Origin of the sequence: Zeimonas sediminis, assembly GCF_023721795.1 — a bacterium.
Classification (GTDB): domain Bacteria; phylum Pseudomonadota; class Gammaproteobacteria; order Burkholderiales; family Burkholderiaceae_E; genus Zeimonas; species Zeimonas sediminis.
In genome coordinates, this window is sequence record NZ_JAMQYE010000001.1 from 1,957,544 (window position 1) to 2,012,429 (window position 54,886).

At 71.0% G+C, this 54,886-nt stretch carries 55 protein-coding genes (2 of these 55 cut by a window edge); 18 read left to right on the plus strand and 37 right to left on the minus strand.

The window, feature by feature from the left end; translation table 11 throughout:
- Together M6I34_RS09125 and M6I34_RS09130 are read left to right on the plus strand one after the other, a co-directional pair.
- Positions 1–561 carry the 3' portion of a hypothetical protein gene (locus tag M6I34_RS09125; RefSeq protein WP_272485381.1) on the plus strand. It extends 204 nt beyond the left edge of the window, so 561 of the gene's 765 nt are visible here — the last part of the coding sequence; the start codon falls outside the window, past its left edge; its stop codon occupies positions 559–561.
- Positions 562–649: 88 nt separating this feature from the next.
- Positions 650–856 (plus strand): hypothetical protein, encoded by a 207-nt coding sequence (locus tag M6I34_RS09130; RefSeq protein ID WP_272485382.1) that lies wholly within the window; start codon positions 650–652, stop codon positions 854–856.
- Here M6I34_RS09130 and M6I34_RS09135 read toward each other — a convergent pair.
- The 14 genes from M6I34_RS09135 to mpl form a co-directional block, all read right to left on the minus strand.
- Complete coding sequence (locus tag M6I34_RS09135) at positions 847–1,386, minus strand: DUF411 domain-containing protein (protein ID WP_272485383.1); 540 nt, start codon at positions 1,384–1,386, stop codon at positions 847–849. The genes M6I34_RS09130 and M6I34_RS09135 overlap by 10 nt on opposite strands.
- A 4-nt stretch (positions 1,387–1,390) precedes the next feature.
- Positions 1,391–1,894 (minus strand): cupredoxin domain-containing protein, encoded by a 504-nt coding sequence (locus M6I34_RS09140; RefSeq protein WP_272485384.1) that lies wholly within the window; start codon positions 1,892–1,894, stop codon positions 1,391–1,393.
- 34 nt (positions 1,895–1,928) lie between these two features.
- Positions 1,929–3,356, minus strand: coding sequence for a multicopper oxidase family protein (locus tag M6I34_RS09145; protein WP_272485385.1), 1,428 nt, complete (start codon positions 3,354–3,356; stop codon positions 1,929–1,931).
- Between the two features lie 23 nt (positions 3,357–3,379).
- Complete coding sequence (locus M6I34_RS09150; RefSeq protein WP_272485386.1) at positions 3,380–4,861, minus strand: TolC family protein; 1,482 nt, start codon at positions 4,859–4,861, stop codon at positions 3,380–3,382.
- On the minus strand, positions 4,858–5,493 hold the full coding sequence (locus M6I34_RS09155; protein WP_272485387.1) for a copper-binding protein: 636 nt from the start codon (positions 5,491–5,493) through the stop codon (positions 4,858–4,860). The genes M6I34_RS09150 and M6I34_RS09155 overlap by 4 nt, the downstream gene beginning before the upstream one ends.
- Before the next feature lie 94 nt (positions 5,494–5,587).
- Positions 5,588–6,106, minus strand: coding sequence for a hypothetical protein (locus M6I34_RS09160; RefSeq protein WP_272485388.1), 519 nt, complete (start codon positions 6,104–6,106; stop codon positions 5,588–5,590).
- 125 nt (positions 6,107–6,231) lie between these two features.
- Positions 6,232–7,764: a magnesium transporter gene (mgtE, locus tag M6I34_RS09165; protein ID WP_272485389.1), complete on the minus strand. Its 1,533-nt coding sequence runs from the start codon at positions 7,762–7,764 to the stop codon at positions 6,232–6,234.
- A 17-nt stretch (positions 7,765–7,781) separates the two neighbouring features.
- Positions 7,782–8,471 carry a monofunctional biosynthetic peptidoglycan transglycosylase gene (gene mtgA, locus M6I34_RS09170; protein ID WP_418953547.1) on the minus strand — a complete coding sequence of 230 codons (690 nt, stop codon included), beginning with the start codon at positions 8,469–8,471 and terminating at the stop codon, positions 7,782–7,784.
- Positions 8,472–8,623: 152 nt separating this feature from the next.
- On the minus strand, positions 8,624–9,472 hold the full coding sequence (aroE, locus tag M6I34_RS09175; protein WP_272485390.1) for a shikimate dehydrogenase: 849 nt from the start codon (positions 9,470–9,472) through the stop codon (positions 8,624–8,626).
- 25 nt (positions 9,473–9,497) lie between these two features.
- Positions 9,498–10,382 (minus strand): energy transducer TonB, encoded by an 885-nt coding sequence (locus tag M6I34_RS09180; protein ID WP_272485391.1) that lies wholly within the window; start codon positions 10,380–10,382, stop codon positions 9,498–9,500.
- A gap of 38 nt (positions 10,383–10,420) precedes the next feature.
- Positions 10,421–12,379, minus strand: a complete 1,959-nt coding sequence (locus M6I34_RS09185; RefSeq protein WP_272485392.1) for a ribonuclease catalytic domain-containing protein — start codon at positions 12,377–12,379, stop codon at positions 10,421–10,423.
- An 88-nt stretch (positions 12,380–12,467) separates the two neighbouring features.
- Positions 12,468–13,208, minus strand: coding sequence for a 3-oxoacyl-ACP reductase FabG (gene fabG, locus M6I34_RS09190; RefSeq protein WP_272485393.1), 741 nt, complete (start codon positions 13,206–13,208; stop codon positions 12,468–12,470).
- Positions 13,209–13,375: 167 nt separating this feature from the next.
- Positions 13,376–13,969 (minus strand): YqiA/YcfP family alpha/beta fold hydrolase, encoded by a 594-nt coding sequence (locus M6I34_RS09195; RefSeq protein ID WP_272485394.1) that lies wholly within the window; start codon positions 13,967–13,969, stop codon positions 13,376–13,378.
- A gap of 6 nt (positions 13,970–13,975) precedes the next feature.
- On the minus strand, positions 13,976–15,331 hold the full coding sequence (mpl, locus tag M6I34_RS09200) for a UDP-N-acetylmuramate:L-alanyl-gamma-D-glutamyl-meso-diaminopimelate ligase (RefSeq protein WP_418953504.1): 1,356 nt from the start codon (positions 15,329–15,331) through the stop codon (positions 13,976–13,978).
- A gap of 37 nt (positions 15,332–15,368) precedes the next feature.
- Here mpl and M6I34_RS09205 point away from each other — a divergent pair, with 37 nt between their 5' ends.
- The 8 genes from M6I34_RS09205 to M6I34_RS09240 all read left to right on the plus strand — a co-directional run bounded on the left by M6I34_RS09205 (position 15,369) and on the right by M6I34_RS09240 (position 22,542).
- Positions 15,369–15,986, plus strand: a complete 618-nt coding sequence (locus tag M6I34_RS09205) for a hypothetical protein (RefSeq protein WP_272485395.1) — start codon at positions 15,369–15,371, stop codon at positions 15,984–15,986.
- Positions 15,983–16,516, plus strand: coding sequence for a TlpA family protein disulfide reductase (locus tag M6I34_RS09210; RefSeq protein WP_272485396.1), 534 nt, complete (start codon positions 15,983–15,985; stop codon positions 16,514–16,516). The genes M6I34_RS09205 and M6I34_RS09210 overlap by 4 nt, the downstream gene beginning before the upstream one ends.
- A gap of 126 nt (positions 16,517–16,642) precedes the next feature.
- On the plus strand, positions 16,643–17,095 hold the full coding sequence (aroQ, locus tag M6I34_RS09215; protein WP_272485397.1) for a type II 3-dehydroquinate dehydratase: 453 nt from the start codon (positions 16,643–16,645) through the stop codon (positions 17,093–17,095).
- 91 nt (positions 17,096–17,186) lie between these two features.
- Entirely contained in the window at positions 17,187–17,642 is a 456-nt protein-coding gene (accB, locus tag M6I34_RS09220) for an acetyl-CoA carboxylase biotin carboxyl carrier protein (RefSeq protein WP_272485398.1), read from the plus strand.
- Position 17,643: 1 nt separating this feature from the next.
- On the plus strand, positions 17,644–18,993 hold the full coding sequence (gene accC / locus M6I34_RS09225; protein ID WP_272485399.1) for an acetyl-CoA carboxylase biotin carboxylase subunit: 1,350 nt from the start codon (positions 17,644–17,646) through the stop codon (positions 18,991–18,993).
- Positions 18,994–19,009: 16 nt separating this feature from the next.
- Positions 19,010–20,017 (plus strand): 50S ribosomal protein L11 methyltransferase, encoded by a 1,008-nt coding sequence (locus M6I34_RS09230; RefSeq protein ID WP_272485400.1) that lies wholly within the window; start codon positions 19,010–19,012, stop codon positions 20,015–20,017.
- A gap of 67 nt (positions 20,018–20,084) precedes the next feature.
- Entirely contained in the window at positions 20,085–21,560 is a 1,476-nt protein-coding gene (locus tag M6I34_RS09235; protein WP_272485401.1) for a DUF3426 domain-containing protein, read from the plus strand.
- 34 nt (positions 21,561–21,594) lie between these two features.
- Positions 21,595–22,542 (plus strand): carbohydrate kinase family protein, encoded by a 948-nt coding sequence (locus M6I34_RS09240; protein ID WP_272485402.1) that lies wholly within the window; start codon positions 21,595–21,597, stop codon positions 22,540–22,542.
- On the opposite strand, the gene M6I34_RS09245 is transcribed toward M6I34_RS09240, so the two are convergent.
- The 9 genes from M6I34_RS09245 to M6I34_RS09285 form a co-directional block, all read right to left on the minus strand.
- Positions 22,543–23,103, minus strand: a complete 561-nt coding sequence (locus M6I34_RS09245) for a YggT family protein (protein ID WP_272485403.1) — start codon at positions 23,101–23,103, stop codon at positions 22,543–22,545. It abuts the gene before it with no gap.
- Positions 23,104–23,225: 122 nt separating this feature from the next.
- A complete protein-coding gene (locus M6I34_RS09250) occupies positions 23,226–23,789 on the minus strand; it encodes a histone H1-like DNA-binding protein (protein ID WP_272485404.1) in 564 nt (187 codons plus the stop codon).
- Positions 23,790–24,116: 327 nt separating this feature from the next.
- The gene (locus tag M6I34_RS09255) at positions 24,117–25,349 is read right to left on the minus strand and encodes a ribonucleotide-diphosphate reductase subunit beta (protein WP_272485405.1); all 1,233 of its coding nucleotides are present in this window, start codon (positions 25,347–25,349) and stop codon (positions 24,117–24,119) included.
- A gap of 232 nt (positions 25,350–25,581) precedes the next feature.
- On the minus strand, positions 25,582–28,545 hold the full coding sequence (locus M6I34_RS09260) for a ribonucleoside-diphosphate reductase subunit alpha (protein ID WP_272485406.1): 2,964 nt from the start codon (positions 28,543–28,545) through the stop codon (positions 25,582–25,584).
- Between the two features lie 274 nt (positions 28,546–28,819).
- Positions 28,820–29,506 carry a 1,6-anhydro-N-acetylmuramyl-L-alanine amidase AmpD gene (gene ampD / locus M6I34_RS09265; protein WP_272486642.1) on the minus strand — a complete coding sequence of 229 codons (687 nt, stop codon included), beginning with the start codon at positions 29,504–29,506 and terminating at the stop codon, positions 28,820–28,822.
- Positions 29,507–29,540: 34 nt separating this feature from the next.
- Positions 29,541–31,127 (minus strand): sigma-54-dependent transcriptional regulator, encoded by a 1,587-nt coding sequence (locus M6I34_RS09270; RefSeq protein ID WP_418953505.1) that lies wholly within the window; start codon positions 31,125–31,127, stop codon positions 29,541–29,543.
- 13 nt (positions 31,128–31,140) lie between these two features.
- Complete coding sequence (locus M6I34_RS09275; protein WP_272485408.1) at positions 31,141–32,769, minus strand: sensor histidine kinase; 1,629 nt, start codon at positions 32,767–32,769, stop codon at positions 31,141–31,143.
- Positions 32,753–32,986, minus strand: coding sequence for a PP0621 family protein (locus tag M6I34_RS09280; RefSeq protein WP_272485409.1), 234 nt, complete (start codon positions 32,984–32,986; stop codon positions 32,753–32,755). The genes M6I34_RS09275 and M6I34_RS09280 overlap by 17 nt, the downstream gene beginning before the upstream one ends.
- 6 nt (positions 32,987–32,992) lie before the next feature.
- On the minus strand, positions 32,993–33,802 hold the full coding sequence (locus tag M6I34_RS09285; RefSeq protein ID WP_272485410.1) for a cytochrome C assembly family protein: 810 nt from the start codon (positions 33,800–33,802) through the stop codon (positions 32,993–32,995).
- A gap of 22 nt (positions 33,803–33,824) precedes the next feature.
- Between M6I34_RS09285 and ffh the strand changes: the two genes are divergently transcribed.
- The 3 genes from ffh to M6I34_RS09300 all read left to right on the plus strand — a co-directional run bounded on the left by ffh (position 33,825) and on the right by M6I34_RS09300 (position 37,330).
- Complete coding sequence (gene ffh, locus M6I34_RS09290) at positions 33,825–35,183, plus strand: signal recognition particle protein (protein WP_272485411.1); 1,359 nt, start codon at positions 33,825–33,827, stop codon at positions 35,181–35,183.
- A 67-nt stretch (positions 35,184–35,250) separates the two neighbouring features.
- Positions 35,251–35,799, plus strand: coding sequence for a cysteine hydrolase family protein (locus M6I34_RS09295; RefSeq protein ID WP_272485412.1), 549 nt, complete (start codon positions 35,251–35,253; stop codon positions 35,797–35,799).
- 79 nt (positions 35,800–35,878) lie between these two features.
- The gene (locus M6I34_RS09300; protein ID WP_272485413.1) at positions 35,879–37,330 is read left to right on the plus strand and encodes an FAD-binding oxidoreductase; all 1,452 of its coding nucleotides are present in this window, start codon (positions 35,879–35,881) and stop codon (positions 37,328–37,330) included.
- A gap of 55 nt (positions 37,331–37,385) precedes the next feature.
- Here the strand turns inward: M6I34_RS09300 and mepK are convergent, their stop codons facing one another.
- The 8 genes from mepK to M6I34_RS09340 all read right to left on the minus strand — a co-directional run bounded on the left by mepK (position 37,386) and on the right by M6I34_RS09340 (position 45,363).
- Entirely contained in the window at positions 37,386–38,006 is a 621-nt protein-coding gene (gene mepK, locus M6I34_RS09305) for a peptidoglycan L,D-endopeptidase MepK (protein ID WP_272485414.1), read from the minus strand.
- Positions 38,003–38,971, minus strand: a complete 969-nt coding sequence (locus tag M6I34_RS09310; RefSeq protein ID WP_272485415.1) for a L,D-transpeptidase family protein — start codon at positions 38,969–38,971, stop codon at positions 38,003–38,005. The genes mepK and M6I34_RS09310 overlap by 4 nt, the downstream gene beginning before the upstream one ends.
- A gap of 228 nt (positions 38,972–39,199) precedes the next feature.
- Positions 39,200–39,907 carry an ABC transporter ATP-binding protein gene (locus M6I34_RS09315; protein ID WP_336254497.1) on the minus strand — a complete coding sequence of 236 codons (708 nt, stop codon included), beginning with the start codon at positions 39,905–39,907 and terminating at the stop codon, positions 39,200–39,202.
- Positions 39,908–39,965: 58 nt separating this feature from the next.
- Complete coding sequence (locus M6I34_RS09320) at positions 39,966–40,685, minus strand: ABC transporter ATP-binding protein (protein ID WP_272485416.1); 720 nt, start codon at positions 40,683–40,685, stop codon at positions 39,966–39,968.
- Positions 40,678–41,721 (minus strand): branched-chain amino acid ABC transporter permease, encoded by a 1,044-nt coding sequence (locus M6I34_RS09325; protein WP_272485417.1) that lies wholly within the window; start codon positions 41,719–41,721, stop codon positions 40,678–40,680. Before M6I34_RS09325 ends, M6I34_RS09320 begins: the two co-directional genes overlap by 8 nt.
- A 4-nt stretch (positions 41,722–41,725) precedes the next feature.
- Positions 41,726–42,592: a branched-chain amino acid ABC transporter permease gene (locus tag M6I34_RS09330; RefSeq protein ID WP_272485418.1), complete on the minus strand. Its 867-nt coding sequence runs from the start codon at positions 42,590–42,592 to the stop codon at positions 41,726–41,728.
- 3 nt (positions 42,593–42,595) lie between these two features.
- A complete protein-coding gene (locus M6I34_RS09335; RefSeq protein WP_272485419.1) occupies positions 42,596–43,843 on the minus strand; it encodes an ABC transporter substrate-binding protein in 1,248 nt (415 codons plus the stop codon).
- A gap of 32 nt (positions 43,844–43,875) precedes the next feature.
- Complete coding sequence (locus tag M6I34_RS09340) at positions 43,876–45,363, minus strand: class I adenylate-forming enzyme family protein (protein ID WP_272485420.1); 1,488 nt, start codon at positions 45,361–45,363, stop codon at positions 43,876–43,878.
- Between the two features lie 37 nt (positions 45,364–45,400).
- On the opposite strand from M6I34_RS09340, the gene M6I34_RS09345 reads away from it, so the two are divergent.
- Positions 45,401–45,856 (plus strand): MarR family winged helix-turn-helix transcriptional regulator, encoded by a 456-nt coding sequence (locus tag M6I34_RS09345; protein WP_272485421.1) that lies wholly within the window; start codon positions 45,401–45,403, stop codon positions 45,854–45,856.
- Positions 45,857–45,901: 45 nt separating this feature from the next.
- Complete coding sequence (locus tag M6I34_RS09350; protein WP_272485422.1) at positions 45,902–46,357, plus strand: hotdog fold thioesterase; 456 nt, start codon at positions 45,902–45,904, stop codon at positions 46,355–46,357.
- On the opposite strand, the gene M6I34_RS09355 is transcribed toward M6I34_RS09350, so the two are convergent.
- Positions 46,314–46,982 carry a lytic transglycosylase domain-containing protein gene (locus M6I34_RS09355; protein ID WP_272486644.1) on the minus strand — a complete coding sequence of 223 codons (669 nt, stop codon included), beginning with the start codon at positions 46,980–46,982 and terminating at the stop codon, positions 46,314–46,316. The genes M6I34_RS09350 and M6I34_RS09355 overlap by 44 nt on opposite strands.
- 148 nt (positions 46,983–47,130) lie before the next feature.
- Positions 47,131–48,900: a proline--tRNA ligase gene (locus tag M6I34_RS09360; RefSeq protein ID WP_272485423.1), complete on the minus strand. Its 1,770-nt coding sequence runs from the start codon at positions 48,898–48,900 to the stop codon at positions 47,131–47,133.
- Between the two features lie 116 nt (positions 48,901–49,016).
- On the opposite strand from M6I34_RS09360, the gene M6I34_RS09365 reads away from it, so the two are divergent.
- Together M6I34_RS09365 and M6I34_RS09370 are read left to right on the plus strand one after the other, a co-directional pair.
- Positions 49,017–49,628, plus strand: a complete 612-nt coding sequence (locus M6I34_RS09365) for an RNA pyrophosphohydrolase (protein WP_272485424.1) — start codon at positions 49,017–49,019, stop codon at positions 49,626–49,628.
- Positions 49,625–50,254 (plus strand): CNP1-like family protein, encoded by a 630-nt coding sequence (locus tag M6I34_RS09370; protein ID WP_272485425.1) that lies wholly within the window; start codon positions 49,625–49,627, stop codon positions 50,252–50,254. Before M6I34_RS09365 ends, M6I34_RS09370 begins: the two co-directional genes overlap by 4 nt.
- A gap of 36 nt (positions 50,255–50,290) precedes the next feature.
- Here M6I34_RS09370 and M6I34_RS09375 read toward each other — a convergent pair whose 3' ends face one another.
- From M6I34_RS09375 to M6I34_RS09385, 3 genes are all read right to left on the minus strand, one after another.
- Positions 50,291–51,232 carry a 2-hydroxyacid dehydrogenase gene (locus M6I34_RS09375; protein WP_272485426.1) on the minus strand — a complete coding sequence of 314 codons (942 nt, stop codon included), beginning with the start codon at positions 51,230–51,232 and terminating at the stop codon, positions 50,291–50,293.
- 82 nt (positions 51,233–51,314) lie between these two features.
- On the minus strand, positions 51,315–52,382 hold the full coding sequence (locus M6I34_RS09380; protein ID WP_272485427.1) for an Ldh family oxidoreductase: 1,068 nt from the start codon (positions 52,380–52,382) through the stop codon (positions 51,315–51,317).
- 28 nt (positions 52,383–52,410) lie between these two features.
- A complete protein-coding gene (locus tag M6I34_RS09385) occupies positions 52,411–53,169 on the minus strand; it encodes an SDR family NAD(P)-dependent oxidoreductase (protein ID WP_272485428.1) in 759 nt (252 codons plus the stop codon).
- Positions 53,170–53,237: 68 nt separating this feature from the next.
- Here M6I34_RS09385 and M6I34_RS09390 point away from each other — a divergent pair, with 68 nt between their 5' ends.
- A complete protein-coding gene (locus M6I34_RS09390; protein ID WP_272485429.1) occupies positions 53,238–54,209 on the plus strand; it encodes a C-terminal binding protein in 972 nt (323 codons plus the stop codon).
- A 76-nt stretch (positions 54,210–54,285) separates the two neighbouring features.
- On the opposite strand, the gene M6I34_RS09395 is transcribed toward M6I34_RS09390, so the two are convergent.
- Positions 54,286–54,886, minus strand: partial view of a fumarylacetoacetate hydrolase family protein gene (locus tag M6I34_RS09395; protein WP_272485430.1) — the 3' portion only. The gene runs 248 nt beyond the window's last position; only the last 601 of its 849 coding nucleotides appear in the window; its start codon lies beyond the right edge, outside the window — the gene reads right to left on this strand; the stop codon is at positions 54,286–54,288.

The window sequence follows — 54,886 nt, forward strand, 5'->3', positions numbered from 1 at the left end:
ATCGCGCACATCGTGTGCTTCGCGTGGCTGTCGCGCCGGCTGCCCTGGTGGGGCTGCCTGGCAGGCGCAGCGATCGCCTTCTTCACGGTGGGCAGCCTGATGACCGCGTCGTGGATGCCGGCCGCCCTTGCAGCGGCGATGGCGCTGGCCGGCCCCTTCGTCGCGTGGGCGATGATGCCGCGCGCCGCTGCGTCGGCCGGCGCGGTCCACGTGCCGAACGGCGAGGTCCTGATGCGGGTCGGCGCCGGCTTCGCGCTGGCGGCAGCGATCATCCTCGGTTCCGGACACCTGCCGGCCGCGGTCAGCGGGTTGATGCTCGCCTGGCCGATCAGCGGCAGCATCCTGCCCAGCTTCACGTTGCCGGTGCACGGCCACGCGGCCACCGTCACGCTGCTGCGCGGCTTCGCGATCGGCCTGGTCGGCTTCGTGGCCTTCTTCGCCGCGCTGGTCCTGCTGCTGCGCGCCTGGGACTCGGGTCCGCCGGCCTTCGCGGCAGCGACCGCGGTGTCGGCGCTGGCCGGCCTGACCGTGCACCGTATCCGGCAGCGCGTCCGCCGGTAGCAGCTCGAGCTACCGGCGCGGCCACGCTTGCGGCCGGTCGCCGGGGCTGCCGATCATCGCTGCGCCAACCATTCGAGGAGCGCGAGCGATGGCGGAAGGACCGAAGACCCGGCGACACGACCGCGAACGACGCTTGCAGGCGGCCTGCCTGGCCTGCCGCCTGCTCGCGCTGGCGGCCGCCGCGCTCGCGATCGGCGCGCTGGTGGCCGACGCGCGGCCCGCGGACGCCGGCCCGGCGCTGACGATCGCCACGCTGGCGGCGATCGTCGCGCTGCTGGCCGGGCGTCAGCGATAGGCCTTCCAGACGCTGGTCGAGCCGTCGCGCGCGACCAGCAGCACATCGTACGGATCGCGCCGGTCGCCCTGCTCCATGCCCGGCGAGCCGATCGGCATGCCGGGCACGGCGAGACCGAGCGCCTGCGGACGCTCTGCGAGCAGCCGCTTCACGTCGGCGGCGGGTACGTGGCCCTCGACGACGTAGCCGTCGACGATCGCGGTGTGGCAGGAGCCGAGTTGCATCGGCAGCCCGGCCTTCGCGCGCGCCGCGGCGTTGCCCACGTCGTGAATCCGCACGTCGAAGCCGGCCGCCTGCATGTGCTCGACCCAGCCACCGCAGCAGCCGCAGGTAGGCGACTTCCACACTTCCACGAGCGGCCGGGCGCGCGCCGCGACGGCCGGCCGCACGCCCAGGCCCGGCGCGGCGACGGCCGCTGCCAGCGCGGCCAGCAACAGCCCGCGGCGACCGGGTCGCGCGGGCGCCCCCTTGCCAGCCCCGAGCGCCTCGCCGCGCGCCGCGGGCGCGGGTTCGATTCGTCGTTGCGTCATCCTGTCACTCCTTTACCGTGATCCGGCCGAGCATGCCGGCCTCGAAATGCCCGGGCACCAGGCAGGCGAAGCGGAACTCGCCAGGCCGGGTGAACTGCCAGACGATCGCGCCGGTCTTGCCCGGGTCCACGTGGGCCATGTACGGCTCCTCGTGCTCCATGCCGGGGAACTTCTTCATCAGCTCGGCATGCTTGTTCAGCTCTTCCTCGGTGCCGATCACCATCTCGTGCAGCGCGGCGCCGGCATTGACGACCTCGAAGCGGATCGTCTCGCCTTTGCGTATCTCGATCGCCTCGGGCGAGAAGCGCATCGTGTCGCGCATCTCGACGCGGATCGTCCGCGAGACCTTCGCCGGGTCGCCGGTGCGACCGAAGGCGGTTTCGACGACCTCGACGGCCTTCTGGCCGTGAGATGCGCCGTGCGACGAGCCGTGCGCCGCCGCGCCGGGCGCGCCGACAAGCAGCGACGAGCCCAGCAGCGTCGAGAGAATCGTGGTGTGGAACTTCATCGGTATCTTCCTTTCTCGGGAGATCGGTTTCGGATCAGTGATGCCTGTGCGCGCCGGGCTTGCGGACCTGCAGTTCGAGCGGCGGCGACGCGCCTTGCCCGGACGCGGACGCGGGCGAAGGCGCGGCCGAGGCGCGCGGCGGCTCTGCCAGGGCGCCCTTGCCTGCATCGCCCTTCCACTCCCAGGCCACGGTCCCCGGCGGATGCGCGTACCAGCCTGGGTCGCGATAGTCGTCTGCAGCGAGCCCCTCGCGCACCTTGACCACGGTGAACATGCCGCCCATCTCGATCGGCCCGAAGGGGCCGCGGCCGGTCATCATCGGCAGCGTGTTGGGCGGCAGTTCCATCTCCATCTCGCCCATGTCGGCCATGCCGCGGTCGCCCATCGCCATGTAGCCGGGCACCAGCCGCTCGATGCGCTTCGCGACCTCGCGGAAGTCGACGCCGATCGTGGTCGGCACGTCGTGACCCATCGCGTTCATCGTGTGGTGCGACTTGTGGCAGTGGAAGGCCCAGTCGCCCGGCGCGTCGGCCACGAACTCGATCGCGCGCATCTGGCCGACCGCCACGTCGGTCGTCACCTCGGGCCAGCGCGCGGTCTTCGGCACCCAGCCGCCGTCGGTGCCCGCCACCGTGAAGTCGTAGCCGTGCAGGTGGATCGGGTGGTTGGTCATCGTCAGGTTGCCGAAGCGGATCCGCACCCTGTCGCCCTTGCGAACGACCAGCGGGTCGATCCCCGGGAAGGCCCGGCTGTTCCAGGTCCACAGGTTGAAGTCGAGCATCGTGTTGATCTTCGGCGTGGCCGAACCTGGCTCGATGTCGTAGGCGTTGATCAGGAACACGAAGTCGCGGTCGACCTCGGCGTAGCCGCGCACCGCCTTCGGGTTCTTCGGATGGACGACCAGGAAGCCCATCATCCCCATCGCCATCTGCACCATCTCGTCGGCATGCGGGTGGTACATGAAGGTGCCCGACTTCGTCATCTCGAACTCGTAGACGAAGGTCTTGCCGACCGGGATCTGCGGCTGCGTGAGCCCGCCCACGCCGTCCATGCCGCTGGGCAGCAGGATGCCGTGCCAGTGGATCGTCGTGTGCTCGGGCAGCCGGTTGGTGACGAAGATGCGCACCTTGTCGCCCTCGACGCACTCGATCGTCGGGCCCGGCGACTGGCCGTTGTAGCCCCACAGGTTCGCGACCATGCCCGGCGCGATCTCGCGGCGCACCGGTTCGGCGACCAGGTGGAACTCCTTCCAGCCGTCCTTCATCCGCCACGGCAGGGTCCAGCCGTTGAGCGTGACCACCGGCCGGTAGGGCCGGCCGTTCGGGGGGACGAGCGGCGGCTGCATCGCCGCGCTGTCCATCTGCGGGGCCTCGGGCAGCGAGGCGGCGCCGGCCTTCGACACGAGCCCGGCGCCGAGCGCGAGCGCCGCGCCGCGGCCGAAGAACTGTCTGCGTGAAACCATGGTGTTCGTTCTCCGTTCGGGGCTCAGTGCGGATCGGCGCCTGCGCCGGCCCGCATCGCGCCGGCCGGCGCGCCTGCGGGCGACGCGGCCGCGCCGGCCGGACCGCCGGTGCCGAGCATCGCGGCCTGCATCCGCACGTCGGCGAGCCAGAAGTCGCGCTGCGCGGCGATCGCCGCATTGATCGTGGCGGCCTGCTGGCCGGCGTCGGCGAGCAGGTCGAACACGCCGATCAGCATCCCGTTGTACTTGCGCAGGCGCTCGTCGGAGATCCGCTTGCGAAGCGGGACGATCTCGTCGCGATAGTGCCGCGCCAGTTCCCAGGCCGATTGCCAGGCCTGCCAGGACTCGCGGACCTCGGAGCGCGCATCGATCGCCACGCGCGCCGCGTCGGCGGCAGCCTGCATGTAGATCGCCTCGGCCTTCGCGACCTTCGCGCCGCCCCAGTCGAACAGCGGGATCGACAGCTCGAGCTCGTAGCCGCGCATCCAGTCGTGGTCGCCCTCGCGGACCTGCGCCGGGCCCAGCTCGAGCAGGCTGACGAAGCGGCTGGCCCGGGTGAGCCCGAGCGCCCGCGCGGTGCCTTCGAGGCCGGCGCGCGCCGCCGCGATGTCGTAGCGCTGGCGCATGGCCTCGGCCTCGACGTTGCCGGGCCCGGCCAGCCGGTCCGGCAGCGGCGGCAGGCGATCGGGCAGCTTCAGCTCGGCGCGCGGGCCCCACAGGCCCAGCGCGCGCACGAGCCGCTCGCGGGTCGCCACCGCGTGCTGGCGGGCGCGCTCGAGCTGCGCGACCGACTCGGCGTACAGCAATTGCTCGCGCACCGCGCTGCCTTGCGGCCAGTTGCCGACGCGCGCCATCCGCACCGCCAGGTCGCGGCCGAGCTCGGCCGCCTCGACGACGTCCCTCTGGTAGCGCTCGGCCTGCCGGGCCGCCACCGCGTCGAACCAGGCGGCGCGCGCATCCAGCGCGACCCGCGCGACCGCCGCGGCGGCCGACAGCTGCGCCGCTTCGAAGCGGCGCCCCTCGACCTCGCGCGCCAGCGGCATCAGCAGCAGGTTCCCGACGTCGAACAGCAGCACCCCTTCCCGCTTGCTGTCGCCGCCGTCGTTGTCGACCTTCATCCACGAGAGCACCGGGTTGCGCAGCCGGCCCGCCTGCACCAGGTCGGCCTCGGCGATGCCGAGCCTGGCGAAGCTCGCCTGCAGCGTCGGCGAGCCGAGCAGGGCGATCCTGACTGCCGCATCGGCGTCGAGTTCGGACGCGAGCAGTTGGTCGATCTCGGCGTCGACCCCGGCGCGCGCCGCGTCGTCGCGCAGGGGCTGGACCTTCGTGCCGAAGCGCTCGGTCGCCAGCGTGCGCGCCGGATCGAGGCCGCCGTCGGCGGAGAACTGCGCGCAGCCCGCCAGCGCGAGCGCGGCGAGCGCCACGGCGACGGCCTGCGCCGGGCGCCGGCGGGCCGGCAGCCGGCGGGCCTGCCGCCCGTGGAGAGTCCCGGACGCCCCGCTCATTTCGCGCCCTCCCGGACCCATTCGGTGACGACGAAGGCCTGGCCCCGCTGCTCGACCTTGAAGCCGACGGTGTCGCCGACCGAGACCGCGTCGAGCAGCGCCGGGTCGGCGACCTGGAACAGCATCGTCATGCCGGGCATCTCGAGCTTGCGGATCGGGCCGTGCTTGAGACGCACGCGCTTCGCCTCGCGGTCGATGCGCAGCACTGTGGCGACCGCGTCGGCTCCGGCCGGCGCGGTGTCGCCGCCGTCGGCCGACGCGAGGACACCGGCCCCGGCGGCCTGCCCTGGCGTCGCGGCATGCCCCGGCATCGGAGCGTGACCGGGCATCGACGCCTGCCGCGCCGCTGCGGGCGCCGGCGAGGCAGGCGCGCCGTGGTCGACGAAGGCGCCGCGCTCGTCGAATAGCTTGCGCCAGGGAAGCGGATCGAGCGAAGGCAGCGGGCGATAGGCGCCGGCCAGGCCCTCCCGGGCCGGCGCGGTGGACGTTGCCGCCGGATCGAGCGGCGAGGCGACGCCGGAATGGCCGGCCGACGGATCTGGCGGCGAGGCCTGCGCCGGGAACGCCGCGCCGGGCACGGCGAGGGCGGCAGCCACGGCGAGCGCCGGGGCGCGTGAAACGAGTCTGTTCATGGTTCACCTGATGAGCGGATGCGTGGGAAACGCCGCATCGATGAGCGACGTCGTCACGAATGTCGCGGCCTGGGGGCCGCGCGGCGATCCGGTATCAGGCGATCGGTGGACGATCCAGGGGCGTCGGCGCCCGGCTGTCGAAACGGTCTGCCGGCGAAGGCGAGAGCTCGCCGGCAACGGGCGCCTGCCAGCTGCTCACCTCGGGCGCGCCGAGCGCGACGAACGAGGCGAGGCAGAAGGCGCAATCCAGGCAGGCGAGCGAATCGTGCTCGACGGCGGCTGCGCAGCCGGGGTCTGCCCCGCCCTGGTCGGGGGCCGCGGCATGCGCGAGTCCGTCCGTCGGCGCCTGGTGGCAGGGCGCGCCGCCGCGATGCGAGCTCGCGAGCTCGTGCCCGGCGACCGCATGCCCCCCGTGCACCGCTTGCGCGCTTGGCGCCTCGGCCGCCGCCCGAAAGTGGCCCGCATGAGCGAGACCGGCGCCGCCCTGGAGCGACATCGGGAGGGAAACCGCCAGCGCCGTGCCGAGCTGCAGCGGCAGCAGGAACGCCAGCGCCACCGCGAGCAGGCGGCGGAGCAGCGAAACAGGCAGTGATCGCAGGAACGGCTTGGGCAAACCAGGCTCTCGAAACCGGGCGTTGGCAATCGGGCGCGTCGACCGAAATCTTGTCGCGCGATCGAGTCTAGCATTACCGATCCGCGCGATTCACCGCTTCCGGCGAGCGTCGCGAACCGGGATCGCTACGAGAAGAACAGCGTGGCCAGCCCGAGGAAGATCATGAAGCCCATGCTGTCCGTGCTGAAGGTGAGCAGCACCGACGAGCCGATCGCCGGGTCGCGGCCCAGCCGCTCGAGCGTGAACGGCACGGCGAACGCGATCAGCGCGGCGACCAGCAGGTTCAGCACGATCGCCAGGCCCATCGTGAGGCCGATCAGCCAGCCCTGCGGCGACGACCGGTAGAGAAGCCAGGCCGCCATGCCGGCGATCGTGCCCCAGGCCGCGCCGTTCAGGCCGGCGATCGCGAATTCCTTGAGCAGCAGGCGGCGCGCGTTCGACGCGTTGACCTGCCCCAGCGCGATCGAGCGCACCAGCAGCGTCATCGTCTGGTTGCCGGTGTTGCCGGCCAGCCCGGCCACGATCGGCATCAGCGTGGCGAGCGCCACGACCCGCTCGATCGTGCCCTCGAACAGCCCGATGACCCGCGAAGCGAAGAACGCGGTGCACAGGTTCACCGCCAGCCACGGCCAGCGGTTGCGGGCCGAATCCCAGATGCTCGAGAACAGGTCCTCTTCCTCGCGCAGGCCGGCCTTGGCGAGCGCCTCGGACTCGCCTTCCTCGCGAATCACGTCGAGCATCTCGGCGACCGTGACGCGGCCGATCACGCGGCCGTACGGGTCGACGACCGGCGCCGAGACCAGGTCGTAGCGCTCGAAGGCCTGGGCGGCCTCGCCGGCCTCCTCGAGCGGCTGCAGCGTCAGCACGTCGCGCTTCATCACGTCGGTGACCATCACGTCGGGCTGGTTGATCAGCAGCCTGTCGAGCGGCAGCGCGCCGAGCAGCGCGCCCTGCTCGTCGACGACGAATACCTGGTCGGTGTGGTCGGGCAGCTCCTCGAGCGTGCGCAGCTCTCGCAGCACCATGTCGAGCGTGTAGTCGTGGCGAACCGTGATCGCCTCGAAGTCCATCAGCTCGCCGACCGAGTCCTCCGGATAGGACATCGACGCGCGCAGCTGGGCCCGCTCCTCGATGCTCAGGCCCTGGCTGACCTCCTCGACGACGTCGGTCGGCAGGTCGGGCGCGAGCTCGGCGATCTCGTCGGTGTCGAGCGCCTCGACCGCCTCGACCAGTTCCTCGCGATCCATGGACTGGATCAGCGACTCGCGGACCGATTCGGAAACCTCGAGAAGGATCTCGCCGTCGCGCTCGGACTTGACCAGGTCCCAGACGATCATCCGGTCCGGGTAGGGCAGCGCCTCGAGCACGTAGGCGATGTCGGCCGAGTGCAGCCGGTCGAGCCGCGCCCGCAGCTCGTTCAGGTGCTGCTTCTCGACGAGCTGTTCGACCAGCTCGTGCCGCTCCTCGGGCTCGCCGTGGCGCTGGCGGTGCGCCAGCTCCAGCACGACCCGGTGCCGGCGAAGCAGCTCCTGCACCTCGCCGAGCGCGCGCGACGCAGCCTCCGGATCGCGCGACTGGGGCGCCTCCGGGCCGGGGTCGTAGTCGCGCGAGGAGGCGGCTTCGGCCTCCTCGGCGTTCAGGACGTCTTCGTCGGCCATGGCAGGCCGATTCTAGATCAGGGCGGCTCGATCGACCCCATCCATCGCGCGACGAAGGCCGAGCGTCGCGCCAAAGCCGCAGAGCCCGGATTGGCGTCGTAGTAGCGCGGCCGGGGCAGCATGGCCGCCATCCGCGCCGCCTGCGCCGGCCCGAGCCGCGCCGCCGGCACGCCGTAGTGATGCCGCGCACCCGCCTCGGCGCCGAACACGCCGGTGCCCCATTCGGCGACGTTCAGGTAGATCTCGAGGATCCGCCGCTTGCTCATCACCGCCTCGATCATGTAGGTGATGACCAGCTCCTGCCCCTTGCGCAGGTAGCTGCGCTCGCCCGACAGGAAGAGGTTCTTGGCGAGCTGCATCGTGATCGTCGAGCCGCCGTGGCTCACCCGGCCCCGCTCGAGGTTGCGCAGCCAGGCCTTCTCGATCGCGTCCCAGTCCACCCCCTCGTGCTCGGTGAATTTCGCGTCCTCGGCCGCGATGACCGCCCGCTTCAAGTGGACCGAGATCCGCTCGTAGGGCACCCAGTCGAAGCGAAGCTCGGCCTTCGGGTCGGCCTGCCTGAGGCGGGCGAGCTCGGTGCGCATGAACGCGGTCGAGCCCGGATCGATCTGGCTCCACCACAGCACGTGGCCGAAGTACCAGGCCTGCAAGGCCAGCCCCGCGGCGAACGCCAGCGCGGCCGCCCAGCCGACGCCCAGGCCGAGCAGGCGCAGCGCGCCGCGTCGCACCGCGCGCCGCCTAGCCCGGCGCGGCCGCCCGGCGAGCCGGCGGCGCGCCTGCGACCGGCCGGACGGCCCGCCCGCGCGAGGCCTGCCGCGATGTTCGCCCGATGCCGGCAAGCTCGACCCGCGCGCCGGGCTCAGCGCGCGGCCTCGGCCGCGAGCTCGGCGCGCAGCGCCGCGTACACCGGCGCCGTGTCGGGCCGCACGCCGCGCCAGACCAGGAAGGACTCCGCGGCCTGCTCGATCAGCATGCCGAGACCGTCGGACACGCGCGGGCAGCCGCCCGCCTCGGCCTGCGCCATGAACCGCGTGGGGGCTGCCGCGTAGACCATGTCGTAGGCCAGCAGCGCTGCGGCGAACAGCGCCCCGGGAACCGGCAGCGCCTCGCCGCCCAGGCCGGTGGACGTCGCGTTGACCAGCAGGTCGAAGGGCCCGCCGCCGTCGAGCATCGCACCGACCTCGTCGAAGCCGCAGCCGGCGACCCGCGCGTCGCCCAGGCCTGTCGCCAGCTCGCGCGCCCGCGCGGCGGTCCGGTTCGCGATCGCGACCCGCGTGGCCCCGGCATCGAGCAAGGGGCGGATCACGCCGCGCGCCGCGCCCCCGGCGCCCAGCAGCAGCACCGAGCGGCCGGCCAGCGGCACGCCGAGCCGCACCTCGACGTCGCGCACCAGGCCGGCGCCGTCGGTGTTGTCGCCGAAGATCCGCTCGCCGTCGAAGGCGAGCAGGTTGACCGCGCCCGCCGCCTCGGCCCGGGCGCTGCGCTCGGTGGCCAGCGCGAAGGCGTCGAGCTTGAAGGGCAGCGTCACGTTGAGGCCCCTGCCGCCTTCGGCGCGAAATCGCAGCGCCGCCTCGGCGAAGCCGCCGACCGGCGCCAGCAGCCGTTCGTAGACGATGTCCTGCCCGGTCGCCGCCGCGAAGCGGGCGTGGATCGCCGGCGAGCGGCTGTGGGCGATCGGGTTGCCGATCACGGCGTAGCGGTCTGCCATCGGTCGTCCTGCCATCGGGAAGGGGTCAGCGGTCGACCGCCTGGGTCTCGAGGCCGCCCCGGGTGAAGTTCCAGGTGCGCACGATCTGCAGGATGTCGCCCTCGCGGGCCATCTCGGCGCTGAAGCGGGGATAGGGCGCGCCGGCCAGCACGATCTGCCGGACCGCGCGGTTCAGCGGCGCGTACTTCGAGGGCTTGTCGACGATCACGTCGACGACGTTGCCGTCGCGGTCGATCTCGACCGTGATGATCAGCGAGTCGTACATCTTGCCGCGCGCCTCGGGCGGATAGCGCTCGGTGCCGATCTTCTCGATCCGGGCGGCCCAGTCCTCGACGTAGCGGGCGTAGCTGACGCCGACCGCGTTGATCCCGTAGGTGAGCCGCTTGGGCCGCTTGTTGTAGTCGGAGATCTGCTTGTCGATCTGCGCCTGCAGCCGCGCGATGACCTGGTCCACGTTCTGCTCGTCGGCGCCGGTCGGCTGGGGCGTCTTCGCCGGCGCCGGACGCTCGACCGGCGCCGGCGCCGGCTTGCCGGCCGCCAGCGCCAGCAGCTCGCGCTGCCGGGCCTCGAGCTCGGCGACCCGCTGGCGCTGGCGGACCAGCGCGTCGCCGTCGCTCGCCTGCTTCTCGGCCGGCAGCGGGCTGCGCGCGCGGCCGGTGTCGCGGTCGCCGCCGCCGACCATGTCGACCTGCGCGAGCACCTCGGGCTTGACCGGTTTCGCCTCGGTGCGCGCGTTGAGCAGGATCACCTCGAGGCGAGGGTCTAGCGGCTCGAACTTGATCGGCGCGGGCGGTGCGAAACGCAGCATCAGCACGACAAGGTGCAGCAGGATCGAGACGCCGAAGGCGAACGCGAGCCGGTCGCGCGGCATCGCCAGCCGGCCCAGCCAGGCCTGCGCCGTGGAAACCATGGCCGCCGCGCTCGCCATCTTCGCCGCGCCTCCCGCCCTCAGAGCGAGCCGACGGCCGGCTCGTCGTCGGCCTCGTCGAACAGGCTGCCCGCCGCCTCGGCCTCGACGAAACGCGCCTCGACCGACAGGTCGAGATCGTCGGTCGCGAGGATGTCGGCCTTGAAGCGGCGGCCCGCCGGCAGCATCGGCATGCCCGGCAGGCGGAAGTAGAGCGGCGCGTCGACCAGCCGAACCAGGTCGTCGCGCACCACGACCGCGTCGACCCGCGTGAGCCCCTGCTGCGCCACCCAGCGCAGGCACCAGTAGCGCTCCATCCGCTGCTGGAAGTCGGCGTAGGCGGTGTACTTCGCGTCGAAGGCCGACATCACCGAGAACAGGTCCGCGTCGTTCTGGCCGAACGGCGGCTTGTCGCCGGCGAGCACCGCGATCAGCTGGCGCTGGTTCACCAGGTCGACGTAGCGGCGCAGCGGCGAGCTGGACCACATGTACTGCGACACGCCGAGCCCCTGGTGCGGCAGTGGATGGCTGGTGACCCGCACCCGGCCGTTCTGCTGCGAGCGGTAGATGCCGGGCACGTCGTGCTCGCCCAGCAGGCCGCCCCACTCGCTGTTGGCGAGGATCGCCATCTCGGCGACGATGCGGTCGAGCGGCGAGTCGCGGCGCCGCGGCACGATCCGCACCCGCGGCTCGTCGCCGTCGCCGTCGGGATCGAGGTAGAAGCTGAAGTCGGCCCGGAAGCGCGGCTCGGGCTTGCCGCGGAAGCGTTCGCGCTCGGCGCACAGCGCAAGCGACAGCTTCCACAGCACCCGCAGCTCCTCGGCGAAACGCAGCGGCTGGCCGTCGGCGTCGAAGGCCGGCGCGCGGCCGGCGTCGAGCGCGGCCTCGGTGTAGACGCCGTCGAGCAGGTCGTGACGCAGGTTGGCCGCCACCCGCACCCGGTCGGCCTGCGAGAAGCGGCCGACGATCGTCTCGCCGTCCTCGTCGAGGTCCAGGTAGAGCGACAGCGCCGGCATCTCGCGGCCCTCGTCGAGCGAGCAGGCCGCGATCAGCGGCTCGGGCAGCATCGTGATCTTGCCGCCCGGCATGTAGACGGTGGACATCCGCTCGCGCGCGACCAGGTCGAGCTCGCTGCCCGGCGCGATCGCGAGCGCCGGCGCGGCGATGTGGATGCCGACCCGCCAGCCGCGCTCGGTGCGGCGCACCGACAGCGCGTCGTCGATCTCGGTGGTCGTCGAGTCGTCGACCGAGAAGGCCTCGACCTCGGCCAGAGGCAGCGCCGCCACCACCCCGGCGAAGCCGTCGAGCGGGTCGCGGCGCAGCGAGATTCCGAAGCCGTGCGGGAAGTGCTCGGCCGCGAAGCGCGCCATGTGCAGGTCGCGCGCCGAGGCGAAGGCGCCGAGCTCGAGCAGCAGCCGCTCCGGGCCCCTGCCGGTAGCGGCCAGCGCCCGCTCGAAGGCCTTCCAGGTGAGCGACATCTTGTCAGGGCGCACCAGCAGCCAGGCGGCCTGCTCGGCGACCGCCTGCGGCAGCCGGCCCTCGATCATCTCGCGGGCGTCGTGCTCGATCTGCGCTTCCTGCTGGCGCTTGCGCTCGAGCGCGGCCAGCGCGGCCTTCAGCGTGTCGGCCGGCGCCGGGCGGTAGTGGCCGCGCCCCTTGCGGTGGAAATAGACCGGCGCGCCCTGCAGCCTGATCAGCAGCGCGGTGGCCTGGGCCGGCGTGGCGTGGCCGCCGAAGTACTCGTCGGCCAGGTCGGTGAACGCGAACTCCTCCTGCGGCGCGCATTCCCAGAGGAAATCGACGTCGATCTCCTCGGCGAGCTCGCGGGCGGCCGGCAGCAGCGCATCGGGCGCCGGGGCGTCGAATCGCAGCAGAACGTGCGAAGCCTTGACCTTGGCCCGTTTGCCGCTGGCCAGCTCGACCTGCAGGCTCGAGCCGGCCTCGGACATCAGGGTACCGGCCTTGAAGTCGCCGTTGTCCTCGAACAGCAGGTGCTTCATCGTCGGCCAAGATTACAGGAGTCGGGCGCCTCGAACGGACTGACGCCCGCCCGGACGGCGTCGGCCGTCGGCGGGGCGAAGCCGCCGGTCACAGCATGATCCCGCCGGAGACCTCGATCACCGCGCCGTTGATGTAGCTGGCGTCGTCGGACGCCAGGAACGCATAGACGCTGGCGATCTCCTCGGGCTTGCCCAGCCGGCCCAGCGGCACCTTGTCGACCATCTTCTGCATCACCGCCTCGGGGATCGTGTCGAGGATCGGCGTGGCCACGAAGCCCGGGCAGACCGCGGCCACCCGGATGCCCTTGGGCCCCAGCTCGCGCGCCCAGGTCTTGGTGAAGCCGATCAGGCCGGCCTTGGTGGCGGCGTAGTTGGTCTGGCCGAAGTTGCCGTACAGGCCGACCACGGACGAGGCGTTCAGGATCACGCCCGATCCCTGCAGGATCATCGTGTCGGCCACCGCCTGCGTGCAGTGGAACACGCCCTTCAGGTTGACGTCGATCACCCGGTCGAACTGCTCCGGCGTCATCTTGACCAGCCGGGCGTCGAGCGTGATGCCGGCGTTGTTGACCAGGCAGTCGACCCGGCCCCAGGCCTGCTTCGCGGCGGCCACCATCGCGTCGACGCTGGCGCGGTCGGTCACGTCGACCCGCACCCCGATCGCCTGCCCGGGCCCGGCGCCGAGCGCGGCCACCGCCGCGTCGATCCGCGCCGGGTCGATGTCGGCGACCACGACCCTCGCGCCTTCGCTCGCGAAACGCTTCGCGGTGGCCAGCCCGATGCCGCCCGCCGCGCCGGTGACGATCGCCACCCTGTCCTTCAGACGCATGATCGATTCCTCTCCTTGTCGATGAATTTCGAACTTCAGTCGTCACCGCGGGGGCTCGCCGCCTCCGACGCGCCCCGGCAGCGGACTCGCATCGCCTGCCGCGGGCCGCCGCGGACCTTCGCTCGCGCCGGCCCGCCTCAACGCGCCTCAACCCGCCTCAACCCGCCTCAACCCGCCGGCAGCATCCCCGCGAAGCGAAGCACCTCGTCGACCAGCCCCGCGAAGTCGGACAGCCCGTGGTCGCCGCCCTCCAGCACGATCTGCCGCCCGGCAGGGTAGCTGGCGACCATCTCGCGCCAGTCGAGCAGCTCGTCGCCCTTCGCCGCGACCAGCAGGTAGCGCTCGGGATAGGTGATGGCGCCGACCTCAAGCGCCTCGAGCTCGCCCAGGTAGCGAGGCTCGAACACGAAGGCCTCGTCGCTGTGATACATGCGCTGCGGGCCCACGTAGGCGCGCAGGTCGCGGGCCGGATGCGCCGCCGGGTTCAGCAGCACCGCCCGGCAGCCGCGGCGCTCGGCGAGCCAGGCCGCGTAGAAGCCGCCCAGCGAGCTGCCGACCAGCGTGTCCTGCGGCAGCGGCCGCAGCCCGTCGGCGACCAGGGCCACCGCCTCGGCCGGCGAGGCGGGCAGTTGCGGGCAGACGAAATCCGAGCCGCGGCCCAGGGCCAGCATCCGCTCCTCGAGGATCCGGGCCTTGAACGAGGCCGGCGACGAACGGAAGCCGTGCAGATAGATCAGCCGGGGACGTTCGGGGTGGCGCATCCGGCTTCAGTCCAGCGCGGCGAGCAGCCGATCGTGGATGCCCCCGAACGCGCCGTTGCTCATCACCAGGATGCGGTCGCCCGGCCGTGCCTCGGCGACGACCGCGGCGACCAGCGCATCGATGTCGCCGATCGCGCGCGCCCGCTCGCCCATCGGCGCCAGCGCGGCGGCGGCGTCCCAGCCGAGGTCCGCCGTGTAGCAGAAGGCCAGGTCGGCCCCGGCCAGCGCGTCGGGAAGCTGTGAGGACATCGTCCCGAGCTTCATCGTGTTCGAGCGCGGCTCGAACACCGCCAGGATGCGCCCGGCTCCGCCGATCCGCGCCCGCAGGCCGGCCACCGTGGTCGCGATCGCGGTCGGATGGTGGGCGAAGTCGTCGTAGACCTCGATGCCCCGCCGAGTGCCGCGCAACTCGAGCCGGCGCCGCACGCCGCCGAAGCGGCCCAGCGCCTCGATCGCGTCGGCCGGCGGCACGCCGACCCTTGCCGCCGCGGCGATCACCGCCAGCGCGTTGGCGCGGTTGTGGGCGCCGGCCAGCGGCAGGCTGCAGCGGCCGTGGCGAAGCTCGCCTTCGAGCACGTCGAATTCGGTCCGGCCGGGCAGCTCGGCCACGGCTGCCTCGTGCCAGCCCTCGGGCACGCCGAAGCTCACCAGACCGCTCCAGACGCCTCGCGCCAGCACGCGATCGAGCGCCGGCGAGTCGCCGTTGACGACGAGCGATCCGCTGCGCGGCACCGTGCGCACCAGATGATGGAACTGCGTCTCGATCGCGGCGAGATCGGGAAAGATGTCGGCGTGATCGAACTCCAGGTTGTTCAGCACCGCGACCTGCGGCCGGTAGTGGACGAACTTCGAGCGCTTGTCGAAGAAAGCGGTGTCGTACTCGTCGGCCTCGATGACGAACCAGTCGCCGTCGCCCAGCCGCGCCGACACCGGGAAATCGACAGGCACGCCGCCGATCAGGAAGCCCGGTCGCAGGCCTGCCGACTCGAGCACCCAGGCCAGCATCGACGCGGTCGTCGTCTTGCCGTGCGTGCCGGCCACCGCCGCCACCGGGCGGCCGCGCAGCACCTGTTCGGCCAGCCACTGCGGCCCGGAAACGTAGGGCAGGCGCGCATCGAGGATCGCCTCCATCAGCGGATTGCCGCGCGACACCACGTTGCCGACCACCCACAGGTCGGGTTCGAGCGCGAGTTGCGCCGGGTCGTAGCCCTGGATCAGCTCGATGCCCAGCTTGCGCAACTGGTCGCTCATCGGCGGATACACGTTGGCGTCGCAGCCGGTGACCCGGTGACCGGCCTCGCGGGCGATCGCGGCGATTCCGCCCATGAAGGTTCCGCAGATACCGAGAACGTGGATGTGCATCGGGGCGATAATCGAGGGAGCTCCGGATTCTACCGCCATGACCGAAACCTCCTCCGACCCGCTGCGGCTCGAGATCGCGGCCGCTGCCGCCCGCCTGATCGCCGACGGCGGCCTCGACTACGCGAGCGCCAAGCGAAAGGCGGCCCGCCAGGTGCTCGGCGACGGCGCGCCGAAAGGATCGATGCCCGACAACGACGAGGTGGACGAAGCCCTGCGCGAGCACCTCGACCTGTTCGACGACGACCACGCCTCGCGCGTGACGCGGCGCCGCCAGGCGGCCGCCGCGCTGATGCGCCGGCTCGCGGCCTTCCACCCCTACCTGACCGGGGCGGTCTGGAAGGGCATCGTCGCCGAACACGCACCGATCCACCTGCAACTGTTTCACGACAACCCGAAAGACGTGGAGATCCACCTTCTGAACGACGGCGTCCGCTTCGACGTCGAGACCACCCCCCATTTCCGCGACCGCAGCCGCGACGAGGTCGAGGCGATCGTCTTCTGGTGGCGCGACGAGCCGGTCATGCTGTCGCTCTACGAGCAGGACGACCTGCGCGGCGCGCTGAAGGCCGGGGCGGCCGGCGCCGAGCGCGGCGACCTGCCGTCGCTGCTCGCGCGCATCGAGGCGGCGGCGCAAGCCTCCGGCGCGCGGCGATGACCGCGCGCCGACGCTGGCTCGCGTTCGGCGCCTTGGCGGCGGTGGCCGGCGGCCTGGGCGCCTGGACCGCCTGGCGGCGCTACGCGCCGGGCGAGGCCGAGATCGATGCCACCGACCTGCTCTTCGCGCTCAATCTGCCCGACGCGGCAGGGTCCCCGGTCGACGTCGGCCGGTGGCGCGGCCGCCCGCTGGTCGTCAACTTCTGGGCCACCTGGTGCCCGCCCTGCGTCGAGGAAATGCCAGAACTGAGCGAGCTCCACACGAAGTACGAGAAGTCGGGGCTGCAGGTGCTCGGGCTCGGCGTCGATTCGCCGGACAACATCCGGAAATTCTCGGTCGAGCGCCCGGTCAGCTATCCGCTGCTGGTGGCGGGCGCTGGCGGCAGCGAACTGTCCCGGCGCTTCGGCAACCGCGCGGGCGGTCTGCCCTATACGGTGGTCGTCGATCGATCCGGGCGGGTGATCCGGCGCATCATCGGCCGGTTCCGCTACCAGGAACTGCGCGACGCGATCGAAGCGGTGGTGGCCTGAGGCTGCCCGCCCCCACCCCGGCGCCCTTTGGCGCCGGTCAGGAAATCTCTTGACCCGCCCGGGCAAATCGGCGTTAAACTCCGCCATCTTCGCTGAACGGGCGGCCAAGTCGCGCGCCCTCACTTGATGTCGAAACTGATCTGGATCCTTCACGGCCCGAACCTGAACCTTCTCGGCACCCGTGAACCGGGCGTGTACGGATCGACGACCCTCGCGCAGATCGACGAAGATCTCGAAAGATACGGCCGCGATCGGAGCGTCAAGGTCGAGAGCTTCCAGTCGAACCACGAGGGCGCGCTGGTCGACCGGATCCAGTCGGCCCGCGCGGCCGGAGTCGATTTCGTCGTGATCAATCCGGCGGCCTTCACCCACACCAGCGTCGCGATCCGCGATGCGCTCGCCGCCGTGGCGGTGCCCTTCGTCGAGGTTCACCTGTCGAACATTCACCGACGGGAACCTTTCCGGCACCACTCCTACTTCTCCGACCTGGCGGTCGGGGTGATCGCGGGGCTCGGCCCGACCGGCTACCGGCTCGCGCTCGACTACGCGATCGAATCGATGGCTCGCGACCGGGGCTGACCCGCCGCAGGGCGGCACGAGGCCCGGCGCCACCCACTTCAAAGATTCATACCACGAGGCGGCCGATGCGCCGCCCGGAAGGCAGGAAACGATGGACCTGAGAAAGCTGAAGACCCTGATCGACCTGGTCGCCGAATCCGGCATCTCCGAACTGGAGATCACCGAGGGCGAAGGCAAGGTGAGGATCGTCAAGGCGCCGCCGGTGCAGGCCTTCGCGCCGGCTCCCGCCGCGATGCCGGTGGCCATGGCCGCACCCGCCGCGGCCTCCGCGGCGCCGGTGGCCGCCACAGCCGCCGAACCCGCCGCGCCGGCCGGGCACGTGGTCAAGTCGCCGATGGTCGGCACCTTCTACCGGTCCGGCCAGCCCGGCGCCGAGCCCTTCGTTTCGGTGGGCAGCCAGGTCAAGGAAGGCGACACGCTGTGCATCATCGAGGCGATGAAGCTGATGAACGAGATCGAGGCCGACGCCAGCGGCACGATCCGCGAGATCCTCGTCGAGAACGGGTCGCCGGTCGAGTTCGGCCAGCCGCTCTTCGTGATCGCGTGACATGTTCGAGAAGATCCTGATCGCCAACCGCGGCGAGATCGCGCTGCGGATCCAGCGGGCCTGCCGCGAGCTGGGCATCAAGACGGTGGTCGTCCACTCGCAGGCCGACACCGAGGCGAAGTACGTCAAGCTGGCCGACGAGTCGGTCTGCATCGGCCCGCCCGCCTCGCGCGACAGCTACCTGAACATCCCGGCGATCATCAGCGCGGCCGAGGTCACCGACGCCGAGGCGATCCACCCGGGCTACGGTTTCCTGTCCGAGAACGCGGACTTCGCCGAGCGGGTCGAGAAGAGCGGCTTCGTGTTCATCGGCCCCCGTCCGGACTCGATCCGGATGATGGGCGACAAGGTCTCGGCCAAGGACGCGATGAAGAAGGCGGGCGTGCCCTGCGTGCCCGGCTCCGAAGGCGCGCTGCCCGACGATCCGAAGGAGATCCTGAAGATCGCGCGCGCGGTCGGCTATCCGGTGATCATCAAGGCGGCCGGCGGCGGCGGCGGCCGCGGCATGCGGGTCGTGCACACCGAGGCGGCGCTGCTCAACGCGGTCACGATGACCCGCAGCGAGGCGCAGGCCGCATTCGGCAATCCGTCGGTCTACATGGAGAAGTTCCTCGAGAACCCGAGGCACGTCGAGATCCAGGTGCTGGCCGACAGCTTCCGCAACGCGGTGCACCTGGGCGAGCGCGACTGCTCGATGCAGCGCCGGCACCAGAAGATCATCGAGGAAGCGCCCGCGCCGGGCATCAGCCGCCGGCTGCTCGACCGGATCGGCGCGCGCTGCGCCGAGGCCTGCCGCAAGATCGGCTACCGCGGCGCCGGAACCTTCGAGTTCCTGTACGAGAACAACGAGTTCTACTTCATCGAGATGAACACCCGGGTGCAGGTCGAGCATCCGGTCACCGAGCTGATCACCGGCATCGACATCGTCCAGGAGCAGATCCGGATCGCGGCCGGCGAGAAGCTGCGCTTCAAGCAGCGCGACATCGTGCTGACCGGCCACGCGATCGAGTGCCGGATCAACGCCGAGGACCCCTACCGGTTCACGCCGTCGCCCGGCAAGATCACCGCCTGGCACCCGCCCGGCGGCCCGGGGATCCGGGTGGACTCGCACGCCTACGCGAACTACTTCGTGCCGCCGCACTACGACTCGATGATCGCCAAGGTGCTGGCCCGCGGCGACACCCGCGAGCAGGCGATACGCCGGATGCGGATCGCGCTGTCCGAGATGGCGGTCGAGGGGATCCAGACCAACCTGGCGCTGCACCGCGAGTTGCTCGCCGACGCGAACTTCGTGGCGGGCGGCACCTCGATCCACTACCTCGAGAACCGGCTGGCCCAGCGCAAGGGCTGACCCGGAGCGCGCCGACATGTGGACCGAGCTCATCTTCGTCGTCGGCCAGGACGAGGTCGAGGCCTGGTCCGACGCGCTGCTCGAGTGCGGCGCGGTCTCGGTGCAGGCCGAGGACGCCGACGACGGCTCGCCCGACGAGCAGGCGATCTTCGGCGAGCCGGGCGAGCCCGCGCCGGCGCCGGGCTGGACCCGCACCCGGCTCGCCGCGATGATCGGCCCCGACGTGGACCCGCGGCGGCTCATCGCCGAGGCCGCGGCGCTCTGCGGCAGGCCCGAGCCGACCCGCCACGCACTGCGGCCGGTACCGGAGCTCGACTGGGTCCGGCAGACGCAGTCGCAGTTCGAGCCGATCCCGGTCGGCAACCGGCTCTGGATCACGCCCTCCTGGCATCTTCCCGACACGCTGCGTGCCGCCGGGAGCGAGTCGCCCGGCGAATCGTCCGCCACCGACTCGCCGGCGGCCACCGCGACGCGCGGCGAGGCGGGCCAGCCGCTGGCCGCCGGCAGCATCGCCGCGGCCGGCGACCGGGTGCCGATCGTGCTCGATCCGGGCCTCGCCTTCGGCACCGGCAGCCATCCGACCACCCGGATGTGCCTGGAGTGGCTGGACGCGAACCTCGCGCCCGGCGCCACCGTCATCGACTACGGCTGCGGCTCGGGCATCCTGGCGATCGCCGCAGCCCGGCTCGGCGCCGGACGGGTGGTGGCGATCGACATCGATCCGCAGGCGGTCGAGAGCACCCGCGACAATGCCGCCAACAACCGGGTCGAAGTCGAGGCGCGCGAGCCGGGCGGCGCGCCGCCCGAGCCGGCCGACGTCGTCGTCGCGAACATCCTCGCCAACCCGCTGCGGATCCTGGCCCCGCTGCTGGCCTCGCTGGTCAGGCCCGGCGGCTGGCTGGTCCTGGCCGGCCTGCTCGACCGGCAGGCCGAAGAGATCGCCGCCTGCTACCCTTCGGTGGACCTGCGGGCCTGGCGCTCGATCGACGGCTGGACCTGCCTGGCCGGCCGGGCGCGCGCATGATCGGCGCGAACCGCGCCGCGGCGCCCGCGACGCGCGAGCAAGGCGGGCCGCGCAACGAGCCGATCCGATGACCCTGGTCACCACCTGCCCGAACTGCAGCACCAGCTTCCGCGTCGTCGCGGACCAGCTGAAGCTGCGCCGCGGCCTGGTGCGCTGCGGGCGCTGCCGCAACGTGTTCTCCGGTCTCGACAACCTGCGCCGGCTCGAGCAGGAGCAGGCCTCTGCCGGCGGCGCCGGCCAGGCGACGGCCGCCGGGCCGCCTGCCGCCGTCGCGCCGCCCTCGCCTTCCTCCGGTTCGGCCGCCGTCCGCCTGCTGCCCGACTCCGGCCCGGCCGCCGGAATGCGTCCGGACATGCCCGCTCCGCCGACGGGCGAGGACTTCCTTCCACCCGAAGCGGCCAGCGCCGAGTCCGAACCGCCGCCCTTCGGCATCGCCGAGGCGACGTCCCGGTCCCGCGACGACACGACGCAGCGCTTCGGCGATACCCCCCGTCCCTTCGAGGAGGCCACGCAGCGCCTCGGGGAGACGACGCAGCCCTTCGGGGAAACGCTGCCTCGCGTCGACGAGACGGCCCCGCACATCGAAGACACGGAAACTCGCGTCGCCGGGACGGATCGGCGCTTCGACGAAGCCGAAGGGCTCGCCGACGCAGGCGCGGAGGACTATGCACCCTGGCGCACCGACCACGGCGACGGTGCCGGCGACCACGGCGACGGCGCCGACGGCGCCGACGGCCACGGTGACAGCGCCGGCGACCTCGAAGCGACCCACGCCGCCGGATCCGGGCTGACGTCTGCGCAGGACACCGACACGCCGGGCGAGTCCCCGAACACGGTGTCGGACGAATGGCTGGGCACCGCGCCGGCCAACATCTTCCGCACGCCGCGCGCCCGGCAGGAACCGGACAAGCCGGCCGGGCCGGCCGCGCCGCCCGCATCGACGCTGCTCGACGACGACCGGCGACTGGCAGAGGAGCTCGAGGCGGTCGCCCGGGAGATCGAGGCCTGGGAAGACGGCGAGTCGGCGATCGACTATTTCGCCGCCGAGCGCCAGCGCCGCGGCTTCATCGGCCGTAACGGCGGATGGAAGCTGCTGGCGGCGGGCACGCTGGTGGGCGCCCTGCTGCTGCAGGCCGTACTGGCCAACCGCGACTGGCTGGCGGCCCGCTTTCCGGTGTTCGAGCCGGCGATCGCGGCGATCGGCGCCCCGCTGGGGCTCGAGATCCGCCTGCCCCGCGCGCTCGACTCGCTGGCGATCGAGTCCTTCGAGCTGCAGGCCGCCGGCCGCGCGGGCGTGTTCTCGGTGTCGGCGCTGCTTCGCAACGACGCCTCGCATCCGGTGCGCTGGCCGTCGATGCTGCTGACGCTGACCGACCCGGCCAACCGCGTGCTCGTGCGCAAGGCGATCGACCCGGCCGACTACCTGAACGCCGCTTCGGTCGACGCCGGGCTGCGGCCGCGCTCCGAGCGACCGATCCGGCTGGCGCTCGAGGCCGACGACATCCAGCCGGCCGGCTACTCGGTGGTCCTCTTCTATCGATGAGCGCCACCTTCCCGACCAACGAACAGGAGTCCCGATGTCCCGTCGCGTGCTGATCAGCGGCTCGGTCGCCTACGACACGATCATGGTCTTCGAAGGCCGCTTCGCCGACCACATCCTGCCCGACCGCGTCCACATGCTGAACGTGGCCTTCCTGACCCCGCGGCTCAAGCGCGAGTTCGGCGGCTGCGCGGCCAACATCGCGTACAACCTGCAGGGCCTCGGCGGCGAGGCGGTCGTGCTGGCCGCGATCGGCCACGACGGAGGCCCGTGCGTCGAACGGCTCGCCGGGCTGGGCGCGGACACCGGCCCGATGCTCCGGTGCGACGACCTGTTCACCGCGCAGGCCTTCATCACCACCGACCTGTCCGACAACCAGATCACCGCCTTCCACCCGGGCGCGATGGGCGAGGCGCACCGGGTCTCGGCAAGCGAAGCCGCGGCAGCGGGGGCCGCCTGGGGCATCGTCGCCCCGAACGGTCGCGACGCGATGCTGTCGCACGCGCGCGAATTCTCGAAGGCCGGGGTGCCCTGGCTGTTCGACCCGGGCCAGGGGCTGCCGATGTTCGACGGCGCCGAGCTGCGCGAGTTCGTCGAGGAGGCCTCGGCGGTCGCGGTCAACGACTACGAGGCCGGCTTGCTCACCGAGCGCACCGGGTGGTCGGAGGAGGAGATCGCGTCGCGGGTGCAGGCGCTGATCGTGACCCGGGGCGCCGAGGGATCGGTCCTCTACCAGGCCGGGCGCCGGCAACTGGTCGAGGCGGTCGCGGTGTCGGACCCGGTCGATCCGACCGGCTGCGGCGACGCCTATCGCGGCGGCCTGCTGTACGGCCTGTCGGCCGGCTGGTCGTGGCTGGACGCGGCGCGGCTGGGCTCGCTGATGGGCGCGCTGAAGATCGGGCACCAGGGCGCGCAGAACCACCCGGTGGATCGCGAGGCGATCGCGGCGCGCTACGAGTCGCTGTGGGGCAAGCGCCCCTGGTGATCAGCGGGCGAAGGCCATCATCCCCGGCAGCAGCGACTGCAGCAGGGTGAGAAGGACCTGGACCAGCAGGATCAGCACCAGCGGCGACAGGTCGACGCCGCCGACCAGCGGCACGATGCGGCGAATCGGTGCGAGAAAGGGCTGGGTCAGCGCGGCGATGGTCGGCGCGATCGGCGCGTAGGGGTTGACCCACGAGAGCACCGCCTGAAGCAGCACCAGCGCGGTCAGCAGCCACAGCGACCACTTGACCAGCCAGAACAGCGCGAGCAGCAGCACCGCGCCGGGCGCCGGAAAGCGGCCGCCGCCGAAGATCGCCACGAAGACCAGCGCGAGGACCAGCGACACCAGGAAGCCCCCGACGATGCTGGCCCAGTCGGTCGTGCGACCCGAGGGCACGACGCGTCGCAGCGGCCGGACCAGCCAGTCGGTGATCGCGACGACGAACTGGCCGACGGGATTGCGCGCGCCGAGACCGACGCGGTTCATGTAGGCGCGGAGCAGGCAGGCCGTTGCGAGCAGGCTGCCTAGCGTTTCGAGCAAGAGCCAGAGCGCTTGGTGCATGGGGAATCATCCGGGGGTTCGGACGATTCTCGCACAAAGCCCCGGGGCCCCGACCCGCTCTCGCGGGCCGTGAGCGCCGGGGGAAGGGCACGCGGACCGGATGGCCCGGCCCGCTGATGCCGTCAGGGACGGTTGCCGGTCGGAAAAGGCCAGGCCGCAGCCGGATTCAGCGGCTTCGGCGCAGCCGCCTGCTGGGCCGCAGGCTTCTTGGCGGCAGGCTTCGCGGCGGCCTTCTTCGCCGCAGGCTTCTTGGCAGCAGGCTTCTTCGCAGCGGCCTTCTTGGCAGCAGGCTTCTTCGCAGCAGCCTTCTTCGCAGCCGGCGTCTTCGCAGCGGCCTTCTTGGCGGCCGGCTTCTTCGCAGCAGCCTTCTTCGCCGCAGGCTTCTTCGCCGCGACCTTCTTGGCGGCCGGCTTCTTCGCCGCGACCTTCTTCGCCGCAGGCTTCTTCACCGCGACCTTCTTGGCGGCCGGCTTCTTGGCGGCAGCCTTCTTCGCCGCCGGCTTCTTCGCAGCGGCCTTCTTCACCGCCGGCTTCTTCGCCGCGGGCTTCTTGGCCGCCGGCTTCTTCGCGGCGGGTTTCTTCGCTGCGACCGCGGCCTTCTTCACGGCGGGCTTCTTGGCGGCGGCCTTCTTGGCCGCAGGCTTCTTCGCCGCGGCTTTCTTCGCGGGCTTCTTGGCGGTTGCCATCACGGATCTCCTTGCGTGGATGTTGCGGTAACGGAGACCCCTATCGGGACGCCCGCAGGCGCCCATCGATACGGGCCATTCATCGGCGCAAGATCGCGCGGCCTTCGCGCGATGGCTCCTACGCTAATGAATTCGGCGCAAAAAAGGCGCCGGCCACCAGGGCGCGACGCCTTCGTCGAAGTCGATCCGCAGGGGGAAGCAGTCCCCGCGACCGCCGGGGGTCGCGACTTCTGTGCTGCTTCGCCTTGCCTCGTGCTGCGGTACGACCTCAATTCGGATCCTGTGCAAGCCGCGAAGCCCGCGTTGCCGCGGGCGAGGCCACGGTTTTCAATCCCAGCTGAGCGCCCCGCCGGTCTGGTACTCGATGACCCGGGTCTCGAAGAAGTTGCGTTCCTTCTTCAGGTCGATCATCTCGCTCATCCACGGGAAGGGGTTCTCTTCCTGGGGGAACAGCGGATCGAGTCCGATCTGCTGCGCACGGCGGTTCGCGATGAACCGCAGGTAGCTCTTGAACATCGAGGCGTTCAGCCCGAGCACGCCGCGCGGCATCGTGTCTTCCGCGTATGCGTACTCGAGCTCTACCGCCCGCATGAACAGGCCGCGGACCTCGTCGCGGAACTGCGGCGTCCAGAGGTGCGGGTTCTCGAGCTTGATCTGGTTGATCAGGTCGATGCCGAAGTTGCAGTGCATCGACTCGTCGCGAAGGATGTACTGGTACTGCTCGGCAGCGCCGGTCATCTTGTTCTGCCGGCCCAGCGCGAGGATCTGCACGAAGCCGACGTAGAAGAACAGGCCTTCCATCAGGCAGGCGAACACGATCAGCGACTTCAGCAGCGCCTGGTCGTTCTCCGGCGTGCCGGTGGTGAAGTTCGGGTCGGTCAGCGTGTCGATGAACGGGATCAGGAACTCGTCCTTGTCGCGGATCGACTTGACCTCGTGGTACGCGTTGAAGATCTCGCCTTCGTCGAGACCGAGCGACTCCACGATGTACTGGTAGGCGTGCGTGTGGATCGCTTCCTCGAAGGCCTGGCGCAGCAGGAACTGCCGGCACTCGGGAGCCGTGATGTGGCGATAGGTGCCCAGCACGATGTTGTTCGCAGCCAGCGAATCGGCGGTCACGAAGAAGCCCAGGTTGCGCTTGACCAGGCGACGCTCGTCCTCGGTCAGGCCGTTCGGGTTCTTCCAGAGCGCGATGTCGCGGCTCATGTTGATTTCCTGCGGCATCCAGTGGTTCGCGCAGGTGGCCAGGTACTTCTCCCAGGCCCACTTGTACTTGAACGGAACCAGCTGATTGACGTCGGCGCCGCCGTTGATGATCCGCTTGTCCTCGACGCGCACGCGCCGGTCGCTCTGCGCGACCTGAGAGCCGCTGTGGGCGCGGCCCTCGACCTGCGGCGGGGCGGGCACGGCGAACTGGTCGGGGGTGGCGCGAGCCGCGGGCTGCGGCATCGCCGGCGCCGAAGCGGAGCCGGCGCCGACCGGCTGAAGCGCTGGCATCGGCGACTGGGCGGGCGCCGGCCGGGCCGGCGAGGCAGGAATCGGATCGTCCCAGGAAAGCATCTGAGGTCTCGCTTCAATACTTCGATTTAACTTCTTGTACTGCCGCGAGATTCCACCGTTATTCACAAGCGGAATCTTACGGCGCGCGTGTACTGCACGCAACGCATTTGCACGATGGCACTTGACGAACGGGCGACCTGTGGTGATGGACGCAACAGATTCGCCACGCGACGCGGCCGCGCGTCGTTCGCCGCGGACGGGCGCAAGGCGTGCGCCCGTCCGCGCGAAAGCCTCACTGGCAGGCTTCGCATTCCGGATCGTCGAGCGCGCAGAACTTCGGCGCGATCGGCTCCTCGGCCATCGCCGGCTGCATCGCGGACTGCATCGACGACGCGCCGCCGCCCATCGCACTCGCGGCGCCTGCGCCGTAGCTGAAGCCTGCGTTCATCGCGCCGTCGGCCGACACCGCGTTGAGCTGGCCGATCTTGTCGGTCGTCGACTTCTCGGCGCTGGTCGCGCCGAGCGTGCGCAGGTAGTAGGTGGTCTTCAGGCCGCGCAGCCAGGCCAGCATGTAGGTGTCGTGCAGCTTCTTGCCCGACGCGCCCGCCATGTAGATGTTCAGCGACTGCGCCTGGTCGATCCACTTCTGGCGGCGCGAGGCGCACTCGACCAGCCAGCTCGGGTCGACCTCGAACGCGGTCGCGTAGATCGCGCGCAGCTCGGCCGGCACCCGGTCGATCTTCGACAGCGAGCCGTCGAAGAACTTCAGGTCGGCGATCATCACCTCGTCCCACAGGCCCAGGCGCTTGAGGTCGCGCACCAGGTAGTCGTTGACCACGGTGAACTCGCCCGACAGGTTCGACTTCACGTACAGGTTCTGGAAGGTCGGCTCGATGCAGGCCGACACGCCGATGATGTTGGAGATCGTGGCGGTCGGCGCGATCGCGATGCAGTTCGAGTTGCGCATGCCGTGGGCGCGAATCCGCTCGCGCAGCGCGCCCCAGTCGAGCGACTCGGACATGTCGACCTCGACGTAGCCGCCGCGCTGCTCGGCCAGCAGCTTCAGCGTGTCCTGCGGCAGGATGCCCTGGTCCCACAGCGAGCCGCGGAAGCTCGGGTAGCGGCCGCGCTCCTCGGCCAGCTCGGTCGACGCCCAGTAGGCGTGGTAGCAGACCGCCTCCATCGAGCGGTCGGCGAACTCGACCGCCTCGGCGCTCGCGAACGGCGTGCGCATCAGGTGCAGGCAGTCCTGGAAGCCCATGATGCCCATGCCCACCGGACGATGGCGCAGGTTGGAATTGCGCGCCTTGCCGACCGCGTAGTAGTTGATGTCGATGACGTTGTCGAGCATGCGCATGGCCGTGCGGACCGTGCGGTGCAGCTTGTCGTGATCGAGCTGCCAGGTGCCGTCGCGCTCGACCATGTGCGCGACCAGGTTCACCGAGCCAAGGTTGCAGACCGCGATCTCGGTGTCGCTGGTGTTCAGCGTGATCTCGGTGCACAGGTTGGAGCTGTGCACGACGCCCACGTGCTGCTGCGGCGAGCGCAGGTTGCACGGGTCCTTGAACGTGATCCAGGGGTGCCCGGTCTCGAACAGCATCGAGAGCATCTTGCGCCACAGCTGCATCGCGGGGATCTTGCGGAACAGCTTCAGCTCGCCGCTGGCGGCCTTCTGCTCGTAGCGCAGGTAGGCCTCCTCGAAGGCCTTGCCGTACAGGTCGTGCAGGTCGGGGCAGTCGGACGGCGAGAACAGCGTCCACTCGCCGTTCTCGGCCACCCGCTTCATGAACAGGTCGGGAATCCAGTTCGCCGTGTTCATGTCGTGGGTGCGGCGGCGGTCGTCGCCGGTGTTCTTGCGCAGCTCGAGGAACTCCTCGATGTCCAGGTGCCAGGTCTCGAGATACGCGCAGACCGCGCCCTTGCGCTTGCCGCCCTGGTTGACCGCGACCGCGGTGTCGTTGACCACCTTGAGGAAGGGCACGACGCCCTGGCTCTTGCCGTTGGTGCCCTTGATGTGCGAGCCCAGCGCGCGCACCGGGGTCCAGTCGTTGCCCAGGCCGCCGGCGAACTTGGCCAGCAGCGCGTTCTCCTTGATCGCCTCGTAGATGCCGTCGAGGTCGTCGGACACCGTGGTCAGGTAGCAGGAGGACAGCTGCGAGCGCTGCGTGCCCGAGTTGAACAGCGTGGGCGTGGAGCTCATGAAGTCGAAGGTCGACAGCAGCTCGTAGAACTCGATCGCGCGCGCCTCGCGGTCGATCTCGTTCAGCGCCAGGCCCATCGCCACGCGCATGAAGAAGGCCTGCGGCAGCTCGATGCGCTGCTCGTCGACGTGCAGGAAGTAGCGGTCGTACAGGGTCTGCAGGCCCAAGTAGCCGAACTTCAGGTCGCGCTCGGCGTCGAGCGCGCGGCCCAGGCGGGCCAGGTCGAACTGCAGCAGCTTGTCGTCGAGCAGCTCGGCCTCGACGCCGCGCTTGACGAACAGCGGGAAGTACTCGGCGTAGCGGGTGGCCATGTCGGCCTGCGACACCTCTTCGCCGAGCACCTCGCGGCGCACCGTGTGCAGCAGCAGCCGCGCGGTGACCTGGCTGTAGGCCGGGTCCTTCTCGATCAGCGCGCGCGCCGACAGGATCGCCGACTTGTGGACCTCCTCGAGCGGCACGCCGTCGTACAGGTTGCGCACCGTCTCGTTCAGCACCGCGTCGGGGCTGACGAACTCGCCCAGCCCGACGCAGGCCGACTCGACCAGCGCGCGCAGCGCGGCCATGTCCAGGGGCATGCGCTTGTCGCCGTCGACCACGTGCAGCACCGGCTGCGCCGAATCCTCGGCGCGCGCCTTCGCCTGCGCGGCGCGCTCCTGGGCGCGGCGCTCACGGTACAGCACGTAGGCGCGGGCCACCTCGTGCTCGCCCGAGCGCATCAGCGCGAGCTCGACGTGGTCCTGGATGTCCTCGATGTGGAAGGTCGCGCCGCCCGCCTTGCCGCGGGTGAGCGCCGCCACCACACCCTCGGTGAGCCGCTCGACCAGCTCGCGCACACGCGCCGAGGCCGCGCCCTGCCCGCCATTGACCGCGAGGAAGGCCTTGGTCACCGCGATCGAGATCTTCGACGGCTCGAAGCCGACGACCGAGCCGTTGCGGCGGATGACCTTGTAGTCGGCCCAGGCGCCGGACGAAGCCGGGCGCGCATCGCTGTCCGCGGCGCCGACGGAGTGGGGAAGCCCTTGGGTCGAGGGCGAGCGTTCGGCGACCCTTTGCATGCGTGATCCTCCGCGATGAATGACGAAACGCTCCCGCGGCGCGGCGGGAGACTTGCGAAAACTGGTGGAAAAATGCAGATGGCGCCCCGGATCCACCGGCACTAGATATGGTGCCCCGGGGTTCTGTTGGCGCTAATTCTAGTGGCCGATCGGGGCGGGGATCAAGTCCGGATTCGACATCGCCTCACCGGCGACAGGGACGCTTCGCTCGAGGCCGCGCGATTGCTGGATCGAGAACCCGAAAGCCAGTGCCGGCGCGCGATGCCGGCCGATATCACGCGGAAACCCGCGCGAACCGGGCGCGCTCGCGCGGCGCGCCCAGCGCACCCCCCGCGCTCGCGATCGCGAGCGGCGCGACCAGCCCGCGCGCCTCCGGCGCGCGCGCGAGCCGGCGCCAGTCGAAGAACGGCCCCGGATCCTCCTTGCGGCCCGGCGCCACGTGCTCGTGCCCGGCGATCCAGCGCAGGGGGTAGCGCTCGCGCAGCCGCGCGACCAGCCGCCGCAACGCCCGGTACTGCCGCGCGGTGAAGCGGTGCGTGCCGTCGCCTTCCAACTCGACGCCGATCGAGAAGTCGTTGCAGCGATCGCGCCCCTCGAAGCATGAGACGCCCGCGTGCCAGGCGCGCAGGTCGGCGCCGACGAACTGCAGCAGCTCGCCGCTGCGCCGGATCAGGAAGTGCGACGACACGCGAAGGTCGCGAAGCGGCGCGAAGGCCGGATGGGCATCGGGGTCGAGCCGGTTCGTGAACAGCCGCTCGATCGCATCGCCCCGAAACCGGCCGGGCGGCAGGCTGATGTGGTGCACCACCAGCAGATCGACCGCGGTGCCGGGCGGGCGCTCGTCGTGATTGGGAGACGGCACATGCCGGGCCTCGCCGAGCCAGCCGCCGCGGGCCCAGTCGCCAGCGCGGCCGCCCGCCCACCCACCCGGCCTGCGGCCCGCCCTGCGCGCCCCGCGCAGCGGCTTCGCTCGCGCGCCCCGGCGTGCGGCCACGCTAGCTCAGGCCGAGCCGCTGCATCCGGTAGCGCAGCGCGCGGAAGGTGATGCCGAGCAGCTTCGCGGCCGCGGTGCGGTTGTGCCGGGTCTTGTCGAGCGCGCACAGGATCGCGTCGCGCTCGACCTGGTCGAGGTAGTCGGGCAGCGAGTCCGGGATGCCGTCTTCCGACAGGCGCACGACGCGGCGCTCGCCGGCCGAGGCCGTGCCGCCCTGCGAACCGGGTACGCCGGCAAGCGGGCCGGCCACACCACCGTGGACGCCGTGAAGGGCGCCCGCGCCCGGCGCGGCAGCCGGCGGCGCGCCGCCGGCCGTCGTCTCGGCGCCCTCGGCGCGCTCGTTCTCGGCAAGCTCCGAAACCGCCGGCCGCAGGCCGAGATCCTCGACGTTGATCACTTCGCCGTTGGAGAAGGCGAGCGCGCGCTCGAGCACGTTCTCGAGTTCCCGCACGTTGCCCGGGAAGGCATAGCTCTGCAGGTAGCGCAGCGTGACCGAAGAGAGCCGGGGCGCCGGCGAGATGCCGGCCCTGCGCGCGAGCCCCTCGAGCGCCGCGTCGGCCAGCGCCGGGATGTCCTCGCTTCGCTCGCGCAGCGGCGGCAGCTTCAGCTCGATCACGTTGAGCCGGTAGTAGAGGTCCTGCCTGAAGCGGCCGGCGGCCACGCACTGCGCGAGATCCTGGTGCGTGGCGCTGACGATGCGCACGTCGACCGGCTCCTCGACCGTGGCGCCGACCTTGCGCACCCGCTTCTCCTGGATCGCGCGCAGCAGCTTGACCTGCATCGCGAGCGGCAGGTCGGCGACCTCGTCGAGGAACAGCGTGCCGCCGCTCGCCGCCTGGAAGAAGCCGTCGCGCTCCTGGTCGGCACCGGTGAACGCGCCCTTGCGATGGCCGAAGAACTCGGACTCCATCAGGGTTTCGGGAATCGCGCCGCAGTTCACCGCCACGAAGGGCCGGGCGGCGCGCGGGCCGGACTCGTGGATCAGCCGCGCGGCGAGTTCCTTGCCGGTGCCCGACTCGCCGGTGATCGCCACCGGCGCCATGCTGCGGGCCAGCCGCAGGATCTGCGCGCGCACCTCGGCCATGGCCGGCGAATCGCCGATCAGCCGGCGTGTCGACGGCGCCACAGCGCCCGCGGCCTGCGCGGCACCCGCCTCGCCGCCGGCGGGCAGCGCGATCGCCGAGCGCACCAGCGCGCGCAGCGCGTCGAGCGCGACCGGCTTGGCCAGGTAGTCGAAGGCGCCAGCCTTCAGCGCGGCGATCGCGTTCTCGGTGCTGCCGTAGGCGGTGATCACCGCGACAGGCGGCTGAACCTCGCGCCGCGAGATCGCCGCGACGAGCTGAAGTCCGTCACCGTCGGGCAGCCGCATGTCGGTGAGGCACAGGTCGTAGTCGTGGCCCTCGAGCAGGGCCAGCGCACCTGCGAGATCGGAGGCGCAGTCCACGTCGAGCCCCATGCCGACCAGCGTCAGCTCGAGCAGCTCGCGCAGGTCGGCCTCGTCGTCTACGACCAGCACTCGCGGCACGCGCGAACGCGCGGCCGGCGCGCCTGACGCGGATCGGGACTGCACGGGCTCGGACGAGGACATGCGACGACCGGCCTCAGGCATCTTCGACGCGCGGCTCGACCACGAAGGCGCCGCGGCGATCGCCGAAGGGCGGCTCGTAACGGATCGTCGCCCCGTTGGCAACGCACAGTTCGCGGGTCAGGTACAGGCCCAGGCCGGTGCCCCGGGCCTCGGTCGTGAAGAAGGGTTCGAACGCCTGCTGCTGCATCTCGGGGGAGAGTCCGGGACCGTCGTCGGAGACACGCAATTCTAGTCGATGCGGGCCGCGCTCCCGCCACGAAACACGCACCGATCCGGGCTCGCCCGAGGCGTAGCGCAACGCGTTGCCGACCAGGTTCACCAGCACCTGCCTCAGGTGATTGGAGTCGAAGCGCATCGGCCGCTCGCTTGCCAGCTCGATCGAGACCCGGTCGCGCGGCAGGCCCGCCTGGCCGGTGAACTCCTCGGCGAACGCCGACAGGAAGGGGCGCATGTCCACGGTCTCGTCGCCCGGGCGCTCGCGCCGCGACACCGACAGCACGTCGGTGATCACCCGGTCGATGCGGACCGTGTTGTCCTCGATGATCCCGGCGAGCCGCTTCTCGGCGGCGCTCCCGAGACGCTCGGCGAGCAACGCGTTGGCGTGGCGGATCGCGCCGAGCGGATTGCGGATCTCGTGCGCGATCGACGCCGACAGCCGGCCCATGGCCGCGAGCTTCAGCTGCTGCGCGCGCTCCTCGGCGCGGCGCAGGTCCTCGAGCATCAGCACGCTGTCGCCGCCGGGCGTGGCGATGAAGCGGAGCATGACGCGCCCGTCCGCGCCATGACGCGCGGGCAGCAGCAACTCGCGGCGCTCGCCGGTCCGGCCGCCGGCCTCGCGCCACTGCGCGCAAGCCCTGGCGACCGTGGCCAGCCCGGGCAAGTCGTCGGCGTCGGCCGCTTGCGCCGCGCCCAGAAGCTCGCGCGCCGCCGGATTCATCGCCCGCACCCGTCCGTCGGGCGCGATGACCAGCACGCCCTGCTCCAGCTCGGCGACCACTCGCTGCGTGACCGCGAACTGGTTGCGCAGGTCCTCGCCGCGCTCGCGGGCGATCTCTTCCTGCCGCCGCAGCTGCGTGGCCAGCCAGTTGACCAGCATCGCGGTCACGAAGCAGGCCGCGCCGGTCAGGCCCGCCATCATCGGCAGCACCGACTGGCCGCCGTCGCTGGTCAGCCAGGCGAGCACCGACTCGCCGAGCAGCATCAGCGACGCCGCCGCCGCGAAGAATGCGGCCATCCGCCGGGTCGACAGCACCGCGCCCGCGGTGACCGCAGCGACCACCAGCACGCCGAAGCCAGCGCGCAGGCCGCCCGCCGCGTGCAGCATCGCGACCAGCGCCGCCAGGTCGGTCAGCACGTGCGCGACGAGTTGCGGCTGGAAGCGCGGGCGCAGCGGCCCGATCGCCACCAGGTAGACGAGCGCCGCCGCCAGGTAGAGACCGGACGCCCAGGCGAACAGCCTGGGGTCGGTGAACCACTCCGGCCCCGGCCGGATCGCTTCAAGCGACAGCAGCATGGCCAGCGCCAGCGCGACCGCGAGCCGGCTCGCCGCCATCCAGCGCAGCGCCAGCCATTGGGAGTCGGGGGCCGCCGCCGGGGGCGGCGCGAGGCTCAACGCATGCGCCTCGTCAGCGCGGACCTGCATCGCGATGCTCGGCGCAGCAGTAGTCTTCGCCGTCGCCCCGCACCGCCTCCGACGCGGGCAGGTGCACGCCGCAGTGCGCGCACGCGACGATCTTCTCGGGCCCGCGCCTGGCGGCCGCCTGCCTGGCCTGCTCGCTCTTGCGCTGCGACACGCGGACCAGCGACCAGACGCCCCAGCCCACCGCGATCACGACGACCCAGAACAGCAGCTTGCCCATGCGGAATCAGCGCCTTCCGAGCACGACTTCGAGCACGAAGCGGCTGCCGACGTAAGCCAGCAGCAGCAGCGCGAAACCGGCCAGCGTGAGGCGCAGCGCGGTGCGGCCGCGCCAGCCGCGCAGCCGGCGGCCGACCAGCAGCACGCCGAACACCGCCCAGGCGATCACCGAGAACACGGTCTTGTGGTCGGCCACGAAGGGCCGGCCGAAGACTTCCTCGGAGAACAGCACGCCGCTGGCCGCGGTGAGCGTGAGGAACACGAAGCCGACCGCGATGAAGCGGAACAGGATCCGCTCGAGCACCAGAAGCGGCGGCAATTCCTCGAGGAAGCGGCCGAAGGCGCTGTCGGGCGCAGGCCCCGCACCGCCGTGCAGCGCCTTCTCGGTGGCGGTCATCAGCATCGCGTGCAACGCGGCCAGCGCCAGCACCCCGTAGGCCAGCGTGCCGACGATCAGGTGCGGCACGAACAGCGGGCGCGCCGCCTGCGCGCTGATGTCGGCGCCCGGGAACAGCAGCGGCAGCATCGAGGCCGCGGCCGCCACCGGCAGCACCACCCTGCGCAGCGCCTGCACCTTCACCTGCAGGCCTTCGAGCCACAGGATGATGACGCCGATCCAGAGCGTGGCCGACAGGATCGGCGCGAAGCCGAAGCGCCAGCCGCTGCCCAGCACCTCGTGGTACAGGGACGCGGCGTGGGCGATCAGCCCCAGCGCGAGCAGCAGGTCGGCGCCGCGGCCGGGCGCGCCCGAAGCGCGCCACGCGGCCAGGTAGAAGGCCGCCGGAAGCAGGTGGACGATAACCAGTAGAATCGGCACGAATCCAGTTTACTCCAAGGCCATGCTCGAAAATCTGTCGCAACGGCTGTCGAAGGTCGTCAAGACGCTTCGCGGCGAGGCTCGCCTGACCGAGGCCAATACGCAGGAGATGCTGCGCGAGATCCGCGTGGCCCTGCTCGAGGCCGACGTGGCGCTGCCGGTCGTTCGCGACCTGATCGCCCGCATCAAGGAAAAGGCGCTCGGCCAGGAAGTGGTCGGCAGCCTCACGCCGGGGCAGGCGCTGGTCGGCGTGGTGCACCGCGAACTGACCGCGATCATGGGCGGCCAGGCGGCCGAGCTCGACCTGTCGGTGCGTCCGCCCGCGATCGTGCTGATGGCCGGCCTGCAGGGCGCCGGCAAGACCACCACGGTCGGCAAGCTGGCCAAGTGGCTCAGGGAGAACAGGAAGAAAAAGGTGCTCACCGTCTCCTGCGACGTGTACCGCCCGGCCGCCATCGAGCAGCTGCGCACGGTCACCGAGCAGGCCGGCGCCGACTTCTTCCCGTCCACCGCCGACCAGAAGCCGGTCGACATCGCGACTGCCGCGCTGCAGTGGGCCCGCACCCACTACCACGACGTGCTGCTGGTCGACACCGCCGGCCGGCTGGCGATCGACGAGCAGATGATGCGCGAGATCGCCGAGCTGCACGGCAAGCTTCAGCCGTCGGAGACCCTGTTCGTCGTCGACGCGATGCAGGGCCAGGACGCGGTCAACACCGCCAAGGCCTTCCGCGACGTGCTGCCGCTGACCGGCGTGGTGCTGACCAAGCTCGACGGCGACTCGCGCGGCGGCGCGGCGCTGTCGGTCAGGGCGGTGACCGGCGCGCCGATCAAGTTCGCCGGCGTCGGCGAGAAGCTCACCGGGCTCGAGGCCTTCCACCCGGAGCGCATGGCCAACCGCATCCTCGGCATGGGCGACATCGTGTCGCTGGTCGAGGAGGCGCACAAGGCGGTCGACCAGGAGGAGGCGCAGAAGCTCGCTGCCAAGCTGAAGGCGGGCAACCGCTTCGACCTGAACGACTTCGCGACCCAGCTCGGCCAGATGAGCCGCATGGGCGGGCTCACCGGCCTGCTCGACAAGCTGCCCGCCCAGTTCCAGCAGGCCGCGGCCGGCGCCGACATGTCGAAGGCCGAGAAGCAGGTCAAGCGGATGCAGGCGATCATCTCGTCGATGACGCCCGGCGAGCGCGCCAAGCCCGACCTGATCAAGGCCAGCCGCAAGCGGCGCATCGCCGCCGGCGCCGGCGTGCCGGTTCAGGAAGTCAACCGCCTGCTCGGCCAGTTCGACCAGATGCAGTCGATGATGAAGAAGATGCAGAAGGGCGGGCTGGCCAAGATGATGCGCGGCATGAAGGGCATGATGCCCGGCGGCATGCGCTGAAGCCCGCGCAGCGAAAGCGCAAGCGCGAGCCCGATCGCGCCCTAATCACGAACGGAGATCACCCAGCATGACCCAGGCCCTCGTCATCGTCGACATCCAGAACGACTACTTCCCCGGCGGCGCGATGCCGCTCGAAGGCAGCCCCGAGGCCGCCGCCAACGCGGCGAAGCTGCTGGCCGCCTTCCGCGCCAAGGGCCTGCCGGTGGTCCACGTGCAGCACATCTCCACCCGGCCGGGCGCCACCTTCTTCCTGCCCGACACGAAGGGCGCCGAGATCAACGACGCGGTCACGCCGCAGGCCGGCGAGAAGAAGATCGTCAAGCACACGCCGAGCTCGTTCCGCGGCACCGACCTGCAGGAGCACCTGAAGTCGGTGGGCGCCGACCAGCTGGTGATCGCCGGCATGATGACCCACATGTGCATCGACTCCACGGTTCGGGCCGCCTTCGACCTGGGCTACGCCTGCACGCTGGCGCACGACGCCTGCGCCACCCGCAACCTGGTGCTGAACGGCAAGACGATTCCCGCCGCTCAGGTGCACGAGTCCTTCCTGGCCGGCATCAACGGGCTCTTCGCGAAGCTGGCAACGGCCGACGAGATCGTCGCGGGTCTCTGAGCATCGGGCAGCGGCTCGAACCGGTGCGCTCGCCAGGGCGCCCGGGCGAGCGTACGGCCGGCGGCGGTAAACTCCGCAGATGGACAAGACCCCGCCCCCTTCCCTGCCCGCCGCCAGCATCGAATCGCTGCGCGCAAGCTTTGCCGGCCGCCTGATCACCGACCCGACCGACCAGGAGCCCTTCCTGATCGACTGGCGCCGCCGCTATCGCGGCCGCGCGCTGGCCGTGGCGATGCCGGACTCGGTCGAAGACGCGGCCGCCGTCGTGCGCTGGTGCGCCGAGCGGCGAGTGCCGATCGTTCCGCAGGGCGGCAATACCGGCATGTCCGGAGCGGCCACCCCCGACGACTCCGGCCGCGCGGTCGTGCTTTCGCTCGCGAAGCTCACGAAGGTGCGTGCGATCGACACGGTCAACAACTCGATCACGGTCGAGGCCGGCTGCACGCTCGACTCGGTGCGCGAAGCCGCAGCGGCGGCAGGCCGCCTGTTCCCGCTGAGCCTGCCCTCGGGCGGCTCCTGCACGATCGGCGGCAACCTGTCGACCAACGCCGGCGGCACCGGCGTGCTGCGCTACGGCAACACCCGCGAGCTGTGCCTGGGGCTGGAAGTGATCACCGCCGAGGGCGAGGTCTGGAACGGCCTGCGCGGGCTGCGCAAGGACAACACCGGCTACGACCTGCGCGACCTGTACATCGGCTCCGAAGGCACGCTGGGCGTGATAACCGCCGCCACGATGAAGCTCTACCCGCAACCGGCCGCGCAGATCACCGCGATCGCCGCGGTGGCCGACCCGCACGCGGCGCTGAAGCTGCTCGAGATGGCGCAGGGCAAGCTCGGCTCGTCGCTGACCGCCTTCGAGCTGATCTCCGACCTGTGCCTTGACCTGGTCGCTCGCTACTTCCCCGACTGCCAGAAGCCCTTCCGCGAGGCCTCGCCCTACGTGGTGCTGATGGAAACCTCCGACAGCGAGAGCGAGGCCCACGCGAACGCCGGCTTCGAGTCGCTGATGGAGGCCGCGATCGAGGCCGGCGTGGTCACGGATGCGGTCGTCGCGCAGTCGCTGGCGCAGAGCCAGGCCATGTGGAAGCTGCGCGAGTTCATCTCCGAGGCGCAGTCGGCCGAGGGCAAGAACATCAAGCACGACATCTCTGTGCCGATCTCCGACATCGGCCGCTTCATCGAGGAAACGAACGCGCTGGTCGAGAAGGCCTTCCCGGGCATCCGGATGGTCGTGTTCGGCCACCTGGGCGACGGCAACCTGCACTACAACGTGTCGCCGCCGGTCGGCCGTACCGGAACCGAGCACGAGGCCTGGTTCCTGGGCCTGCAGCCGGCGATCAACCTGATGGTGCACGACGCGGTGGCGGCCGCCAACGGCTCGATCTCGGCCGAGCACGGGCTGGGCCAGCTGCGCCGCGACGAGGCCGCGCGCTACAAGTCGCCGGTGGAGAAGGCGCTGATGCGCCGGTTGAAGGCTGCCTTCGACCCGCTCGGGATCATGAATCCCGGGAAGGTGCTCTCCGAAGACTGAGCCTGGCTGCGACGACGCGCTGGCGAAGCGCGTCGGCCGGGCCGAGCCGGCGCATTCAGCCGCGCCAGTTGCGGATGCGCCCCGTGTCCAGGTGCACGAAGTCCGACTTCGGGTAGTAGCCCACGCCGCCGGCCTTCATCGCCAGCGCCGCTTCGTGCACCCGGGCCAGCGGCACGCCGGGAATCCGGATGTCGATCGCCCGGCCCGACATGTGCAGGCTCTTCTTCGCGACGCCGCCGCTGCGAGCGGCCAGCATCGAATTGCTGCGCGGCGAGCGGTAGCCGGAGATCACGTGATACGGGTCGCTGCCGGCGCCCAGCATCGCGGCGAGCCGGTCGAGCTGGTCGAGCAGGGCCGGGTCGATCGGGTGGACCTCGCCGGTGCGATGGTCGCGCAGCAGGTGGTCGATGCGGGCCATCGCGCGGGTCAGGTAGCGCTGCCCTTCGCGGTAGACGACGTCCAGCGACTCGCTGGTGTGCGTGTTGACGAAGGCGAGCCGGGCGAGCTCCTCGACCCGGTCGCCCGAAACGGCCGGGCCGGCCGCCGCCGCCGGCCCGCCGGCCGGCCTGCCCGGCGCAGCCGCCGCTGCGCCAGCCACCGCGAGTCCCGCGCCGGCGACGATTCCCCTGAATCCGGCGCGCAGGATGCTGCGCCGCGAAGCGGTTCCATCGATCATCTATTCCCTCCGATACTGCCGCGGCCGACCTGGCGGGCCTGGCCGTCCCGGTCGCGCAACATCGCCGCGACCAGGGCCCAGTCTACCGAATCCTCGGCGATGCCCTCTTCCCGGGCCATCGCGCGCACCGTCTCGACGGTGCCGGCGCCACGGCGATAGACGTCGGGGTTCGCCTCGAACCAGATCCGCCCCTTTTCATCGCGCGCCAGCAGCAGCGGCTGGTAGACGATGCGCCCGCGCTCGCCGACCGCGACCCGCTCGAACAGCTCCGCCACGTGGTCCGGCTGCATCCTGATGCAGCCGTGCGAGCGGAAACCATAGACGCTGGCCGGCGCGTTCGTCCCGTGGATGCCGATCGCCGGCAGGCTCAACCCGATCCAGTGCCGGCCCAGCGGGTTGTCCGGCCCCGGCGGCACCTCTGTGAGCACCGGCTTGCCCTCGCGGCGCATCTCCTCCTGGATCGACTTCGGCACGTACCAGGTCTTGTCGGTCTCGCGGGTCTTCACGGTGAAGTCGCCGGTCGGCGTCGGCCAGTCGGGTCGCCCGACCGCGACCGGATACCCGCGCTCGAGCCTCCCGCCGCGGAAAAGGAAGGCCATCCGCTGCGGCAGGTTTATGACGATACCGTCGTCGAGGCCTCCGGCAAGCGGAGCGAGATGGCGAGAACTGACGAAAAGGCGCTGACCGACCCGAAGATACGCGCCCGGATCCAGGCCGTTCGCCTCGGCGATCCGCCTGGGCGCGACGCCATGGCGGGCGCCAACGGAGGTCAGGCTGTCGCCTGGAGCGACCAGGTGCTCGGCGCTCAGGTCGACCAGCCGGTCGTGGCCTGCGCGCGCAGGCGCCCCGGCGGCCGCGGCCTCCGAGCGTGCGCCGGCGTCCGTCCGGTCGACGCCTGACTCTCCCGCAGGCTCGCAGCCGGCGCGCGCGGCGCCCGACGACAGCCCGGCCGCGGCGAAAAGCATGCACGCCGCCAGGGCGCGCACCGCGGTCGAAGCCCGAGGCGGGCGCCGGAACCGCACGGTCGAAGGGACACGAAGGACGGAGAAGCGCAGGAACATGGAGACCGCTCGCGGCCGACGAAACGCTTGCCTTCGCATCCGGCGATCAGCGAGCGCGAAGGGCTTCGGCGACGGGGGATCGGCCCGTCCGCCGGAGCGCCGATGTTAACGCCTCGGCGCGAGGCGCCGCTCTCAGAGCCCCAGGTAGGCCTCCCGGACGCGCGGATCCTCGAGCAGCTCCGCGCCGCTGCCCTCGAGAACGATACTCCCGTTTTCCAGCACGTAGGCCCGGTCGGCCAGCTGCAGCGACGCCGCAACGTTCTGCTCCACCAGCAGGATCGTCATCCCCTCGTCGTGCAGCAGCCGGATCGTGTCCAGCACCTCGCCCACGACGGCCGGGGCGAGCCCCAGCGAGGGCTCGTCGAACATGATCAGCCGCGGAGCGCCCATCAGGCAGCGGCCGATCGCGAGCATCTGCTGCTCGCCTCCGGACAGCGTGCCGGCCAGCTGGCCGGATCGCTCCTTCAGCCGGGGGAACATCGAGAAGACGCGCTCGAGCGTCTCACCCGCCTTCGCCCGGGCCCTCGGCAGCAGCCCGCCGACCTGCAGGTTGTCGAGCACCGTCATCGTCGGGAAGACCTGCCGTCCCTCGGCGACCTGCCCGACACCCAGGTCGCAGACCCGGTGGCTGTCCAGGCCGCCGATCGGCTGGCCGTCGAACTCGATCGTGCCGCCGCGCGGCTTCAGGATGCCGGCCACGGTGCGGATCAGCGAGGTCTTGCCGGCGCCGTTGGCGCCGACCAGCGCCACGATCTCGCCGCCCCCCACGCTCAGGCTGACCCGGTCGAGCGCCTGAGCATCGCCGTAGAAGACCGACAGGTCGCGGACCTCGAGCATCATCAGCCTGTCGCTCCGCACGCAGCCCAGCCGCGCGTCATCGGGATGGCCCGCCGAGACATCAGTGCACCGCCCCGGTTCCGAGATAGCTCTCGAGCACCCGCGGGTCGCGGGTCACCTGCTGCGGCGTGCCCTGCGCGATGATCTCGCCGTGGTGCAGCACGTAGACCCGCTGCGCCAGCGCCATCACCGCCCGCATCACGTGCTCGATCAGCAGGATCGTGACGCCGTGCTCGGCGTTCAGCCGCCGGAAGGCGGCGACCATATGGTCGGTCTCGGTCGGTCGCAGGCCGGCCATCACCTCGTCGAGCAGCAACAGCTTCGGCTCGGTGGCCAGCGCGCGGGCGACCTCGAGCCGCTTGCGGTCGGGCAGCGTGAGGCTGGACGCAGGCCGGTGGCGCAAGGCCCACATGTCGAGGGACTCCAGCGCTCGCGCCGCCCGGTCGCGCGCGAGCTGCCGGTCGGCGGTGCCGCGGAAGCCGCCGACCATCGCGTTCTCCAGCACGGTCATGTCCGCGAAGGGCTTGACCAGCTGGAAGGTTCGGCCGATGCCGGCATCGCAGATCTCGTCGGCGCGCCTGCCGGCGATCTCGTCGCCCAGGAAGCGGATGCTTCCGGAGTCGGGCTTCATCGCGCCGGCCACAAGGTTGAACAGCGTGGTCTTGCCGGCGCCGTTCGGGCCGATCAGCGCGACGATCTCGCCCTGCTTCACTTCCAGCGAGGCGTCGGACACCGCGCGCAGGCCGCGGAAGCTCTTCGAAACGGCGGCCACCTCAAGCATCACGGCCCTCGCCGACATCCTCGCGGCTGCGCGCGAAGCCGAACCGGCGCGCGATCCCCGGCCAGATCCCGTGCGGCATGAACACGATCGCCAGGCCCAGCGCGATTCCGTACAGGATCTGCTTGGCGCCCGGGATCTCATGGCCCGACGCGGCAAGCGCCTCGTTGATCCCCTCGGAGAGCAGCGTGAGCACCGCGGCGCCGAGCACCGGCCCGAACAGCGTGCCCACCCCGCCAATGATCGGCGCCAGGATGATCTCGATCGAGCGGCCGATGTTGAAGATCTGCTCGGGAAACAGGTTGTTGTAGAAGAAGGCGAAGAACACGCCGGCCAGCGCGGTCATGCCGGCCGACACCTGGATCGCCAGCATCTTGTAGCGGAAGGTGTTCACGCCGGCCGCGCGCGCGGCCTCTTCGTTGTCGCGGATCGCGCGGAAATAGAAACCCGGCCGGCCGCGCAGCAGCCAGGCCGACAGCACGAAGCCCAGCACGGCGAGCGCCAGCGCCAGGTAGTAGAACATCAGCGGATGGCCGCGCAGGTTCAGCAGGTCGAAGCGGTCCTGCTGCACCACCTTCAGGAAGAAGCCGCCCGAGCCGCCGACCCAGCCGAAGTGGTCGAAGCCGATCCGGGTGAACTCGGCGAACGCGATCGTGAGCAGCGCGAAATAGGTGCCCGAAATGCCGAAGCGAAAGGCCAGCCAGCCGATGATCGTGGCGGCGATCACGCACACGAACACGGCGGCCACCATGCCGACCCACGGAATCACGCCGAAGTGCTGGTACAGCGCGGCCGCGGTGTAGGCGCCCAGCCCGACGTACAGTGCGTGGCCCAGCGAGAGCTGGCCGCAGAAGCCCATCATCACGTTCCACGCCTGGCCCACGTACGCGAAGTACAGGATCAGGATCATCACCGACAGCAGGTAGCGGTCGAGCGCGAGAGGCAGCACCAGCAGCGCGGCCAGCAGCGCCAGCAGCGCGGTGCGCGAGCGCGCCGGGGCGTCGGCGAACACGGCGATCAGGTCGCGGCGGGCGCTCATCCGCTCACTTGCCCGAGAACAGGCCCTGCGGCCGGAAGGCCAGCACCAGGATCAGCAGCGCGAAGGACAGCATGCTCTTGGCCGAGGGCGTGATCAGCAGGCCGGCCACCGACTCGGACACGCCGATCAGCACGCCGCCCGCCAGAGCGCCGACCATCGAGCCCAGCCCGCCGATGATCACGATGATGAAAGCCAGCAGCGTGTAGGCGGGGCCGGACACCGGCGTCACCTCGACCAGCAGGGTCAGTAGGCAGCCGGCCACCCCGACGCAGGCGGTGCCCAGCCCGAAGGTCAGCGCGTACAGATGCTTGACGTTGAGCCCCACCACCTGCGCGCCGAGCAGGTTGTCGGCGCAGGCGCGGATCGCCTTGCCGAAGGCGGTGTAGCGGAAGATCGCGAACAGCACCGCGCAGGTGGCCAGCGCCACCACCGCGCAGATGATCCGCACCTTGTCGACCAGCAGAGGCCCGATCTCGACCGAGTCGAGCGCGTAGTCGACCTGCACGTTGCGAGCGTCGGGCCCGAACACGATCAGCAGTCCGTTGACCAGCACCAGCGCCACGGCCAGCAGAAGCATGAACTGCGAGTGCTCGGGCCGGTCGATGAACGGGTTGATCAGGCCACGCTGGAGGACGTAGCCCAGGCCGAAGAAGGCGGCGGCCACCGGGAGGATCATCCACAGCGGGTCGACGCCGGCGAAGGCGAAGGCCACGACCGCCACGTACATCGCCATCGCCATCAACTCGCCGTGCGCGAAGTTGACGATCCGCACCACGCCGTAGATCACCGACAGCCCGAGCGCCATCAAGCCGTAGACCAGTCCGGTCAGGATGCCGCTCAGGACGATGTTGGCGATCGCGTCGATCGGCACGAGTCAGCCCCTCTGCGTCCACCCCGGCACCGGAAACACCGGCTTCGCCTGCGCCGCGCTCGAGGGCAGCACCACCACCGGCTGCCCGCCCCGGTTCTGGATGCAGGCCGACGCGATCTGGGTGTTCTGGCCCTTGGCATCGAAGCTGATCGGGCCGCCGACCATCATCCTGTCGGCGATGTTGGTCTTGCGGATCGCCTCGGCCAGCGCGGTGCCGTCGGTGCTGCCGGCCCGCTTGAAGGCGTCGGCGGCGATCATCAGCGCCTCGAAGGTGAAGCCCACGTTCAGCGCGTGGAACATCAGCTTTTCCTTCGGGAACTGCTTCGCGAACGCGGCCTCGACCCGCTTGGTCAGCGCGGCGTTCGGGTTGTACCAGGGCACGTTGGAGATCGCGTAGTCCGAGTACTTCGGGCCCAGCGCCTTGTAGAACTGGGCCTCGTACATGCCGGGCGAGCCCGGGCTCATGATCCCCTGCGGCGACCAGCGCTGCTTGACCATCTCCCGCACCATCAGGATCGCGTCGTTCAGCCGGCTGACCAGCATGACGATGTCGGCACCGGTGGCCTTGGCCTTGGCCACCTCGACCGACAGGTCGCGGGCCGCCGGGTCGTAGGAGATCGTGTCGACGACCTTGAACGGCAGGTAGTCGAGCCGCGGCAGGATCGCCGAGATGCCCTTGGACATCGACTGGCCGAAGGTGTCGTTCACGTGCATGAAGACCGCGGTGCGCGGCGCGGTGTTCGTGGCCTGGAACAGGTCGCGGAACAGGCTCAGTCCGTTGCGGATCAGGTCGATCGCGGTCGGGAAGTTGCGGAAGGTGTACTTGTAGCCCTGCTCGGTGATCTGCGGCGCGGCCGCGATGTTGATCACGAACGGGATCTTGCGCTGCTCGGCCACCTGGGCGATCGCCGCCGCGGCGCCCGAGTCGAAGGGGCCGACCAGCAGCTGGGCGCCGTCGTTGATCAGCTTCTCGGCACGGGAACGGGCGACCTCGACGTTGGTCTCGGTGTCGGCGTTCATCAGCTCGATGTCGACACCGAACATCTCGCGCAGCGGCCCCGGCGCGATGTCGGCGCCGAGCTGACACGACTGTCCGATGAAGGCCTGCACGCCCGAGCGCGGCAGCAGCACACCCACCTTCAGCTTGTTGCCCTGGGCGCGGACGATCGCCGGCGCGGCCAGCGTGGCGGAACCTGCGACGGCCGAGCCGGCAGCCAGGCGGTTGAAATCGCGACGGGTCACTCGGGTCATGGTCGTCTCCTCTCCGTTGTCTGTCTGTCTGGTCAGGCCTGGTCCCGCAGGATGCGCTTCAGGATCTTCCCGGTGGCGCTCTTGGGCAGCTCGCTCACCACGTCGACCCGCGCCGGCACCTTGTAGGCGGCGATGTTCTCGCGACAGTACGCGATCACCTCGTCCGCCGACAAGGGCTGGCCGGCCTTCGGCACGACCGCGACCGCCACCTGCTCGCCCTTCTCCGGGTGCGGAATGCCGTACACCGCCACTTCCTGCACCTGCGGCAGCTTGTACAGGTACTGCTCCACCTCGGCCGGCCACACCTTGAAGCCGGACACGTTGATCATGTCCTTGACCCGGTCCACGATGTAGACGTAGCCGTCGGCGTCCATCCGGCCGATGTCGCCCGAGTGCAGCCAGCCGCCGCGCAGCGCCCGCTCGGTGTCCTCGGGCCGGTTCCAGTAGCCCTTCATCACGCCCGGGCCGCGGATCACGATCTCGCCCCACTCGCCGCGCGGCAATTCCCTGTCGTTCTCGTCGAAGATCGCCAGCTCGAAGCCCTCGACCGCCCGCCCGACCGAGCCGAAGCGGTGCTCGACCAGATCGTTGTAGCAGGCGAAGGGCGAGCACTCGGTGAGCCCGTAGCCCTCGTAGACCCGGCGGCCGAAGCGCTCGGTCCAGCGCCGCGAGATCTCCTCGGGCATCGTGGCCGCGGCCGACATCTCGTAGCGGATCGAGCTCAGGTCGTAGGGCGTCAAATCGATCGACAACAGGCCGATGAAGATGGTCGGCACGCCGAAGAACATCGTGATCCTGTCCTGCTGGACAGACTTCAGCACCTGGTCGGGCACGAAGCGGCGGAACAGCACCAGCGTGGCGCCGGCCAGCACCGCCGCGTTCATGATGTAGTTCTGGCCGTACACGTGGAACAGCGGCAGGAAGGCGGCCAGCCGGTCGTCGGAACGGTAGCCCGAGCATCTGGCGGCGGTCGCGATGTTCGACGCAATGTTGGCCTGGGTCAGCGTGACGCCCTTCGGGAAGCCGGTGGTGCCCGACGAATACAGCAGCGCGGCCGGGGCGTCGGCGGCGCGCGGCACCGGATCGAAGCCCGTCGGCTGGCTCGACATCCATTCGGCCAGGGATTCCGGGGCAGGCCCGTCCACCACGACCAGGTGCTCCAACCCCGGGCATTTCTCCCGCGGCACGAAGCCGGCCAGCTCGCCGGTGGTGAACACGATCCGCGACCCGGAGTCGTTGACCAGGTACTCGACCTCGGCCGAGCGGAAGATCGCGTTGATCGACACCGGGACGGCGCCGAGCCGCTGGGCCGCGTAGTAGACGACCGCGAACTCGGGCAGGTTGGGCAGGAAGATCGCGACACGGTCGCCGGCGGCGATGCCGCGCGCGGCCATCGCGTGAGCGAGCTGCGACGAGCGCTCGTCGAGCTGGCGGTAGGTGGTCGTGGTCCCCTCGAACAGGATCGCCGGATGCTCCGGCGATGCGGCTGCCCGGCTCTGCAGCATGTCGGCCAGGTTCATTTGCTCTCCTCGATTGCTATGCGTTATAACAATCGCCATGGCGATCCGCAAGCCCGATCATAGCCCCGCCGCGATCGATCACGGCGCGCTGAAGCAGGCGCTCGGCTACCTGATCCACCTGGCCGACCTGGCCAACATGCAGGGCTTTGCCCGCGCCTTCGCCGGCACAGGGCTGACCGCGGCGCGCTACACCGCGCTGGAGCTGATCGGCAGCAACCCGGGCATCAAGCCGGCCGACCTGGCCGCCGCGATGGCGGTCGAGCGCTCGAACCTGGTGGCGCTGGTGCGCTTCCTGGCCGAGCGCGGCTGGGTCCGGGCCGGCGCCGGGCCGAACCGGCGCGAGAAGTCGCTCGAGCTGACGCCGGCCGGGCGCGAAGCGCTGGCCGGGCTGCGCGAGCGGCTGGCCAGCCACGACAGGGAATTGTCGGCCCGGCTTTCGGCCGAGGAGCGTGAAGCGCTGGAGCGGCTGCTGGCCCGAATCGTGGGCGCCTGAGCACCAACGCTAGAATCGCGGCTTTTCGCCTCCGCGCAGCCCGCCATGCCCGCTCCGATCTGGAAGAAGACCGTCACCTGCCAGGACATCGACCGCGTCCACCAGGCCACGCTGTGCGAGCGGATCGGGCTGGAGTTCGTGGAGATCGGTGACGACTTCCTGCGCGCGCGGATCCCGGTCGACCACCGCACGGTGCAGCCGATGGGCATCGTTCACGGCGGCTCCTCGGTCGCGCTGGCCGAGACGCTGGGCAGCGTGGCCTCGTGGATGTGCGTCGACGACTCGAAGGCGGCGGTGGGGCTGGAGATCAACGCCAACCACCTGCGGCCGGCGACGAAGGGCTGGGTCTACGGCCGGGCCACGCCGATCCACGTGGGGCGCACCACGCACGTGTGGCAGATCGAGCTGACCGACGAGGAAGGCCGGCGCACCTGCGTGTCGCGCATCACCATGGCGATCATCGACCGGCCGCCGGAGCAGGCGCGGAAGCCACAGGGCTGATCTTCGGCGCGGGCGCGGGCGCGGACGCCGTCATCGCCGGCGCCGGCCCGGGCCGAGGCGCCGGCGCCCGGGCCTCCCAGCGCTTCCAGGCGCGCAGCACCAGGTTCGGGTACTCGGCCCTGCCGAGGCTGCCGTTGTAGCGGCCGAGCGCGCGGAACAGGTTGCCGCGCTCGATGTCCAGGTAGTGCCGCAGGATCGTGCAGCCGTAGCGCAGGTTTGCCCGCATGTCGAACAGCCGCGCCGGCTCGCCGTCGCCGATCACGTCGGTCCAGAAGGGCATCACCTGCATGTAGCCGCGCGCGCCTGCGCTGGAGATCGCGTAGCGCCGGAACGCGCTCTCGACCTCGATGAGCCCGAGCACCAGGTGCGGGTCCAGCCCGGCGCGATGCGCCTCGTAGTGAACCGCCTCGAGGAACTCGACCCGCTGCCGGTGATCGGGCTTCCAGCGCCGCGGCAGGTGCGAGGACATCGCGGCCAGCCAGTCGACCTTCTCCAGCACGTCGTCGAAGCGCGCCTCGCGCGGCGCGTCGTCGCGCACCGCCGCAGCCAGCGCGGTGCGAACCGCGTCGGTCAGCGGCTCGTACTGCTGTTGCCCGGCGATGGCCGGCGCGCCGGCGAGGGCCATGCCGGCCGACAGCAGGATCGCCGAGAGCGCGCGATGCGCCCGGGCCGCGGGCGACCGCGCGCCGGCACGCCCGCGAGGCGGGACGCGCGACGAATCGACGGGGCGGCGCACGGAAACGGTCATCCTGCGGATTGAAGCCGAGCCGGCCTCAGCCGGCAAGCGCCTGCCGGACGGCCGGCGCCGCATCGCCGACGGACACCGCGCCGGCCTGCATGCCTCGGCGAACCAGCAGCTCGACCTTGCCCTCGTTCAGGCTGCGCTCGCCGATCGTGACCCGCAGCGGCACGCCGACCAGCTCCCAGTCGGCGAACATCGCGCCGGGCCGCTCGTCGCGGTCGTCGAGGATCACGTCCACGCCGGCGGCCAGCAGCTCGGCGTACAGCGCGTCGGCAGTTTCGCGCACCTTGTCGGACTTGCGGTAGCCGAGCGGGCAGATCGCCACCTCGAAGGGCGCGATCGCTCGCGGCCACACGATGCCGCGCTCGTCGTGGTTCTGCTCGATGGCCGCGCCGACCAGCCGCGTGATGCCGATGCCGTAGCAGCCCATCTCGAAGGGCTTGGACTTGCCGTCCTCGTCGATGAAGGTCGCGCTCATCGCCTCGGAGTACTTGGTGCCCAGGTAGAACACGTGGCCGACCTCGATGCCGCGCTGGATCGAAAGCAGGCCCTTGCCGTCGGGCGACGGGTCGCCGGCCTGCACGTTGCGGATGTCGGCCACCACCGGCTCGGGCAGGTCGCGGCCCCAGTTCACGCCGGTGTAGTGGAAGCCCGCCTCGTTGGCGCCGCAGACGAAGTCGCTCATGTTGGCCACGGTGCGGTCGGCCACCACCTGCACCGGCTTCGCGGTGCCGATCGGGCCGAGATAGCCGGGCGGGCTGCCGAAGTGCTCGAGGATCTCGGCCTCGCTCGCGAAGCGGAAGCCCTCCAGCCCGGGCACCTTGCCGGCCTTGACCTCGTTCAGCTCGTGGTCGCCGCGGACCAGCAGCAGCCAGATGTCGGTGCCGATCACCCGACCCGGCCCGGCGAAATCCTCGGCGCCGTCCTTGACCGGCTCGCGGCGGTCCACCGCCAGCACGATCGACTTGACCGTGCGCGCGAGCGGGATGCCGAGCAGCTCGGCCACCGCCTCGCACTTCTCGCGGTTGGGGGTGGGTGTCTTCTTCAGCGGCTCGGCGGCCGGCGCGCGCTCGGCAACGAGCGGCAGCGCCTCGGCCAGCTCGACGTTGGCGGCGAAGTCCGAGTCGGGACAGTAGGCGATCGCGTCCTCGCCGGTGTCGGCGATCACCTGGAACTCGTGGCTGGCCGAGCCGCCGATCGCGCCGGTGTCGGCGGCCACCGGCCGGAACTGCAGGCCCATCCGCTCGAAGATCGCCACGTAGGCGTCGTACATGACCTTGTAGCTGGCCAGCGCCGAGTCGCGGTCGCGGTCGAAGGAGTAGGCGTCCTTCATCGTGAACTCGCGCCCGCGCATGATGCCGAAGCGCGGCCGGCGCTCGTCGCGGAACTTGGTCTGGATGTGATACAGGTTCTTGGGCAGCTGCTTGTAGCTGCGCAGCTCCTGGCGGGCGATGTCGGTGATCACCTCTTCCGAGGTCGGCTGAACGATGAAGTCGCGACCGTGCCGGTCCTTCACCCGCAGCAGCTCGGGGCCGTATTTCTCCCAGCGCCCGCTCTCCATCCACAGCTCGGCCGGCTGCACCACCGGCATCAGCAGCTCGATCGCGCCGGCCCGGTCCATCTCCTCGCGCACGATCGCCTCGATCTTGCGGATCACCCGCAGGCCCATCGGCATGTAGTTGTAGATGCCGCCTGCGAGCTTGCGGATCATGCCGGCGCGGGTCATCAGCCGGTGGCTGACGATCTCGGCGTCGGACGGCGCTTCCTTGAGCGTGGCGATGTGGAAACGGGAGGCTTTCATGAAGGACTGCCGAAGGGGCTGGGCGGAACGACCCGACGGATCGGGGGAATGAGACCGTCGCGCCTGCGCCGGTCTATATAATCGGATCAATTGTAAGAGATCGAAGGGGTGCGGCCATGCTGGACCGTGACGGCTATCGCCCCAACGTCGGCATCATCCTGATCAATTCGAGGAACCAGGTCTTCTGGGGCAAGCGGATCCGTGAGCACTCGTGGCAGTTCCCGCAGGGCGGGATCAAGCGCGGCGAATCGCCCGAGCAGGCGATGTTCCGCGAGCTGCACGAAGAGGTCGGCCTGCGGCCCGAGCACGTCCGCGTGATCGGCCGCACCCGCGAGTGGCTGCGCTACGACGTGCCCCAGCACTGGGTGCGGCGCGAGTGGCGGGGCCACTACCGCGGCCAGAAGCAGATCTGGTTCCTCCTGAGGCTGGTCGGGCGCGACACGGACATCGACCTGCGCGCCAGCGGCCACCCGGAGTTCGATGCCTGGCGTTGGAACGACTTCTGGATCCCGCTCGACGCGGTGATCGAGTTCAAGCGCGAGGTCTACAGCCTCGCGCTGCAGGAACTGTCGCGAATGCTGCCGCAGAATCGCGGCGGCGCGCCGGGCGGCCGCGGCAACCCGCCGGGGGGCGGAAGGCCGCGCGCGCCTGCTGCCGGCCGGCCCCGGAACGACATCCCCGCCGAACCGGGCGCACTGCGCCCGCGCCGCGCGGAACAGGGCCAATGACGATGCTTCCGGAATTTCCTTGCGCGAGCACCGGTGCGGTGGCGAACGCGGGCAAGGACAAGCGCGCCGGTCGCGGCCGCGCCGCCGCCCGCGCCACGCTGGCGTTCGCCTGGCTGGCCTTCGCCGGCGCGGCCGCCGCCCAGCCCTCGCTCGACCCGGTCAACAACCCGACGATCGACTACGTCGCGCCCGAGCCCGACCGGGTGAACGCGGCGCTGCCCGAAGCGATGCCGGCGCTGCCGCCCGAGAAGGGCCTGAAGCGGATCGAGGTCAGCGCGACCACGCGCAACCGCTTCGCCGTCGACCCGGCCAGCGTCTCGGTGCTGGGGCGCAAGATCGTGCAGTTCACGATCGTGGCGACCAGCCCTAGCGGCGTGCGCAACATCGGTTACGAGGCGATCGACTGCAGCCGCGGCCAGGCCGCCCTGCTCGCGATCGGCCGCGACGGCAAGGGCTGGACGCCGGTCGGCCGGCCGATGTGGCGGCCGATCACCGCCGACGACACGGTCAACGGCTATCGCCGCGAGCTCGCGCGCGCCTGGTGCGAAGGCGCCGGGACCGCTAGCGACAAGCCCGCCGACATGATGGCCCGGCTCGACCTGGTGCCGCAGCAGTACCGGTACTGAGCGGGGCTGCAGGCGCCCCGCTCCCGGAGCGCGTTCTCAGCTCACTTGGGTGACGAGCGGCTTGCCCTCGGTCCACGCCGCCACGTTCTCCAGCACCAGCCTGCCCATCTCGGTGCGGGTCGGGTGCGTGCCGCTGCCCATGTGCGGCTGCAGGACCACGTTCTCCATGCCGATCAGCGCCTGCGGCACGTTCGGCTCGTCGTCGAACACGTCCAGACCGGCAGAGCCGAGCTTGCCGTTGCCGAGCAGCTCGACCATCGCGTCCTGGTCGACGACCGAGCCGCGCGCGATGTTCACGAAGATGCCGTCGGGGCCGAGCGCCTCGAGCGCCGCGCGCGACACGATTCGGTGAGTGGCCGGGCCGCCCGGGCAGGCGGCGATCAGCACGTCGGCCCAGCGGGCCAGCTCGACCACGTCGCCGAAGTGCTGCCACTTCACCCCGGGCTTGGGCCGGGGTCCGTACCAGCCGATCGTCGTGCCGAAGGACTCGCAACGCTTCGCGATCGCCGAGCCGATCCGGCCCAGCCCCACGATGCCGACCTTGCGGCCGCCCAGGCTCTGGGTGAGCGGCATGCCGCCCTTCAGCCACTTGCCCTCGCGCACGAAGCGATCGCCATAGGGGATGCGGCGCACGGTGGCCAGCAGCAGCGCCAGGGCCAGGTCGGCGACCTCGTCGGTCAGCACGTCGGGCGTGTTGGTGACCGCGATGCCGCGCTTGCGGCAGTACTCGAGGTCGATCGCATCGACGCCGACGCCGAAGCAGGCGACCAGCTCCAGCTTCGGCAGCTTCGCCATCGTGGCCGCGTCGATGCCCTTGCCGCCGGTGGTCACGACCACGCGGCAGCCGTCGGCCAGCGAGGCCAGAAGCGCGCCGGCATCGGGCGCCTCCCAGAGGCGATGCACGGTGTAGCGCGATTCGAGCGCCTGCTGGGTCGGGCCGTAGAGAGGCGCCATCAGCAGGATCGGGGACTGGTTCATGGGGCTTCCTTTCCTCTGTTTCGATTGCGGGAATCTTGGCGGGCGCCGGCGGCCGCGCAGCGACGGCCCCGGGCCCGGTCGGTCATCGGGCGGCCGGCACCGGCACGCCGAGCTTGCCTGCCCAGGCCTCGAGCGCCGGCATGATGCCCGGGTGCAGCGCGACGCCCTTGTCCAGCTGCTCGGCGCGCAGCGCCAGCCCGCGCTCGCCGGGCAGGCGAACCGGCCGGGCCGGGTCGCGCGGCTTCGACGCATGGCAGGCGTCGACCACCCAGTCGCTCTGGCGCAGGAAGGCATCGGCGCCGGCGAAGGCCGCGGTGTCGTAGACCTGCACGAACACGGTGGCGCCCCAGCCCTCGGTGGGATCGGCGCGGCCGTGGCCGGCCAGCCCGCCGGTCAGCGCCTCGATCGTGAGCGCCAGGCCGTAGCCCTTGTGGCCGGCGTCGAGCCCGCCGAGCGGCAGGATCGTGCCGGGCGGCTGGGTGAACAGCACCGCGGGGTCGTCGCTCGGGTTGCCGTCGGCATCCATCCACCACCGATGCGCGCCGCGCCGGCCGGCGGCCTTCAGCCGGTTGCTCATGCCGTTGGTGGTGATCGAGGCCGAGATGTCGACCATCACCGGCCCGGCCGACGCCGGGATGCCGACCGCGATCGGGTTCGGCGTGAACACCGGCTGCGTGCCGCCGAAGGGCGCCACGCTGGCGGTGGCCGCGTCGGAACTGGCGATGACCACCAGCAGGCCCTCGCGCGCCGGCTGCTCCAGGTAGGCCGCCAGGCAAGCGATGTGGTGGCTGCGGCGGATCGCGATCGTGGCCGCGCCGTGCTCGCGCGCCCGCGGCGCGCCCCAGGCGATCGCCCGGCGCACCAGCCACGGCCCGGGCAGGCGACGGCCGTCCCAGGTGGCCACCGCGCTGCGCTCGGCGATCACCTTCGGCTCGCCGCTCGCGGTCATCGAGCCCTTCTCGAGCTCGCCCAGGTAGCCGGCCAGCAGGTGCAGGCCGTGGGTGTCGTGGCCCAGCAGGTCGCCCTCGACCAACACCTCGGCCACGTCGCGCGCCTTGTCGGCCTCGAGCCCCACGCCGCGCAGCAGCGCCTCGCCGAAGGCGGCCAGGGCCGCGGCGTCGTAGCGCGCCGCCTTGTTTTCGTTCGTCATCGCTTGCGTCTCCTGTGCGCGCCCGGGATCAATAGACCGCGCGGCCGCCCGACAGGTCGAACACCGCGCCGGTCGAGAACGAGCACTCCTCGCTCGACAGCCAGGCGACCATCGCGGCGATCTCGTCGACGCCGCCGAAGCGGGCCATCGGGATCTTCGACAGCATGAAGTCGATGTGCTGCTGGGTCATCTGCTCGAAGATCGGCGTGCGCACCGCCGCCGGCGTGATGCAGTTGACCCGCACGCCGGACCTCGCGGTCTCCTTGCCGAGCGACTTGGTCAGGCCGATCACCGCGGCCTTCGACGCGCTGTAGGCCGACGCGTTCGGATTGCCGTCCTTGCCCGCGATCGACGCGATGTTCACGATGCGGCCGTAGTCGTTCTTCAGCATCTCGCGCACCACCGCGCGGTTGCACAGGAACACGCCGTGCAGGTTCACGTCGAAGACCTTGCGCCAGTCGGCGAACGGATAGTCGGCGACCGTGGTGTTCGGGCCGGTGATGCCGGCGCTGCAGCAGAGGATGTCGATGCGCCCCATCGCCGCCACGGTGGCCGCGGTGGCCGCGTCCACGCCGGCCTCGTCGGCCACATCGACGCCGAAGCCGGCATGGCCGCCGCCCGCGACCGCCGGCAGCGCGGCCGCGGTGGCCTGCGCGGCCTGCTCGTTCAGGTCCCAGACCGCCACGCGGGCGCCGCTCGCCGCGTAGCGCAGCGCGATCGCCGCGCCGATGCCCGACGCGCCGCCGGTGATCACCGCCACGCGGTCCTTCAGGTCGATTGCATTCATGAAACGCTTCCTCGTTGCTGTATCGTTGTCGGCGGATTCAATCCCGGATCCGAACCCGCCCGCTACAAATGAAAAAAGTCCTGTTCACCGACTACGACATGCTCGACGTCTCGCTCGAGCGCAAGATCTTCGCCGACGCCGGCATCGAGCTGGTCGAGGGCCAGTGCCGCACCGAGGACGAGGTGATCCGCCTGTCCGAAGGCTGCAGCGCGCTGCTGGTGCAGTACGCGCCGGTCGGCGACAAGGTGTTCGCCGCGCGCCCCGGCATCGGGCTGGCCTCGCGGATCGGCGCCGGCTACGACACGATCGATGCCAGGGCCGCGGCCCGCCACGGCGTGTGGGTGGCCAACTCGCCCGACTACGGCGTGGGCGAGGTCTCGCTGCACGCGCTGTCGATGATGCTGTCGGTGATCCGCAACATCGCCCGCTACGACCGCGACATCCACGCCGGCACCTGGCACTACACCAGCCCCGGCAAGATCCCGCGCGCGCAGAACCTGACCGTCGGCGTGCTGGGCCTCGGACGCATCGGCAAGCGCTTCGCGCACTACGCCCAGCCGATCTTCAAGCGGGTGATCGCGCACGACCCCTACCTGATCGACGGCGACTTCCCGCAGTACGTGCAGCGGGTGTCGATCGAGGACCTGTTCAGCCAGGCCGACGCGATCTCGATCCACTGCCTGCTGAACGAGGAGACCCGCGGGCTGGTCGACGAGCGGCTGCTGTCGCTGATGAAGCCCGGCTCCTACCTGGTGAACACCGCGCGCGGCGCGATCGTCGACGTCGACGGCCTGGTGCGCGTGATGAAGACCGACCGGCTGGCCGGCGTCGGCCTGGACGTGCTGCCGGTTGAACCGGTGCAGCCCGACCATCCGCTGCTGTCCGATCCGCGTGTGCTGCTGTCGCCGCATTCGGCCTTCTATTCGATGGAGTCGGAGATCGAGCTGCGGCGCAAGGCCGCGATGAACATCGTGAACTGGCTCAATACCGGGCGGCCCGACTACCCGGTGGTCGTCGGGACCCGCAACCCGCCGGCCTGAACCTTCGCAGAGATCTGCGGCGCGGCCCGATCCCGGGCCGCTCGCCAAGATCTCCGCGAACGTTCGGGAGGCCGGATCAGGCCTTGAACTTCACGACCTGCTGGCGCTGCTCGCCCAGCCCGGCGATGCCCAGCGTCATCACGTCGCCGGCCTTCAGGAACTGCTGCGGCTTCATGCCCATGCCCACCCCCGGCGGCGTGCCGGTGGTGATGATGTCGCCCGGGTTCAGCGTCATGAACTGGCTCACGTAGGCCACCAGCGTGGCGCAGTCGAAGATCATCGTCTTCGTGTTGCCGGTCTGCATGCGCTTGCCGTTCACGTCGAGCCACATGTCGAGGTTCTGCGGGTTCTTGACCTCGTCGGCGGTCAGGATCCACGGGCCGACCGGGCCGAAGGTGTCGCAGCCCTTGCCCTTGTCCCAGGTGCCGCCGCGCTCGAGCTGGTACTCGCGCTCGGACACGTCGTTGACCAGCACGTAACCCGCCACGTGCTCGAGCGCCGCCTTCTTGCTTACGTAGCGCGCGCGGCTGCCGATCACGATGCCGAGCTCGACCTCCCAGTCGGTCTTCTTCGAGCCCTTGGGCAGCATCACGTCGTCGTTCGGGCCAACCATCGAGCTGAGCGTCTTGTGGAAGATGATCGGCTCCTTGGGCACCGGCGAGCCGGTCTCGGCCGCG

Excerpts from the sequence above, each read along its gene's own strand:
- M6I34_RS09130 (WP_272485382.1), top strand. The coding sequence starts at position 650 with ATGGCGGAAGGACCGAAGACCCGGCGACACGACCGCGAACGACGCTTG.
- M6I34_RS09135 (WP_272485383.1), bottom strand. The coding sequence starts at position 1,386 with ATGACGCAACGACGAATCGAACCCGCGCCCGCGGCGCGCGGCGAGGCG.
- M6I34_RS09140 (WP_272485384.1), bottom strand. The coding sequence starts at position 1,894 with ATGAAGTTCCACACCACGATTCTCTCGACGCTGCTGGGCTCGTCGCTG.
- M6I34_RS09145 (WP_272485385.1), bottom strand. The coding sequence starts at position 3,356 with ATGGTTTCACGCAGACAGTTCTTCGGCCGCGGCGCGGCGCTCGCGCTC.
- M6I34_RS09150 (WP_272485386.1), bottom strand. The coding sequence starts at position 4,861 with ATGAGCGGGGCGTCCGGGACTCTCCACGGGCGGCAGGCCCGCCGGCTG.
- M6I34_RS09155 (WP_272485387.1), bottom strand. The coding sequence starts at position 5,493 with ATGAACAGACTCGTTTCACGCGCCCCGGCGCTCGCCGTGGCTGCCGCC.
- mgtE (WP_272485389.1), bottom strand. The coding sequence starts at position 7,764 with ATGGCCGACGAAGACGTCCTGAACGCCGAGGAGGCCGAAGCCGCCTCC.
- aroE (WP_272485390.1), bottom strand. The coding sequence starts at position 9,472 with ATGGCAGACCGCTACGCCGTGATCGGCAACCCGATCGCCCACAGCCGC.
- M6I34_RS09180 (WP_272485391.1), bottom strand. The coding sequence starts at position 10,382 with ATGGTTTCCACGGCGCAGGCCTGGCTGGGCCGGCTGGCGATGCCGCGC.
- M6I34_RS09185 (WP_272485392.1), bottom strand. The coding sequence starts at position 12,379 with ATGAAGCACCTGCTGTTCGAGGACAACGGCGACTTCAAGGCCGGTACC.
- fabG (WP_272485393.1), bottom strand. The coding sequence starts at position 13,208 with ATGCGTCTGAAGGACAGGGTGGCGATCGTCACCGGCGCGGCGGGCGGC.
- M6I34_RS09195 (WP_272485394.1), bottom strand. The coding sequence starts at position 13,969 with ATGCGCCACCCCGAACGTCCCCGGCTGATCTATCTGCACGGCTTCCGT.
- mpl (WP_418953504.1), bottom strand. The coding sequence starts at position 15,331 with ATGCACATCCACGTTCTCGGTATCTGCGGAACCTTCATGGGCGGAATC.
- M6I34_RS09205 (WP_272485395.1), top strand. The coding sequence starts at position 15,369 with ATGACCGAAACCTCCTCCGACCCGCTGCGGCTCGAGATCGCGGCCGCT.
- M6I34_RS09210 (WP_272485396.1), top strand. The coding sequence starts at position 15,983 with ATGACCGCGCGCCGACGCTGGCTCGCGTTCGGCGCCTTGGCGGCGGTG.
- aroQ (WP_272485397.1), top strand. The coding sequence starts at position 16,643 with ATGTCGAAACTGATCTGGATCCTTCACGGCCCGAACCTGAACCTTCTC.
- accB (WP_272485398.1), top strand. The coding sequence starts at position 17,187 with ATGGACCTGAGAAAGCTGAAGACCCTGATCGACCTGGTCGCCGAATCC.
- accC (WP_272485399.1), top strand. The coding sequence starts at position 17,644 with ATGTTCGAGAAGATCCTGATCGCCAACCGCGGCGAGATCGCGCTGCGG.
- M6I34_RS09230 (WP_272485400.1), top strand. The coding sequence starts at position 19,010 with ATGTGGACCGAGCTCATCTTCGTCGTCGGCCAGGACGAGGTCGAGGCC.
- M6I34_RS09235 (WP_272485401.1), top strand. The coding sequence starts at position 20,085 with ATGACCCTGGTCACCACCTGCCCGAACTGCAGCACCAGCTTCCGCGTC.
- M6I34_RS09240 (WP_272485402.1), top strand. The coding sequence starts at position 21,595 with ATGTCCCGTCGCGTGCTGATCAGCGGCTCGGTCGCCTACGACACGATC.
- M6I34_RS09245 (WP_272485403.1), bottom strand. The coding sequence starts at position 23,103 with ATGCACCAAGCGCTCTGGCTCTTGCTCGAAACGCTAGGCAGCCTGCTC.
- M6I34_RS09250 (WP_272485404.1), bottom strand. The coding sequence starts at position 23,789 with ATGGCAACCGCCAAGAAGCCCGCGAAGAAAGCCGCGGCGAAGAAGCCT.
- M6I34_RS09255 (WP_272485405.1), bottom strand. The coding sequence starts at position 25,349 with ATGCTTTCCTGGGACGATCCGATTCCTGCCTCGCCGGCCCGGCCGGCG.
- M6I34_RS09260 (WP_272485406.1), bottom strand. The coding sequence starts at position 28,545 with ATGCAAAGGGTCGCCGAACGCTCGCCCTCGACCCAAGGGCTTCCCCAC.
- M6I34_RS09270 (WP_418953505.1), bottom strand. The coding sequence starts at position 31,127 with ATGTCCTCGTCCGAGCCCGTGCAGTCCCGATCCGCGTCAGGCGCGCCG.
- M6I34_RS09275 (WP_272485408.1), bottom strand. The coding sequence starts at position 32,769 with ATGCAGGTCCGCGCTGACGAGGCGCATGCGTTGAGCCTCGCGCCGCCC.
- M6I34_RS09280 (WP_272485409.1), bottom strand. The coding sequence starts at position 32,986 with ATGGGCAAGCTGCTGTTCTGGGTCGTCGTGATCGCGGTGGGCTGGGGC.
- ffh (WP_272485411.1), top strand. The coding sequence starts at position 33,825 with ATGCTCGAAAATCTGTCGCAACGGCTGTCGAAGGTCGTCAAGACGCTT.
- M6I34_RS09295 (WP_272485412.1), top strand. The coding sequence starts at position 35,251 with ATGACCCAGGCCCTCGTCATCGTCGACATCCAGAACGACTACTTCCCC.
- M6I34_RS09300 (WP_272485413.1), top strand. The coding sequence starts at position 35,879 with ATGGACAAGACCCCGCCCCCTTCCCTGCCCGCCGCCAGCATCGAATCG.
- mepK (WP_272485414.1), bottom strand. The coding sequence starts at position 38,006 with ATGATCGATGGAACCGCTTCGCGGCGCAGCATCCTGCGCGCCGGATTC.
- M6I34_RS09310 (WP_272485415.1), bottom strand. The coding sequence starts at position 38,971 with ATGCTTTTCGCCGCGGCCGGGCTGTCGTCGGGCGCCGCGCGCGCCGGC.
- M6I34_RS09315 (WP_336254497.1), bottom strand. The coding sequence starts at position 39,907 with ATGATGCTCGAGGTCCGCGACCTGTCGGTCTTCTACGGCGATGCTCAG.
- M6I34_RS09320 (WP_272485416.1), bottom strand. The coding sequence starts at position 40,685 with ATGCTTGAGGTGGCCGCCGTTTCGAAGAGCTTCCGCGGCCTGCGCGCG.
- M6I34_RS09325 (WP_272485417.1), bottom strand. The coding sequence starts at position 41,721 with ATGAGCGCCCGCCGCGACCTGATCGCCGTGTTCGCCGACGCCCCGGCG.
- M6I34_RS09335 (WP_272485419.1), bottom strand. The coding sequence starts at position 43,843 with ATGACCCGAGTGACCCGTCGCGATTTCAACCGCCTGGCTGCCGGCTCG.
- M6I34_RS09340 (WP_272485420.1), bottom strand. The coding sequence starts at position 45,363 with ATGAACCTGGCCGACATGCTGCAGAGCCGGGCAGCCGCATCGCCGGAG.
- M6I34_RS09345 (WP_272485421.1), top strand. The coding sequence starts at position 45,401 with ATGGCGATCCGCAAGCCCGATCATAGCCCCGCCGCGATCGATCACGGC.
- M6I34_RS09350 (WP_272485422.1), top strand. The coding sequence starts at position 45,902 with ATGCCCGCTCCGATCTGGAAGAAGACCGTCACCTGCCAGGACATCGAC.
- M6I34_RS09355 (WP_272486644.1), bottom strand. The coding sequence starts at position 46,982 with ATGGCCCTCGCCGGCGCGCCGGCCATCGCCGGGCAACAGCAGTACGAG.
- M6I34_RS09360 (WP_272485423.1), bottom strand. The coding sequence starts at position 48,900 with ATGAAAGCCTCCCGTTTCCACATCGCCACGCTCAAGGAAGCGCCGTCC.
- M6I34_RS09365 (WP_272485424.1), top strand. The coding sequence starts at position 49,017 with ATGCTGGACCGTGACGGCTATCGCCCCAACGTCGGCATCATCCTGATC.
- M6I34_RS09370 (WP_272485425.1), top strand. The coding sequence starts at position 49,625 with ATGACGATGCTTCCGGAATTTCCTTGCGCGAGCACCGGTGCGGTGGCG.
- M6I34_RS09375 (WP_272485426.1), bottom strand. The coding sequence starts at position 51,232 with ATGAACCAGTCCCCGATCCTGCTGATGGCGCCTCTCTACGGCCCGACC.
- M6I34_RS09380 (WP_272485427.1), bottom strand. The coding sequence starts at position 52,382 with ATGACGAACGAAAACAAGGCGGCGCGCTACGACGCCGCGGCCCTGGCC.
- M6I34_RS09385 (WP_272485428.1), bottom strand. The coding sequence starts at position 53,169 with ATGAATGCAATCGACCTGAAGGACCGCGTGGCGGTGATCACCGGCGGC.
- M6I34_RS09390 (WP_272485429.1), top strand. The coding sequence starts at position 53,238 with ATGAAAAAAGTCCTGTTCACCGACTACGACATGCTCGACGTCTCGCTC.